52 protein-coding genes, 2 tRNA genes and 1 pseudogene (1 of these 55 cut by a window edge) are annotated in these 56,884 nt (G+C 65.6%); 18 read left to right on the forward strand and 37 right to left on the reverse strand.

The annotated features are described in order from the left end of the window. Positions 1-48: 48 nt before the first annotated feature. The 9 genes from truB to ACV22V_RS24720 all read right to left on the reverse strand — a co-directional run bounded on the left by truB (position 49) and on the right by ACV22V_RS24720 (position 12,098). Positions 49-981 carry a tRNA pseudouridine(55) synthase TruB gene (gene truB / locus ACV22V_RS24680; protein WP_448015779.1) on the reverse strand — a complete coding sequence of 311 codons (933 nt, stop codon included), beginning with the start codon at positions 979-981 and terminating at the stop codon, positions 49-51. 13 nt (positions 982-994) lie between these two features. After that, the gene (rbfA, locus tag ACV22V_RS24685) at positions 995-1,315 is read right to left on the reverse strand and encodes a 30S ribosome-binding factor RbfA (protein WP_373557200.1); all 321 of its coding nucleotides are present in this window, start codon (positions 1,313-1,315) and stop codon (positions 995-997) included. Between the two features lie 190 nt (positions 1,316-1,505). Beyond that, on the reverse strand, positions 1,506-4,427 hold the full coding sequence (infB, locus tag ACV22V_RS24690) for a translation initiation factor IF-2 (protein ID WP_059533057.1): 2,922 nt from the start codon (positions 4,425-4,427) through the stop codon (positions 1,506-1,508). Between the two features lie 91 nt (positions 4,428-4,518). Continuing rightward, the gene (gene nusA / locus ACV22V_RS24695) at positions 4,519-5,994 is read right to left on the reverse strand and encodes a transcription termination factor NusA (protein ID WP_059533060.1); all 1,476 of its coding nucleotides are present in this window, start codon (positions 5,992-5,994) and stop codon (positions 4,519-4,521) included. Beyond that, positions 5,994-6,452, reverse strand: coding sequence for a ribosome maturation factor RimP (gene rimP / locus ACV22V_RS24700; RefSeq protein WP_014897219.1), 459 nt, complete (start codon positions 6,450-6,452; stop codon positions 5,994-5,996). The genes nusA and rimP overlap by 1 nt, the downstream gene beginning before the upstream one ends. 417 nt (positions 6,453-6,869) lie before the next feature. Then, positions 6,870-8,573, reverse strand: a complete 1,704-nt coding sequence (gene rluB, locus ACV22V_RS24705; RefSeq protein WP_448015780.1) for a 23S rRNA pseudouridine(2605) synthase RluB — start codon at positions 8,571-8,573, stop codon at positions 6,870-6,872. 60 nt (positions 8,574-8,633) lie between these two features. Next, positions 8,634-9,656: an SMC-Scp complex subunit ScpB gene (gene scpB / locus ACV22V_RS24710; protein WP_059533066.1), complete on the reverse strand. Its 1,023-nt coding sequence runs from the start codon at positions 9,654-9,656 to the stop codon at positions 8,634-8,636. A 272-nt stretch (positions 9,657-9,928) separates the two neighbouring features. After that, on the reverse strand, positions 9,929-11,131 hold the full coding sequence (locus tag ACV22V_RS24715) for a pyridoxal phosphate-dependent aminotransferase (protein ID WP_448015781.1): 1,203 nt from the start codon (positions 11,129-11,131) through the stop codon (positions 9,929-9,931). Positions 11,132-11,195: 64 nt separating this feature from the next. Continuing rightward, positions 11,196-12,098: a LysR family transcriptional regulator gene (locus tag ACV22V_RS24720; protein WP_059691817.1), complete on the reverse strand. Its 903-nt coding sequence runs from the start codon at positions 12,096-12,098 to the stop codon at positions 11,196-11,198. Between the two features lie 430 nt (positions 12,099-12,528). On the opposite strand from ACV22V_RS24720, the pseudogene ACV22V_RS24725 reads away from it, so the two are divergent. Further along, positions 12,529-12,924, forward strand: a pseudogene (locus ACV22V_RS24725) (transposase); the annotation flags it as partial. A gap of 201 nt (positions 12,925-13,125) precedes the next feature. Beyond that, on the forward strand, positions 13,126-13,377 hold the full coding sequence (locus tag ACV22V_RS24730) for a hypothetical protein (protein WP_059533075.1): 252 nt from the start codon (positions 13,126-13,128) through the stop codon (positions 13,375-13,377). 180 nt (positions 13,378-13,557) lie between these two features. Here the strand turns inward: ACV22V_RS24730 and ACV22V_RS24735 are convergent, their stop codons facing one another. Beyond that, on the reverse strand, positions 13,558-13,875 hold the full coding sequence (locus ACV22V_RS24735) for a hypothetical protein (RefSeq protein WP_059510817.1): 318 nt from the start codon (positions 13,873-13,875) through the stop codon (positions 13,558-13,560). A 157-nt stretch (positions 13,876-14,032) separates the two neighbouring features. Between ACV22V_RS24735 and ACV22V_RS24740 the strand changes: the two genes are divergently transcribed. The 3 genes from ACV22V_RS24740 (at position 14,033) to ACV22V_RS24750 (ending at position 15,644) form a co-directional block, all read left to right on the forward strand. Further along, positions 14,033-14,749 carry a YdcF family protein gene (locus ACV22V_RS24740; protein ID WP_448015782.1) on the forward strand — a complete coding sequence of 239 codons (717 nt, stop codon included), beginning with the start codon at positions 14,033-14,035 and terminating at the stop codon, positions 14,747-14,749. A 222-nt stretch (positions 14,750-14,971) separates the two neighbouring features. Next, the gene (locus ACV22V_RS24745) at positions 14,972-15,250 is read left to right on the forward strand and encodes a hypothetical protein (RefSeq protein WP_059533079.1); all 279 of its coding nucleotides are present in this window, start codon (positions 14,972-14,974) and stop codon (positions 15,248-15,250) included. Positions 15,251-15,386: 136 nt separating this feature from the next. Further along, positions 15,387-15,644, forward strand: coding sequence for a hypothetical protein (locus ACV22V_RS24750; RefSeq protein WP_059533081.1), 258 nt, complete (start codon positions 15,387-15,389; stop codon positions 15,642-15,644). A 683-nt stretch (positions 15,645-16,327) separates the two neighbouring features. On the opposite strand, the gene bamC is transcribed toward ACV22V_RS24750, so the two are convergent. The 3 genes from bamC to ACV22V_RS24765 form a co-directional block, all read right to left on the reverse strand. Next, positions 16,328-17,536, reverse strand: coding sequence for an outer membrane protein assembly factor BamC (bamC, locus tag ACV22V_RS24755; protein ID WP_448015783.1), 1,209 nt, complete (start codon positions 17,534-17,536; stop codon positions 16,328-16,330). 141 nt (positions 17,537-17,677) lie between these two features. Then, positions 17,678-17,754: transfer RNA gene (locus ACV22V_RS24760), tRNA-Pro, on the reverse strand. Between the two features lie 172 nt (positions 17,755-17,926). Continuing rightward, positions 17,927-18,640, reverse strand: coding sequence for a methyltransferase domain-containing protein (locus ACV22V_RS24765; RefSeq protein WP_448015784.1), 714 nt, complete (start codon positions 18,638-18,640; stop codon positions 17,927-17,929). Between the two features lie 403 nt (positions 18,641-19,043). Here ACV22V_RS24765 and ACV22V_RS24770 point away from each other — a divergent pair, with 403 nt between their 5' ends. After that, complete coding sequence (locus ACV22V_RS24770; RefSeq protein WP_448015822.1) at positions 19,044-19,856, forward strand: tyrosine-protein phosphatase; 813 nt, start codon at positions 19,044-19,046, stop codon at positions 19,854-19,856. 353 nt (positions 19,857-20,209) lie between these two features. Further along, a complete protein-coding gene (locus tag ACV22V_RS24775) occupies positions 20,210-22,420 on the forward strand; it encodes a hypothetical protein (RefSeq protein ID WP_448015785.1) in 2,211 nt (736 codons plus the stop codon). A 78-nt stretch (positions 22,421-22,498) separates the two neighbouring features. Here the strand turns inward: ACV22V_RS24775 and ACV22V_RS24780 are convergent, their stop codons facing one another. From ACV22V_RS24780 to ACV22V_RS24840, 13 genes are all read right to left on the reverse strand, one after another. After that, positions 22,499-22,912 carry a MerR family transcriptional regulator gene (locus tag ACV22V_RS24780; protein WP_059533091.1) on the reverse strand — a complete coding sequence of 138 codons (414 nt, stop codon included), beginning with the start codon at positions 22,910-22,912 and terminating at the stop codon, positions 22,499-22,501. A 61-nt stretch (positions 22,913-22,973) separates the two neighbouring features. After that, positions 22,974-23,360, reverse strand: a complete 387-nt coding sequence (locus ACV22V_RS24785) for an integration host factor subunit alpha (RefSeq protein WP_006486093.1) — start codon at positions 23,358-23,360, stop codon at positions 22,974-22,976. A gap of 72 nt (positions 23,361-23,432) precedes the next feature. Continuing rightward, positions 23,433-25,862, reverse strand: coding sequence for a phenylalanine--tRNA ligase subunit beta (gene pheT / locus ACV22V_RS24790; RefSeq protein WP_448015786.1), 2,430 nt, complete (start codon positions 25,860-25,862; stop codon positions 23,433-23,435). A gap of 94 nt (positions 25,863-25,956) precedes the next feature. Further along, complete coding sequence (gene pheS / locus ACV22V_RS24795) at positions 25,957-26,970, reverse strand: phenylalanine--tRNA ligase subunit alpha (RefSeq protein ID WP_014897235.1); 1,014 nt, start codon at positions 26,968-26,970, stop codon at positions 25,957-25,959. A 148-nt stretch (positions 26,971-27,118) separates the two neighbouring features. Continuing rightward, a complete protein-coding gene (gene rplT, locus ACV22V_RS24800; RefSeq protein ID WP_004192938.1) occupies positions 27,119-27,478 on the reverse strand; it encodes a 50S ribosomal protein L20 in 360 nt (119 codons plus the stop codon). Positions 27,479-27,508: 30 nt separating this feature from the next. Continuing rightward, complete coding sequence (rpmI, locus tag ACV22V_RS24805; protein ID WP_004191477.1) at positions 27,509-27,706, reverse strand: 50S ribosomal protein L35; 198 nt, start codon at positions 27,704-27,706, stop codon at positions 27,509-27,511. A 190-nt stretch (positions 27,707-27,896) separates the two neighbouring features. After that, on the reverse strand, positions 27,897-28,421 hold the full coding sequence (gene infC, locus ACV22V_RS24810) for a translation initiation factor IF-3 (protein ID WP_071734130.1): 525 nt from the start codon (positions 28,419-28,421) through the stop codon (positions 27,897-27,899). A 49-nt stretch (positions 28,422-28,470) separates the two neighbouring features. Further along, positions 28,471-30,378: a threonine--tRNA ligase gene (gene thrS, locus ACV22V_RS24815; RefSeq protein ID WP_448015787.1), complete on the reverse strand. Its 1,908-nt coding sequence runs from the start codon at positions 30,376-30,378 to the stop codon at positions 28,471-28,473. A 271-nt stretch (positions 30,379-30,649) separates the two neighbouring features. After that, positions 30,650-30,726, reverse strand: a tRNA-Val gene (locus ACV22V_RS24820). A gap of 97 nt (positions 30,727-30,823) precedes the next feature. Next, entirely contained in the window at positions 30,824-33,058 is a 2,235-nt protein-coding gene (locus ACV22V_RS24825) for a RelA/SpoT family protein (protein ID WP_448015788.1), read from the reverse strand. Positions 33,059-33,097: 39 nt separating this feature from the next. Then, entirely contained in the window at positions 33,098-33,451 is a 354-nt protein-coding gene (locus ACV22V_RS24830) for a RidA family protein (RefSeq protein ID WP_014897238.1), read from the reverse strand. An 80-nt stretch (positions 33,452-33,531) separates the two neighbouring features. Further along, complete coding sequence (locus ACV22V_RS24835; RefSeq protein ID WP_448015789.1) at positions 33,532-34,428, reverse strand: alpha/beta fold hydrolase; 897 nt, start codon at positions 34,426-34,428, stop codon at positions 33,532-33,534. Positions 34,429-34,559: 131 nt separating this feature from the next. Further along, a complete protein-coding gene (locus tag ACV22V_RS24840) occupies positions 34,560-35,465 on the reverse strand; it encodes a LysR family transcriptional regulator (protein WP_059533101.1) in 906 nt (301 codons plus the stop codon). Positions 35,466-35,603: 138 nt separating this feature from the next. On the opposite strand from ACV22V_RS24840, the gene ACV22V_RS24845 reads away from it, so the two are divergent. The 3 genes from ACV22V_RS24845 to ACV22V_RS24855 are packed head-to-tail and all read left to right on the forward strand — an operon-like array spanning position 35,604 to position 37,935. Next, the gene (locus ACV22V_RS24845) at positions 35,604-36,161 is read left to right on the forward strand and encodes an ester cyclase (RefSeq protein ID WP_448015790.1); all 558 of its coding nucleotides are present in this window, start codon (positions 35,604-35,606) and stop codon (positions 36,159-36,161) included. Between the two features lie 11 nt (positions 36,162-36,172). Beyond that, a complete protein-coding gene (locus tag ACV22V_RS24850) occupies positions 36,173-37,183 on the forward strand; it encodes a polysaccharide deacetylase family protein (protein ID WP_448015791.1) in 1,011 nt (336 codons plus the stop codon). A 38-nt stretch (positions 37,184-37,221) separates the two neighbouring features. Continuing rightward, complete coding sequence (locus ACV22V_RS24855) at positions 37,222-37,935, forward strand: SDR family oxidoreductase (RefSeq protein ID WP_059533107.1); 714 nt, start codon at positions 37,222-37,224, stop codon at positions 37,933-37,935. Between the two features lie 78 nt (positions 37,936-38,013). Here ACV22V_RS24855 and ACV22V_RS24860 read toward each other — a convergent pair whose 3' ends face one another. Further along, entirely contained in the window at positions 38,014-38,655 is a 642-nt protein-coding gene (locus ACV22V_RS24860) for a CoA transferase subunit B (protein ID WP_059533109.1), read from the reverse strand. A 1-nt stretch (position 38,656) separates the two neighbouring features. Next, positions 38,657-39,361, reverse strand: coding sequence for a CoA transferase subunit A (locus tag ACV22V_RS24865; protein WP_059533110.1), 705 nt, complete (start codon positions 39,359-39,361; stop codon positions 38,657-38,659). Between the two features lie 223 nt (positions 39,362-39,584). Here ACV22V_RS24865 and ACV22V_RS24870 point away from each other — a divergent pair, with 223 nt between their 5' ends. After that, a complete protein-coding gene (locus ACV22V_RS24870) occupies positions 39,585-40,130 on the forward strand; it encodes a LuxR C-terminal-related transcriptional regulator (protein WP_059447349.1) in 546 nt (181 codons plus the stop codon). A 105-nt stretch (positions 40,131-40,235) separates the two neighbouring features. Here ACV22V_RS24870 and ACV22V_RS24875 read toward each other — a convergent pair whose 3' ends face one another. Together ACV22V_RS24875 and ACV22V_RS24880 are read right to left on the reverse strand one after the other, a co-directional pair. Then, positions 40,236-40,667, reverse strand: a complete 432-nt coding sequence (locus ACV22V_RS24875; RefSeq protein ID WP_059533112.1) for an acyl-CoA thioesterase — start codon at positions 40,665-40,667, stop codon at positions 40,236-40,238. 32 nt (positions 40,668-40,699) lie between these two features. After that, positions 40,700-41,476, reverse strand: coding sequence for an SDR family oxidoreductase (locus ACV22V_RS24880; protein WP_059533114.1), 777 nt, complete (start codon positions 41,474-41,476; stop codon positions 40,700-40,702). 178 nt (positions 41,477-41,654) lie between these two features. Here ACV22V_RS24880 and ACV22V_RS24885 point away from each other — a divergent pair, with 178 nt between their 5' ends. Then, positions 41,655-43,328 (forward strand): electron transfer flavoprotein-ubiquinone oxidoreductase, encoded by a 1,674-nt coding sequence (locus ACV22V_RS24885; RefSeq protein WP_448015792.1) that lies wholly within the window; start codon positions 41,655-41,657, stop codon positions 43,326-43,328. 117 nt (positions 43,329-43,445) lie between these two features. Here the strand turns inward: ACV22V_RS24885 and ACV22V_RS24890 are convergent, their stop codons facing one another. The 3 genes from ACV22V_RS24890 to rbsK are packed head-to-tail and all read right to left on the reverse strand — an operon-like array spanning position 43,446 to position 46,745. Continuing rightward, the gene (locus ACV22V_RS24890) at positions 43,446-44,393 is read right to left on the reverse strand and encodes a dihydrodipicolinate synthase family protein (protein ID WP_448015793.1); all 948 of its coding nucleotides are present in this window, start codon (positions 44,391-44,393) and stop codon (positions 43,446-43,448) included. 44 nt (positions 44,394-44,437) lie between these two features. Continuing rightward, on the reverse strand, positions 44,438-45,757 hold the full coding sequence (locus ACV22V_RS24895; protein ID WP_059524173.1) for an MFS transporter: 1,320 nt from the start codon (positions 45,755-45,757) through the stop codon (positions 44,438-44,440). Between the two features lie 58 nt (positions 45,758-45,815). Then, the gene (gene rbsK / locus ACV22V_RS24900) at positions 45,816-46,745 is read right to left on the reverse strand and encodes a ribokinase (protein WP_448015794.1); all 930 of its coding nucleotides are present in this window, start codon (positions 46,743-46,745) and stop codon (positions 45,816-45,818) included. Between the two features lie 238 nt (positions 46,746-46,983). On the opposite strand from rbsK, the gene ACV22V_RS24905 reads away from it, so the two are divergent. Beyond that, a complete protein-coding gene (locus tag ACV22V_RS24905) occupies positions 46,984-48,054 on the forward strand; it encodes a LacI family DNA-binding transcriptional regulator (RefSeq protein WP_059697755.1) in 1,071 nt (356 codons plus the stop codon). 69 nt (positions 48,055-48,123) lie between these two features. On the opposite strand, the gene aroC is transcribed toward ACV22V_RS24905, so the two are convergent. The 3 genes from aroC to ACV22V_RS24920 all read right to left on the reverse strand — a co-directional run bounded on the left by aroC (position 48,124) and on the right by ACV22V_RS24920 (position 51,959). Then, the gene (gene aroC, locus ACV22V_RS24910; RefSeq protein ID WP_059524168.1) at positions 48,124-49,224 is read right to left on the reverse strand and encodes a chorismate synthase; all 1,101 of its coding nucleotides are present in this window, start codon (positions 49,222-49,224) and stop codon (positions 48,124-48,126) included. Positions 49,225-49,423: 199 nt separating this feature from the next. Further along, positions 49,424-51,358, reverse strand: a complete 1,935-nt coding sequence (locus ACV22V_RS24915) for an MFS transporter (RefSeq protein ID WP_448015795.1) — start codon at positions 51,356-51,358, stop codon at positions 49,424-49,426. A gap of 139 nt (positions 51,359-51,497) precedes the next feature. Continuing rightward, on the reverse strand, positions 51,498-51,959 hold the full coding sequence (locus ACV22V_RS24920; protein WP_059524164.1) for a CBS domain-containing protein: 462 nt from the start codon (positions 51,957-51,959) through the stop codon (positions 51,498-51,500). 158 nt (positions 51,960-52,117) lie between these two features. On the opposite strand from ACV22V_RS24920, the gene ACV22V_RS24925 reads away from it, so the two are divergent. Next, positions 52,118-52,435, forward strand: a complete 318-nt coding sequence (locus ACV22V_RS24925) for an Mpo1-like protein (RefSeq protein WP_059524162.1) — start codon at positions 52,118-52,120, stop codon at positions 52,433-52,435. Between the two features lie 18 nt (positions 52,436-52,453). On the opposite strand, the gene ACV22V_RS24930 is transcribed toward ACV22V_RS24925, so the two are convergent. After that, complete coding sequence (locus ACV22V_RS24930; protein ID WP_059690911.1) at positions 52,454-53,785, reverse strand: YihY family inner membrane protein; 1,332 nt, start codon at positions 53,783-53,785, stop codon at positions 52,454-52,456. Positions 53,786-53,927: 142 nt separating this feature from the next. On the opposite strand from ACV22V_RS24930, the gene wrbA reads away from it, so the two are divergent. The 4 genes in view from wrbA to ACV22V_RS24950 are tightly spaced (at most 25 nt apart) and all read left to right on the forward strand, a layout consistent with a single transcriptional unit that may run on beyond the window. Beyond that, positions 53,928-54,548 carry an NAD(P)H:quinone oxidoreductase gene (gene wrbA / locus ACV22V_RS24935; protein WP_448015796.1) on the forward strand — a complete coding sequence of 207 codons (621 nt, stop codon included), beginning with the start codon at positions 53,928-53,930 and terminating at the stop codon, positions 54,546-54,548. Then, positions 54,545-54,937, forward strand: a complete 393-nt coding sequence (locus tag ACV22V_RS24940) for a DUF2069 domain-containing protein (RefSeq protein WP_059697762.1) — start codon at positions 54,545-54,547, stop codon at positions 54,935-54,937. Before wrbA ends, ACV22V_RS24940 begins: the two co-directional genes overlap by 4 nt. 20 nt (positions 54,938-54,957) lie before the next feature. Further along, a complete protein-coding gene (locus ACV22V_RS24945) occupies positions 54,958-56,379 on the forward strand; it encodes an FAD-binding oxidoreductase (RefSeq protein ID WP_448015823.1) in 1,422 nt (473 codons plus the stop codon). 25 nt (positions 56,380-56,404) lie between these two features. After that, a protein-coding gene (locus ACV22V_RS24950; protein ID WP_059690907.1) for a metallophosphoesterase crosses the window boundary here: on the forward strand, positions 56,405-56,884 show its 5' portion. Its footprint extends 348 nt past the window's final position; 480 of the gene's 828 nt are visible here — the first part of the coding sequence; the start codon lies at positions 56,405-56,407; its stop codon lies beyond the right edge, outside the window.

Genomic DNA, 56,884 nt, shown 5'->3' on the forward strand with positions numbered 1-56,884 from the left:
ATTTCGACCGGGCTTTCTTTCATGCCGACGGCGCTTGCGCGCCGCGGATCACGCTGCCGTCACGACGAGGCGCTCAGGTGCGAGCACGCCGTTGGCCTTGCGAGCCACACCGAGCAGCCGTGCCGCGTCGTACACGCGCACACGCTCGCCCTCCGCCGCGTCGATCGAATCGAGCGCCGACAGCGGCAGACGCTGGCCGTGCAGGAACCGCTTCGCGCAGGCTTCGTCGATACGCACCAGCGGAAACGTCGACAGCAGCGCGTCGACCGGCTGAAGCCACGCATCGCGCGCCGCTTCGGCGGCGTCGGACAGCGCGTCGAGCGTCACCGCATGTTCGAGCGTCAGCGCGCCGACGCCCGTGCGACGCAGCATCGTCAGATGCGCGCCGCAACCGAGCGCTTCGCCGATATCCTCCGCCAGCGTGCGCACGTACGTCCCCTTGCTGCAAGTCACGCGAAACGTCACGTCCGGCAGGTCGCAGGCCAGCAGATCGAGCGCATGGATCGTCACGTTGCGGCCTTCCCGTTCGACGGTCTGGCCCGCGCGCGCATATTCATACAGCGGCTTGCCGTCGCGCTTGAGCGCCGAATACATCGGCGGCACCTGCACGATCTCGCCGGTAAAGCGCGCGAGCGCCGCCTCCACCGCCGTCCGGTCGCATTCGACGACGCGCGTGTCGAGCACGTCGCCTTCGGCATCACCGGTGGTCGTGCGCACGCCGAGACGCATCGTCGCTTCGTAGGTCTTGTCCGCTTCCAGCAAGTCCTGCGAGAACTTCGTCGCCTCGCCGAAGCACAGCGGCAACAGCCCCGAGGCCAGCGGATCGAGCGTGCCGGTATGGCCGGCTTTCTTCGCGAGAAGCAGGCGCTTCGCGCGAATCAGGGCGTCGTTACTCGACAGGCCGACCGGCTTGTCCAGCAGAAGGACGCCGTCCAGCGCGCGCCGCGGCACGCGTGGACGCTGAGGAGCTGCAGTCGTCATGGTGCGCGCGCGCTCACTCGTCCTTCGCGGGCGCGTCGGCTTCGTCGTCGTCCTTCGCGCGCGTCGAGTTGGCTTCCTTGATCAGACGCGACATTTCCACCGCCTTTTCGATCGTCTGGTCGTAATGGAAATGCAGCGTCGGCACCGTATGAATGTGCAGGCGCTTGAACAGCAGGTTGTGCAGGTGACCCGATGCGTGATTCAACGCTTCCTGCGTCTTGTCCGGATCGCCGGTGAGCGCCGTGAAATAGACCTTCGCGTGCGCATAGTCCGGCGTGAGCTCCACGCTCTGGATGGTCACGATGCCGATGCGCGGGTCCTTGACCTCGCGCATGATGAGCTCGGACAGATCGCGTTGAATCTGGTCTGCAATCTGAACGTTGCGATTGGGGGAAGTACGTTTCCTGGACATGATCGATCCGTGATCCGTTTATCAGGATAAAGCGGCGCGCCGCTGGCACGCCACCATGAAAATGGGCGGGACAGGCCCAAGCCTGCCCCGCCCACGAGCCGATACGCGACGATTACAGCGTACGTGCGACTTCGGTCACTTCGAAGACTTCGAACTGGTCGCCTTCGATGATGTCGTTGAAGTTCTTCACCGACATACCGCACTCGAAGCCTTGCTTGACTTCCTTCACGTCGTCCTTGAAGCGCTTCAGCGATTCGAGTTCGCCCGTGAAGATCACGACGTTGTTGCGCAGCACGCGAACCGACGACGAGCGCTTGACGATACCGTCGGTGACCATACAGCCGGCAACCGTACCGACCTTCGGCACCTTGAACACCTGGCGCACCTCGACCATGCCCGTCACGACTTCGCGCTTCTCCGGCGCCAGCATGCCCGACATCGCGGCCTTCACCTCATCCACTGCGTCGTAGATGATGTTGTAGTAGCGAATGTCGATACCGTTCGCTTCGGCCAGCTTGCGCGCCTGTGCATCCGCACGCGTGTTGAAGCCGATGATGACCGCCTTCGATGCCGTCGCGAGGTTGACGTCGTTTTCGCTGATGCCGCCCACCGCGCTGTGCACGATCTGCACGCGCACTTCGTCGGTCGACAGCTTGAGCAGCGACTGCACGAGTGCTTCCTGCGAGCCCTGCACGTCCGCCTTGATGATGAGCGGCAGGTTCTGCACTTCGCCTTCGCCCATCTGCTCGAGCATGCTTTCCAGCTTCGCGGCCTGCTGCTTCGCCAGCTTGACGTCGCGGAACTTGCCCTGACGGAACAGCGCGATTTCGCGCGCCTTGCGCTCGTCCGGCAGCACGATCACTTCCTCGCCCGCACCCGGCACTTCCGACAGACCCTGGATTTCGACCGGGATCGACGGGCCAGCTTCCTTCGTCGGCTTGCCGTTCTCGTCGAGCATCGCACGCACGCGGCCATAAGCCGTGCCTGCCAGCACGATGTCGCCGCGGTTCAGCGTACCGGACTGCACCAGGATCGTCGCGACCGGGCCCTTGCCCTTGTCCAGCTTCGCTTCGATCACGATGCCCTTGGCCGGCGCCTCGACCGGTGCCTTCAGTTCCAGCACTTCGGCCTGAAGCAGCACGTTCTCGAGCAGGTCGTCGATACCGGCACCCGTCTTCGCCGACACCGGCACGAACGGTGAATCGCCACCGTATTCTTCCGGCACGACGCCTTCCGCGACCAGTTCCTGCTTGACGCGGTCCGGGTTCGCTTCCGGCTTGTCGATCTTGTTGATCGCCACGACGATCGGCACGCCACCCGCCTTCGCGTGAGCGATGGCTTCCTTCGTTTGCGGCATCACGCCGTCGTCGGCAGCCACCACCAGCACGACGATGTCGGTCGCCTTCGCGCCGCGTGCACGCATTGCCGTGAACGCCTCGTGACCCGGCGTATCGAGGAACGTGATGACACCGCGCGGCGTTTCGACGTGGTATGCGCCGATGTGCTGCGTAATGCCGCCCGCTTCGCCCGCTGCAACCTTCGCGCGGCGGATGTGGTCGAGCAGCGAGGTCTTGCCGTGGTCGACGTGACCCATCACGGTGACGACCGGCGGACGCGGCAGTTGCTCCGCATCGGTACCGGTCTCGCCTTCGACCAGCAGTGCTTCCGGATCGTCCAGCTTCGCGGCGACCGCACGGTGGCCCAGTTCCTCGACGACGATCATCGCCGTTTCCTGGTCCAGCACCTGGTTGATCGTGACCATCTGGCCCATCTTCATCATCACCTTGATGACTTCGGAGGCCTTGATCGACATCTTGTGCGCGAGATCGGCAACCGAGATGGTTTCCGGCACGTGCACTTCACGCACGATCGGCTCGGTCGGCGCCTGGAACGTCGATGCGCTGTCCTGGTGACGGCCGCGACCCTTCGGGCCGCCGCGCCAACCGCGGTCGACGCCGCCGCTCGAATCGCCGCGCGTCTTGATGCCGCGGCGCTTGGCCGCGTCGTCCTGCCAGCCGCCCTTGCCGCCACCCGGCTTCTTGTTGCGGTCGCCCGCGCCTGCCGGTGCCTGCGTCGTCGCCGGCGCTGCGCCGGCCGGCTTCTTCACGGCCGGACGTGCCTGCGCGCCTGCGCCTGCCGGCTTGGCCGGCTTGTGCAGCGTGCCCTTCGCTTCGGCCGGCTTCGGCGGTTCCACCGGCTTCGGCGGCTCGACTGCCTTGACCACGGCCTTGCGCGGCGTGTTCATCATTTCGCGGATCGCGCGTGCCTCGGCTTCTGCAGCCGCGCGACGCTTGCTGATCTCTTCCTGCTCGGCCCGCGCCTTGTCGGCCGCCTCGCGGGCAGCGTCCTCGGCCTTCTTCGCCGCTTCACGCTGGGCCGCACGTTCGGCGGCCGCGCGCGCTTCGTCCTGCGCGGACTGCGCACCGGCTGCTTCCTGCTGGGCTTCGGCGGCCTGCTGGGCAGCAGCCTGCTGTGCCGCTGCGGCTTCGGCCGCGGCGCGCTTCGTCGCTGCTTCTTCCTCGGCACGACGGCGCTCGGCTTCGGCCGCTTCCTCGCGGGCACGGCGCTCGGCTTCCTCGCGCTCGAGGCGTTCCTGGCGCTCGCGCAGTTCCTGCGCCTGCTTTTCGAGCAGTTCGGCCTCGCGGCGCGCTTCTTCCTCGCGACGCTTCAGATCCGCATCGTCATCCGCTTCGGCAACCTGCGCCTGACCCTGTTCCGCACCCTCGGCCACGTCGTCGCGCTTGACGAACGTACGCTTCTTGCGGACCTCGACCTGAATGGTGCGAGCCTTGCCCGTCGCGTCAGACTGCTTGATCTCCGACGTATGCTTGCGGGTCAGCGTGATCTTGCGCTTGTCGCCGTCGGTTGCGCCGTGCGACTTGCGCAAATGATCGAGGAGACGCGCCTTGTCCGCCTCGGACAGCGCATCGTCTTCACTCGCTTTCTGGACGCCCGCTGCCTGCAGCTGTTCGAGCAGCACACCAGCAGGCATTTTCAGTTCCGCGGCAAATTGGGCTACGTTGTTACTCGCCATTCATTCCTCTTAGTGCAAGGACCGATTCCTTGCGGTTAGCATCGGGTCAGGCCATACGGCCGCCATCAAATCAGTGCGCCATGGTCATTTCTCACTGGAACCAGTGTTCACGTGCTTTCATGATCAACGCCTTAGCGGCATCCTCTTCCATCCCGGTCATGTCGACCAGTTCATCCACAGCCAGCTCGGCGAGATCGTCGCGCGTCTGCATGCCGTGTTCGGCCAGCTTCGCGAGCAACTCCGGCGTGACGCCGTCGAGGCCCTTCAAATCCAGCGCTGCGTTTTCGACCTTTTCTTCGTTCGCGATCGCCATCGTCAACAGTGCGTCGCGCGCGCGGTTGCGCAGCTCGTGCACGGTGTCCTCGTCGAATGCCTCGATTTCGAGCATTTCGTTGAGCGGCACGTAAGCGATCTCTTCGAGGCTCGTGAAGCCTTCGTCGATCAGGATGTCGGCAACTTCTTCGTCGACGTCGAGACGCGCCATGAACAGCGAACGCAGTCGATCGCGCTCTTCACCCTGCTTCAGGGCGGATTCGTCCGGCGTCATGATGTTGATCTGCCAGCCGGTCAGCTCGCCGGCAAGGCGAACGTTCTGACCGCTGCGGCCGATCGCGACAGCCAGCTCGTTTTCGTCGACGACGACGTCCATCGAGTGCTTTTCTTCATCGACGACGATCGACTGGACGGCTGCCGGCGCGAGCGCGCCGATCACGAACTGGGCGGGATCCTCGGACCATAGCACGATGTCGATGTTTTCGCCACCGAGCTCGTTGCGCACGGCCTGCACGCGCGAACCGCGGATGCCGACGCAGGTGCCGATCGGATCGATCCGCTTGTCGTAGGCGATCACGCCGATCTTCGCGCGCACGCCCGGATCGCGAGCGGCTGCCTTGATCTCGAGCAGGCCCTGCTCGATTTCCGGCACTTCCATCTCGAACAACTTCATCAGGAACTCGGGCGCCGTGCGCGAGAGTTCGATCTGCGGGCCGCGCGCGGTGCGGTCGACCTTCGCGATGTATGCACGCACGCGGTCACCCACGCGCAGGTTTTCCTTCGGGATCAGCTGGTCGCGACGCAGCAGCGCTTCGACACGACCCGATTCGACGATGAAGTTGCCCTTGTCGAGGCGCTTCACCGTGCCGGTCATGATCTTTTCGCCGCGTTCGAGGTAGTCGTTCAGGATCTGCTCGCGCTCGGCATCGCGCACCTTCTGCAGAATCACCTGCTTGGCGGCTTGCGCGCCGATACGGCCAAACTCGATCGACGGCACCGGCTCCTCGATGAATTCGCCGACTTCGACGTCGGGGTTCTGCTCACGCGCTTCGAACAGCAGGATCTCGCGATCCGGCTCCTGCAAGCCTGCCTCGTCGGGCACGACGAGCCAGCGACGGAAGGTTTCGTGCTCGCCGCTTTCGCGATCGATATGGACGCGGATTTCGGCGCCTTCGTCGAACAGCTTCTTGGAAGCGGACGCGAGCGCAGCCTCGAGGGCGCCCAGCACCACATCCTTGTCGACGTTTTTCTCGCGCGCCAGCGCATCCACCAGCATCAACACTTCGCGACTCATTATTTGCGGCTCCTAAAGTCAACTTGCGGAATCAGGCGGGCTTTGTCGATATCGGCCAGCGTGAAATCCAGCATGGCTGCCTCGCCCTTCTTCCTCTCAAATTCCAAACCGATCGTTTCGCCATTCGGCGCGTGCAGAATGCCCCGGTACGTCTTGCGCCCGTCCAGCGGCTTTTTCAAGGTCACGGAAACTTCGCTGCCGGCGAAGCGCTCGAAGTCGGCCAGCTTCTTCAACGGGCGGTCGAGCCCCGGGGACGAGACTTCGAGCCGTTCGTAATCGATGTTTTCGACCGTCAAGACGTGCTGGAGCTGACGCGTGACCTTTTCGCAATCTTCGAGCGAGATGCCGGCAGGCTGATCGATATAGATGCAAAGCATGCCGCGCCCGGTGCGCTCGAGATCCACCAGCTCGTAGCCGAGCCCGGTGACCGTGGTTTCTATCAGTTCCGTCAGTTGCACAGTGTCCTCTCAGGTGTTCGCGCCCGCCGCTCGCGATTCACCCGCGGGCGCGCGCCTTAGCCGGCGCAGGAAGCGCTACCCGAGATGCCTAACCGTTTCAGCAAAAAAAAATGGGCGGAACGCCCATCTTCTTACTGGTGGTCGCACCTGAGCCGCACATTGAATCCGTACGCCCAGCGACTCCGCGATTATAGCGATTTTTGGCGCAAACGCCAAGCCAGCCGGTAAAAGCAGCGTCCAGCCCGCCTTTACCGACCAAAAATGCGAAACCGGACTGTCCGACCAGGCGGCACAATCCGGCAGCGCGTATATATACAGTCGAAAGCAAACCGCGCAACGCGAGATGCCGATGCAACCCGACTCGCGCCAGTATTGCGGGCACACCGGCGGCTTCACGCCGCCGACCGCCGGAAACGCTCAGCGACCGCGCGAGCGATTACGCTGCGGACGCTGGCCGCCGCGCGCACCACCGCCACCGTTGCCGGCGCCTTCGGCGCGATTGCCGTTCGGATTGCGGTTGCCGCCCTTGCCGCCGCCGCGCTTGCCGCCCGCGCCTTCACGCTTGGGGCCGGCGCCATACGACGCACGATTGCCATCGACATCGCGACCGCCGCCCGAGCGGTTGCCGTAGCCCGACGGCGAAACCGGCAGGCTGCCGTAGCCGCTCAGGCCAGGCAAGCCCGGCGCGCCACGTCGACCACCACCGCGACGCGGCTGATCGAGCTGACCATGCGTCGTCAGCACCGGCTCGCGGCCGATGAAGCCCATCGACGTCTGCATCGGATCCGGCTGGCGGCGCTCGGCCTGCCCGCCACCACCACGCTTGCCCTTTTCCTCGGACGGCGCCTTCAGGCCGACGGTCGCCATCAGCTTGCGCACCTGCGCTTCGTCGAGCTCCTCCCAACGACCGCGCTTCAGGCCGCGCGGCAGCGGAATCGGACCGTGACGCGTACGGATCAGGCGACTCACCATCAGGCCGGCCGCCTCGAACATCCGGCGCACTTCGCGGTTGCGGCCTTCGGCCAGCGCGACGTGATACCAATGGTTCGTGCCCTCGCCGCCGCCGTCGCGGATGCGCAGGAAGTTCGCCGGGCCGTCATCGAGTTCGACGCCGTGCAGCAGCTTCTGCCGCATCCCTTCGGACAATTCGCCGACGACGCGCACCGCATACTCGCGCTCGACGCTGTAGCGCGGATGCATGAAACGGTTTGCGAGATCGCCCGACGTCGTGAGCATCAGCAGACCTTCGGTGTTGAAGTCGAGACGACCCACCGCGAGCCATTTCGCCGTCTTCATCGGCGGCAGACGATCGAACACCGACGGACGACCCTCCGGGTCCGCGTGACTGACGATCTCGCCCGTCGGCTTGTGGTACAGCAGCACGCGCGGCGGCTTGTTCGGCAGCTTGCGCTTGACTGGCTTGCCGTTGATGCGGACCTGGTCGGTCGGCATGATGCGCTGGCCGATGTGCGCGGGCTCACCGTTCACCGACACGCGGCCGGCGACGATCAACTCTTCCATTTCACGGCGCGAGCCCATGCCGGCTTCCGCGAGCACCTTGTGGAGCTTCGGCGCGTCGTCGTCCGGCGACAGCACGCGCTTGTTCGTCGGCTGGTTGCGGCCGCGACGCAGCATCGGCGCACGTACGCCGCTGCCGCCGGCGGAATTGTCCGCATCGAACGCCGGCGACGTCACATAGGCGAACAGGTCGTCCTGCGACGCTACGTCGCCGTCGGCCTTCGCTGCGCCGCCCTCGGCCTTCGCCGACCCGCCGCGCCGCGCCTGGCCGCCTTGCCCGCCCTGGGCACCCTTGGCCGCACCTTCGCGCTTGCCGGCCGGCTTGCGGCCGCCCTTGGCCGCGCCTTCCTTGCGCGGCGCGCGTGCGGGCTGAGCTTCCGCGGCCGGCTGCGCATCCGCGCCTTCGCCGCCCTGCGACTCGCCTTCGCCCTTCGACTTGGCCGCCGCACGGCGGCGCGCGATCAGGCTGCGCGGGCCGCGCCGCAGGCCGCGGCGGGGACGCTCGTCACCACCCGCGGCCGGAGCATCCTGCTCCGGCGCATCGTCGGCACGCGCGGCCTGCACGGCAGGCGCGGACGATTCAATATCGTGGATATCAGTCAAAACAACCTCAAAATGTCAGGTCTCGCGCCCGGCTCGGGCGCGGCAAGAAGTCGGCCGCGATCAGGCGCGGCGCTGTTCGGGTTCTGCTTCGTCGTCCGGCAGTGCGTCGGCGCCGATGGGCGCGCTGGCACTGCGTACGGCATCGGCGAGGCTGTCGGACGTATCGTCCAGCAGTTCGCCGTCCGCGGGACGGGAGCGTGAGGCGTCAGCGTGGCCAGGCTCGCCCGGCATGTCGCCGGCCGCTTCCGCTCCGTCTCCGGCAACCGCGTCGGCGGCCGGTTTGCGATCTTCCTCGTTCCCTTCCGCGCGCAGCGACTCGGGCTGCTCGCCGGCCGGCGCTACTTCGGCGCCGCCCTGTTCCATCTGAACGCGATCAGCTTCCAGCGTATCGCGGTTCGGCATTTCCTGCGTCGCCGCACCTTCCGCTGCGGCGTCGCCCGGCAATTCATCCGGCTGCATGTGCGACACGTCGGCCGCCGCTTCGCCGGCTTCCGGCACCACGTCCGCTACCGGCGCGTCGCCATCGAAGTCCATCGCCTGCTGCGCGAGCAGGGCGGCCTCGATGTTCGCGGCCGGCTCCTCGAGCGCCGGCAGGTCGTCGAGCGCCTTCAGGCCGAGATCGTCGAGGAACTGCTTGGTCGTCGCGTACAGCGCCGGACGTCCCGGCACGTCGCGATGCCCGATCACCTCGATCCAGCCGCGATCCTCGAGCTGCTTGACCACCTGCGTATTGACCGTGACGCCGCGAATCTCTTCGATGTCGCCGCGCGTGACGGGTTGCCGATACGCGATGATCGCGAGCGTTTCGAGCACCGCGCGCGAATATTTCGGCGGCTTCTCGGGATGCAGCCGGTCCAGATAATGGCGCATCGCCGGCTTGCTCTGAAAGCGCCATCCGGTTGCCAGCGCCACCAGTTCGACACCGCGACCGGACCAATCCTGTTTCAGATCTTCGAGCAACGTGCGGACCGTGTCAGCCGACACGCCGTCGGCAAAGAGCTTGCGCAAATCGCCGAGTTTCAGCGGTTCTTGCGCGCAGATCAAGGCAGTCTCGAGGACGATCTTCGCCTCTTGGGTATTCATGCAGCTAGGCCAGACCCTGTGGTCAAACGAACCGGATCAACAAACAGACGAAAGGAACGGAAGACGCGCTCGCCCGATTCTGATCGGTCATATTGATGGGAGCACGAACCGGGGGCGGCGAACCAACTTCAAGCCAAGCCCAAACCGGACGGAACAGCACGGCTCAACGACGGAACCGCGTGACTGAGCGCCATCTTACGCAAAATTGCCCGGTGCGTAAAGATGAGCCGAACGGCCCGTCGCCCGCACGCCGCAGCAGCTCCGCCCCCGCTTCAACGCAGGCCCGCGCCGCGCGCGAGGAACGCCCGCAAGCGCTCGACGCCCGCGTCGAGCCGCACCGGATCGCACGCGTAGCACCAGCGCACGAACCCTTCCCCCTCCGGGCCGAACGCGCGCCCCGGCGCCAGCCCAAGCCCGGCCTCGCGCACCAGCGACTTGCAGAACGCGAGACTGTCGTCCGCGCCCGGCAGGCGCAGGAACAGGTACATCGCGCCCGGCGGAGGCGGCACATCGACGCCCGGCAACGTGCGCAGCGCGGCGACCAGGTGGTCGCGCGCGCCACGCAGCGCCGCAACGAACGAGTGCACGAACGATTCGCCATCGCGCAGCGCGACTTCCCCCGCGGCCTGGATGAAACCCGGCGCACACGATGTGTTGTATTCGACCAGCTTCGACAAATCGTCCATGATCGACGCCGGCGCGACCAGCCATCCGAGCCGCCAGCCCGTCATCGCCCAGGCCTTCGAGAACGAATTCACGACGATGACCCGCTCGTCGCGCGACGCAATGTCGAGAAACGACGGCGCGCCGTCCGCGCCGAACGCGAGCCGTTCGTACACCTCGTCCGAGACCACCCAGATGCCGTGACGCCGGCAATGCGCGAGGACGGCCCGCTGGTCGTCGCGGGACATCGTCCAGCCGGTCGGATTGTTCGGCGAGTTCACGAACAGCATTCGCGTGCCGGGCGTCAGCGCCGCGAGTAGCCGGTCGATGTCGAGCCCCCAACCCTCATCGCCATGGCGGAGCGGCATGCACTCGACCTGTGCACCGAGAATCTTCGGGATTTCAACGAGGTTCGGCCAGAGCGGCGTAACCGCGACGACGCGATCGCCCGGACCGACCAGCAGCTGCGCGGCCAGCATCAGCGCGCTCACGCCCGAACTCGTCACGGCGATCGCGTCGGCCGCGGTCGCGCCGTGACGCGCGCTCACATAGGCCGCAATCGCGTTACGCAACGATACCGTGCCGAGGTTGTGCGTGTAGAAGGTTGCGCCGTCGCGCAGCGCCGCGGCAGCCGCGTCGCGAATGAATGCCGGCGTCACGCGATCGGATTCGCCGAACCAGAATGGCAGCACGTCGGGCACGCCGAAGCCGGCGTTCGCGACTTCCCTGATCAGCGAAGGACGCAGCGCGCGGACCGCGCTGCGTGCCGTCGGCTCGCCCGTCGCCGGGCCGACATCTGCGGAATACGTCATCGAGAACCGCCACCGAGGAACACGATCCGCGTAGTGTACCGGCGTGCGCGCCGGATCAGCACCCTCAATCGAGGTCTTCCGCCCGCGCCGGCATCTGGCGCACGAGTTCCCAGATCGCCTGCGCGGCCGGCGACAGCGACCGGTCGCGGCGGCGCACCAACTCGACAGTGCGCTCGGTACGCGGCGTCAGCGGCCGCGCGACCAGCGATGATCCCGCCGGCAGCGGCAGCGACAGCCACGGCTGCACGCTCACGCCGACACCGGCCTCGACGAGCCCGAATACCGTCGCCGAATGACCGAGCTCCTGCATGACCGTCGCGTTCACCCGATGGGCTGCCAGCGCGGCGTCGATCAACGGCCGGCTTCCGGACGCGTGGTCGAGCAGGACGAGGCGCTCGCCGTCGAGCGCCGTCCAGGGCACCTCGGCCCGCGCCGCGAGCGGATGATCGGCGCGCGCGACCAGGCAGAACGAGTCGGTCATCAACGGTTCGCACACGAGGTCGGCAACGGTAAGCGGCCCGATGACGACGCCGAAATCGACCTCGCTCGACTTCACCTTTCGCAGCACGTCGCTCTGCACGTCGTCGCGCAGGCCGAGCGTGACGAACGGAAACTGGCGCTCGCAGGCCGCGACGACGCGCGGCATCAGCCGGCACGCAATCGTCGGGCTCGCGGCGACGATCACGCGCCCCCGCCGCTGCTCGCCGATCTCGCGAATCTCGCGCAGCGTGTCGTCGAGATCGTCGATCAGGCGGGACACACTCGCGATCAGGTTCCCCCCGACGTCGGTCAACTGCACGTCGCGGGTCGTCCGGTCGATCAGCTTCAGCCCGAGTTCGGCCTCGAGTTCGCGCACGCAACGGCTGACCGCGGACTGCGTGAGTCCGATCTCGTCACCCGCGCGACTGAAGCTCCGGAGCCGCGCAACCTCGATGAATACGCGAAGCTGGCGCAGCGTAACGTTCATCCCCTCACCTCATCAATCGTCGATATCGATGCACGATTTTAATGCACGAAATCAGCGTCGATTGGCGAATGCCGCACCGGCCGCACATGTTTCGCTGCGGTGCAATATCCACGGAAACGCACGTGGTGCGGGCGAATTGCACAAGATTGGTGATTGTCCTGATTTGCTGACGGGTTATTTTGGCGTCTTATACGCCCCTAGCTGACTTAGCCGTTAGCCCGCTGCCAAGCGGCTCTCGAGGGAATCGCCTCCGACATGGCACGCATCGTGCTTTACCTGACGCACAGGGCGCAGGTCGAGTCGGACGGAAGGCAGAAACGCCGCTGCCGGTCAACCGGACGCCCCCACCCGGCACTCGACGCTCGAGTGCTTGAAGAGTGCGCGGCGCAGGGCAGCGCACCGGAGTTAGCTTCGCTGAGGTGAGGACATGATGCTGTTCGACGATTTGAGAGATAACGAGTGGGCGCTGGTCGAAGGTCTGTTTTGCTCGGAACCCGCACGCAGTGAACGGCGCGGCCGCCCCCGCGTGGAGGCCCGCTCGGTGGTAAACGCCGTGCTGTGGGTACTGTCGACCGGCGAAGGCTGGTCGAAGCTGCCGGGTCGCTATCCGTCGCCGCCGACCTGCCGCCGTCGCTTCGACGAATGGCAGGCGGACGGGACGCTCGCCGAAATCGTCAAGCGCCTCGGCACGAGCGGCCGCCAGATCTCGCTGCGCGGGCGCATCGGGGCAAGCGCGGCGAAGCCGCCTGCACCGCCGAGCCGCGACCGGTTGCGCGGCGCCTTCTGGACCAATCCGGAATCCTGGCGCGCCCCCGTGAAGATGGCGTAACGCATGCTCGATCGGGCGGCTTCGGCCGCCCGGTTTCTTTCGGCGCCACGCGTTTTGCGCGGCGCCCGCGTCGTCGTCGATTACCGCTGTCGCGCCGCGATACATCTATTTACTATTATTTACAGCAAGCCTGCACTCCCGCGCTTACCTTAGCGTCATATCAACAAGCCGCGCCGATGGCTTGAAGGGAGCCCCGCCATGAAAACAATGTCACTGCTCGTCGCATGCGGCATTGTCATTTCGCTGGCGCTGACCGCCCCCGCTCACGCCGACGATCGCGCGAAGCCGCCTCACCGCCAGCAGGATCACCGAAACACCCTTCGCCAGCAACCGCCCGCCACGTCGCTCAATCGACAGACCGTGCCGCGCGGCGATTTGCGCGGCGACATCGCCAGCAACGCACGCGCGCGCATCGGCTCGCAGCCGACGGACCTGCCGCGTCATCCGTAGTCCACAGGATTTCGTCAAAGAAAATTCCCGAATCCGGGAACTGCTCGACATACGACGAGTCACATCCGTTGCCATGAGCACAGCGTGGCAACAGCAAAAGTATCCGGTACGCCCGTATCCTCGCGATACGGGCTTTTTTTTGAATGCCGCCGACGACGGCGCGAGGTCAGGAGTGCGCCGCTACAGGCGGCTTTCGAGAATCGCCACGGCGCTCGCTTCGCTTAACGCGTAGTCGTCCATACGGCGATCGGTCCAGGAAAGTAATTTCTCGTCGCGCTCGAGGCGCGCGCATTCGGCCCGACCACTATCGGTCAGCACCGCGATGTCGACCGGCGCATGGAAACCGGGCGCGGGGGCAACCGTCTTCTGCCTGACCGTGTCCATCAGCCCCAGCGACCGAAGATACTCGAACACGCCCGGGCGGCGCGCCCACGGTACCTGGCGGTACTGCACTCGTCTCAATGCGTCGAGCACCGCTTCGTTGGAATACGTGGCCATCTCGATTCTTTCTTAAAGTGCAGCGACAATGCGAAGCGGCGCGCCGGGCGGGAGCTCCACCCGCCGATACCGCCACCGATTCTGGGGGCCGACGTTCGGCGTCGCGTCAGGGCCGGATCGTCAGCCGTCCATAAAAAGACACCATACCCCAATCAAATTGATTCTGTTCGATTCATTTGTACTTCTCTTCATCGGTTTCATGCTCTTCCGCAAGCGGCGGAGACTCATCGCGATCGCGAGCATCGCGCTGCTCTGGCTGCTCGCGACAGGCTGGCTCACCGCGCCACTCATCGCATGGACCGAGGCGGGCGTGACGCCGGTCGAGCGCCCCGACATGCACGGCCGCACCACACTGATCATCATCGGCATCGGCACACGGCGCAGCGACACCGGCCTGCGGCCGCCGCCCGACGGCGAAGCACGCATCCGCACGACCGCGGCGCTCTATCGCACGTGCCGCGAGCAGGCCACCCGCTGCACCGTGGTGATGTCGGGCGGCGACCCTCAACATCACGGCGAAACCGAGGCGGCGGTCTACGGGCGCCGCCTGATCGCGGAAGGCGTCGCTCCCGGCGACCTCGTTCTCGAGCCGGACAGCCGTACCACCTACGAAAATGCGAAATTCACCGCTTCTATACTACGCTCACAACATGACGACTCGCGCATTCTCGTCGCATCGTCCTACCAGATGCGTCGCGCATTGCTCGATTTCCGCCGCTTCGGCATCGATCCGCAGCCCGTTTATTCCAATCGCCGGCGCGCGCAAACGGGCTGGCTGCCCCGCTGGCACAACCTGGAAGACGCGAATCAGGCATTGCACGAGCTGATCGGCATCGCGCAGTTCCACGTCTACCGGTGGCTCGGCTGGTTTTGATGGCGACGCGTGCAGCGAACGCGAAAACGACTGCGCCGCGCGGGATGGCATGCGCATGACGGAATGCACGAAGTGTTGCGCGACTTCAACGGGGCCTTGCGCTGCACACCGATCCGGTGCACATTGATCCGTCACTTTTGTTACACTCGACACGCACTCGATTGCAGTCGCCAGACAAAACGGCAACATTCGGGTTCATCACCACTTAGCGGAGGTAAAGCAATGAAGAAGACGTCCCTGGCTATTCTGGTCGCGATGTCGGCGCTGACTGGCGCAGCGTATGCGCAAGAGAGCACGCAAATCCAGACCATCACCGACCCGGCCAAGATCGCCGAGATCGAGCAGCGCGCACAGGCACTGCAACAGCAGCAAGCAGCCGAGGCTGCACAGCCGGCGGTGCAGGAAGAGCACCACGGCAAGAAGGCTGCTCACCACAAGGCAGCGAAGAAGGCTGGCAAGAAGGCCGCCAAGGCCGCTCCGGCAGACGCTGCCAGCCAGTAAGTTCGGCGGCACCGCACAAGCGAAAAGCCGAATCCGGGCAACCGGGTTCGGCTTTTTTGGTTGCGGCGCCTGCGCGCTGTGCTAAAGTCGCGCACCGAAATTTTCCACCCGTGCGCACCCCGGTGCGGAGGACAGCATGAGCAACATTCAACTCGACATCGAGTGGACCGACGCAGCCACTCGCAAGATCAAGCAACTGATGCCGCGCGGCTCGGACGACGCCTTCCTCGCGCTGCCGCCGATCGAGTGCCTGCCGATGGAGGGCGACGTAATTTTCCTCGGTCCGCAAGGCAAGCAGCAACCGTTTATCGTCGCCGAACGTCAGTATCACCACGACGGCGACGCCGACTGGACGATCATCCTGATTCTCGACGTACCCAGCGCGTCGCACTGACGCGCCGCGGCGGCCGGCAATGTGTCCGGCCGCACCAGCCTGCTCATGCGGGCTTCGACAGCACGCGGATTCCGGACCGATCAACTCAGTGCGCGGCACGCGCATGCACAGCCAAAGCCACCCGGCCGTCCCGGCGCACGGCGAATCGCGCCAGCTCCCCACTCAGAAAAGACTGCGAATCAGCGAATCCAGCACGCGCCGGATCGCCGTGCGTCGCATTGCGGCCCCACCAAAAAAATTGCCCGCGCTTCAGAAGAAGCGCGGGCGAAACCGTCGCCCTACGAGGATAGGCGACGGGGCCATCGAGATCCGCGCGAGGCGCGGATCGTCATCGGTTACGCCAACGCTCGCAGCGCCGGCATCTGAGACGTCGAAACCGTTGATCGGGCGCTCGCGACGCCTGCCCGGTCTCTGACGCCATCCTCCCTGTCCTAACGATTCGCACTTATAAAGCAGTTTGCGTGCCAGGTGCATTTTCGAAAACATGCCATTGATCCATAAGGATATTTTCCGAGGTCACGGTGATGTAACACCCGTTCTTCCGCCGTAACGCGCGAATGTTACGTAACGTCACGACGGAGGGGCGCGAACGTCCCGCACACACCAGAATCGGCAGTCGCGCGCGACCATGAAAAAAGCCCGCCGGAAGGCGGGCTTTTTCGAAGAGCGGGAGCGTACCGCGATCAGCGCAGCTGATTCACGAGCAGCCCCATGATCTGCCGGGCCGGCCCCGACGTATCGATCGCACCCGAGTCGTCGACGATTGCCACACGCGTCTGGTCGGGCGTCAGCGCCTTCACGTTGACGCGATACTGCTTCGCCTGTTTTTCCTTCTTGCCGTGGAACAGCTGGCTCCAGAAGCCCTGCTCGGCCGAGCTCAGATCCTTCGGATCGACATAACGCACGAAATACAGCCCCTTCGTGCGATCGCGATCGTCGACGGTGAAATTCGCACGATCGAGTGCGAGGCCGACATGCAGCCACGACCGGTCGTACGGCTCGCCGAGCGTGACCTCGGACGGCACCGCGGCCGAATCGACGTCGTTCGCTTGCGACGACGTACGCGCGACGTTCTGCGCAGCGATCGCCGCGGCGGCGGCCTTCGATGCGTCGGTATCCGCCTTCTTGTCCTTCGGCACCGTGTTGTCGTTGATGTTCGCGATCGGCGGCTCACCGTTCTTCGCGCGCTGCTCGTTCTGTGCGAGCACCGCCATCAGCCGCTTCAGGTATTCGGTCTCGAGCGCCGGATCGTTGGGTTTCGCTTCCCACTTGCTCGAATCGTTGTTCGCGCCGGTGATCGCCTCGCGCATGCCCTTCTGGCTAATGAACACGTAGGTGCCGCCGTTCGGCGCCGAATCGAGGCGAGTGCGGTACTTGTTGCGCTCGGCCGTCACGTACGAATTGCCCATCGCCTTGGAGATCACGCTGCGGATCAGGCCGTCGTTGATCTGCGGATGGGTTTCGTTCCAGTCGGTTTCCATCACGCCTTTATCGCGCTGGTCGACGACGAGCAGGAAGCCCTGCTCCTGCCAGAAACGGCGAACTTGCGGCCAGATGTCGGCGGGATTCTTGCCGTCGATCACGAGCCAGCTCTCGGTGCCGTCGCGCTGAATATGCATGCCGGCCACGGCGGGCGCGACGGTGTCCGTCGTGGGCGCCGCGTGCTGGACCTGCTGAAGTGCGGACAGGGAAGTCGCACCGCCCTGTGGCGGCAGCGAACGCTGATCGGCCGTCTCGTCGAGCATGTTGGGCGGCACTGCGAGCGACGCTTCCTTCGATTTGGAATCGCTCTTGTAGTCCACTTTCGTGGGCGACGACGTACCGCAACCGGCAACGAGCGCGCCGGTGGCGAGCACTGCAGCGAACCGCATGGTAAGACGAAGATCAGTCATGTTCGGGGAATCCTCTTCCGCTAAATCACGGCGCTTTCCGTGGATCAACCTTGCATTTTACCGGGGCCGCGCCGGGATGTGCAAAAAAGCGACCGGCAAGAAAAAACCCGCGTCAGCCTGAACTGACGCGGGTTCTTTGTCTGGTCGGGGCGAGAGGATTTGAACCTCCGACCACCTGCACCCCATGCAGGTACGCTACCAGGCTGCGCTACGCCCCGAAAGAAAAAAATTATAACAGACAGTTGGCCGCTTTAGAACGGGTCGCATGCATTTTGTGCATGTTCCTGCGAAATTTTTTGCGACATCACCCAACGGGGCAAGCCGGCTTCGACACGGGCGGCAACGCGCATCCCGCTATGCCACGGTCCGGCCATGCGATCCGCCCCATGCTCACGGCCGGTGCGCGACACAGATGACCGTGAGGCCCGCCATCCGGTTGAATCGGAACATCGGCAACTCGGCCCGGCAGATCAGCTTGAGCAAACCGTTGACGACCGGATGGTGCCGGCGCAACTGCGACGCCGGTTCGCGCGGTTGCCCACGCACCCGCTCGCTCAGTCGCAATGCCGCCGCGAGCGGGAACGTGAGGCCGAAGTAGTAGGCGCCGCGCTCGACCTCCAGCCCCGCACGACGCGCGACATCTTCGAGACCGTCGAGCGTATACCTGCGCTTGTGCTCGAGAAAATCGTCATGCGCGCTCCAGAGGAACTGAAACGCGGGAACCGTGATCAGGAACCGGCTGCCCTTCGGCGCACCCGCCACGTAGCGGGCAAGCAACCCGACATCGTCGTCGACGTGCTCGAGGACATCCATCAGCAACACGAGATCGGCATCGAACCGATCAACGGCCCGGCGAAAATGGACGGGCTTGCCGGCCGCCTCCCCGTCGGTGTCGTCGGTGTAGCTCGTATCGACACACCATGCTTCCGTCGCCTGCGTGCGCTCGAGCAAATGCTTCGAAAAGAAACCCGAGCCGGCACCGACGTCGAGTATGCGGTTCGCGTCCGACGTGCCCAGAAACCGACGGATCGCGCTCGCCTTCGACGCGTAGTACCAGTGATCGCCTACATCCGCTCCCAATACGTCGAGCTCCTTCAGATCCATGACGCCTCCCCCGTGTCGGCCACCATGCTTTGATCCATCCAGCCACTGACGCCGATCTTACCGCGCCGCCGCCGTCGCACGTACGGCAAGTTGCGCGATTCGCACGGGCAACCTGTGTCGCGCCTTAATCGAAAAGGACGATGGCCGATTCGTCGCGGGTCGCTACCGTGCGCTTGCCCGGTGCGAGATCAACGCGCACGGCACATCGTCCGACTGCATGCCGATCGATATGGCACATCTCCGCTTCGCCGCGCTGCGCTGCGCGGCACGCCGGCGGCGATTTCGATCGCAACGGCGGTCGCGACGTCCCGTCACCGTCTCAGACAAAGGCCAGTGAATGACTCAGAAAAGCGACATTTCCCGTCGACACTTTCTCCGGCTGGGTGCCGGCACGATCGGCATCATGCTGGGAGGCACGCCTCTTCTGTCCGCATGCGGCGGCGATTCGATCGCGGTCGCCCCCGTCACGACGCCCAGGCTCGGTTCGGCAGCGAACTTTCGTGACACCGGAGGACCGGACGGAGCGGGCTATGCCACCGCGAGTGGTGCAGCGATGAAGAAAGGCTCGATCTACCGGTCGTCCGCGCTCGCGCTGTCGGCGGCCGACCTCGCAACGGTCGATACGCTCGGCATCACGCACGTATGCGACCTGCGCACGACCGCGGAGATCCACGCGCAGCCGGATGCGCCGCTGGCCGGCGCCACCTGGCAGAACCTCAACGTGCTCGGCGTCGCCAGTATCGGTGCGCTCCCGACCGACGGTGCGACTGCCGCGGCCTTCATGCAAAGCATGTATCGGGCGTTCGTGACGTCGGAAACGGCACGGACGAGTTACCACACGCTATTCGCCGGCTTTGCCGCGTCCGGTGGCAATCTGGTCTTCCATTGCACGGCCGGCAAGGATCGCACCGGCTGGGCGACGGCCATTCTGCACACGATCCTCGGTGTCCCCCTGCAGACGATCCTCGCCGACTATCTGCTGACCAACGTCTACAGCGCGTCGGAGATCGCCGCTTATGTCGCACAGGCGCGCAAAAGCGGCGGGCAGGATGCGGCCGACATGATGGCCGCGTTGCAGAGCGCGCAAGCGACCTATCTGCAGGCGGCATTCGACCAGGTTGTCGAATCGTACGGCTCGATGACGTCGTACATCGAAAACGGCCTGCAACTGGACCAGACGACGCAGAATGCAATCCGGCGGAGCATGCTGGTCTGATCGGTCGTGCAGGCGGCGAAAGCACTGGCGCGTCAGCCACTCCCGCCTGCACCCCGGATCGGACATCGCCTTCATCCGGCATGTCACTCCGCGCCAGCCAACGCCGACGCCGGGTTTGCCGATCCGGCGCAACGCGCGCCCCCGCCTCGACCGCAAAACCAAACGACCGTTTGATCTTTCCGCCCCGCCGCCGCGAATCCATTGTCCCGTCGCGCGCCGGCCGGTCCTGCCCGGACGCCCGCTGTTTGGTTACGCCGCTCTAGCGCGCTATGCCACACTGCACGGCATCGACGTCCGCGCCGCGCATCGCGCCGTGCGCCCTCGCCGATCACGACAAGACATGGAGACAGACGATGCGGAATGCGGTCCGGCGCGGCCATCGCACGCCTTTGGCATTTCTCGACTGGATGGCCGGCCCGCGACGCGCGGCCGCGTCGGTTTCACCGGGCGCCTCTCGTGCGCTCGGCTGCGGCGCGCTTGCGCTCGCGCTGCTCTGCGCCGGCTGTGCGGAACCGGCCGCGCAGCGCGACGGCAACACGTCCGTCGCATCGACGAAGATCGAGCGCACCAAGGCCGAACGCCTCGCCCGCGAACAGCAGATCGCGCGCACGGTGCCGTCGCTCGCGTCGCTCGGCCTCACTCAGCCGCGCCCGTTCACGCTGCGCGACTCGGGCCAGAACGGTGCGATGACGTTCCTGCGCGACGTCGATTTCCGCATCGTCAACAACCTCGGCTTCTTCATCCATCAACTGTCCGCGACACTCGTGCCGACGCAGGCCGGCGCACCGATCGTGTTCGACGATCCGACGAGTTTCGAGATCGACGTGCACGAAGGCACGGTCACGCTCGACGACGCGAAACTGACCGCCCTCTTCGACACTTACATCTTCGGTTACCGCAACGCGCCGCTGCGCAGGCTCGCGGTGTCGGCAGGCGACGGCGTGATCCATCTGCAGGGCGAGATGCAGCGCGACGGCTGGGTGCCGTTCTCGCTGACCGGCACGCTCACGATCCGCGACGGCAGCCAGCTCGTATTCCACCCGACCGGCGTGCGCGTATCGGGCATCAACGCGCAGCCGGTGATGCGCGCGGCCAACGTGAAGATGGCCGATCTGCTGAAGGTCGAAACGCCGATCGCGCGGCTCGCCGGCGACGACCTCGTGATGTCGGTCGACAAGCTGATGCCGCCGCCGCGGCTGAAGATCAGGATCACCGCGCTGCGCGTAACGCCGGCCGGTCTCGACCTGACGCTCGACGACGGCTCGCACGCCGGCTTCGCGCTGCCCGCGAACGCGCCGCAACAGGCAATGTACATCCGCGGCGGCGACGTGAAGTTCATGCGCTCGATGCCGATGAACGCGGATATCCTGATCGGCCCCGTCGATCCGACCAAGCGTGACCAGCATTTCGTGTTCGACCTGTATCACTATCGCGACCAGGTATCGGCCGGCTATTTCAATTTCGACGAAAGCGGCGCGATGGCGATCCGGATGCCGTCGTACGCGGGCCCCGCGAGCGGCGCCGCGCTCGGCAACGCGGCCGCTCGCCTGAACGACAGCTTCCTCGCCGCGCAGCAGACCGCGTTGCACGACTCGCGCCAGCATTGGGAAGCGTTTGCACTCGCGGCCGGCACGGCGCAGCCCGGCATGCAGAAAGTTGCGATGCGGCGCTCGTCGGCCATCCCGTTCAACGAACGGCACGTGTCGAACCGCAACCCGACGATCCATCTGCACAATGTCGACTTCAACCTGTCCGGCGACATCGGCTTCCACGTCGAGGATCTCGACGTCCAGCTCGTCGCGAAACGGCCGGGCGAACCGGTCGACCTCGACGATCCGAACCAGTACGACATCCGCATCCTCGGCGGGACGGTCGTCGAATCGTGGAAGGCGATGTCGGCGCTCTTCAACAACTACCTCCTCGACTACTCGCCGCGCTCGCTGAACGACCTGCAGTTGAGCGCGGACGGTCAGGACCTGCGCGTCCAGGGCGGCATCAAGCTCTGGAATCACGTGCCCGGCGTGTGGCTGCCGACCGACATGAAGGGCTCGCTTTCGGTGCTCGACGACCGGCACCTCGCGTTCCGGCCGTCGCAGGTATCGGTGCTCGGCATCCCGCAGGCGAAGCTGCTGCGCTCGCTCGGCATCGAGCTCGCGTCGTTGACGCCGCTGCAGCGCCGCGGCGCGGAACTGCGCGGCGACACGCTCGTGCTCGACCAGTACACCGTCTTTCCGCCGCCGGTGCTGAACGGCAAGCTCGGCCAGGCCACGGTCGAACGCGACGGACTGCGCCTCACGTTCCGGCGCGTTACCGACGCACCCACGCCGAAGCGGCCGCAGATCGACGCGCCGAGCTACATGTGGATGGAAGGCGGCGACATGAAGATGTTCAACGTGCTGGAACTGAACGTGCGCGCGCTGATCCGGAACTCGGCCGAGACAGGCCCGATGCGCTTCGACCTGTACAGCTACCGCAGCCAGGTCGCGCAAGGCTCGGTGCGGATGCTGCCGGACGGCACGCTGGTCGTCGACATGGGCAAGCCGAATCCGCTCGCATCGCGCTGATCCGGGCGGGCACGCGCGCATGAAAAAAGCCCGGTGGCGCTTCGCCAACCGGGCTTCGTGTCGATCCGAGCGTCGCGCTCAGTCGTGCTTCAGTCCGTCGATCACGTCGAGGAGCGCCTGCCGCAGCGCGATCACGTCGACCGTTGCCCCCGGCTTGCCCGAGGCACGCGCATCGGCGGCCTGCACGTCGGGCTCGACCGGCGCGCCTGCAGCACGCTCGCCGGCCGGCGAATCGAGCCGGTTGCGCGCCCCGTTGATCGTGAACCCCTGTTCGTACAGTAACTCGCGAATCCGCCGGATCAGCAGCACTTCGTGGTGCTGGTAGTACCGGCGATTGCCACGTCGCTTCACCGGTCGCAACTGCGTGAATTCCTGCTCCCAGTAACGCAGAACGTGCGGCTTGACCCCGCACAGCTCACTGACTTCACCGATCGTGAAGTAGCGCTTCGCGGGAATCGGAGGCAAGACGACTTTCTCAACCGTAGTGGTCATCGTCGGTTAACCGTCGGTAAAGGGTGCGCGGCGGCCGCGCGGAGACGTCGGCGCGCGGGCGTTACTCCGCGCCGTTTTCGACCAGCGCCTTCAGCTTCTGGCTCGCGTGGAAGGTTACCACCCGGCGAGCCGCGATCGGAATCGCCTCGCCCGTCTTCGGATTGCGGCCCGGACGCTGCGGCTTGTCGCGCAACTGGAAGTTGCCGAACCCCGACAGCTTGACGCTTTCACCGTTTTCGAGCGCGTCGCGGATCACTTCGAAAAACGCCTCGACCATGTCCTTCGCTTCACGCTTGTTCAGCCCGACGCTGTCGAACAGCAGCTCCGCCAGTTCCGCTTTCGTCAGCGTCGGCGTCTCGGTGGACGCCGGCGCCGAAGCGTCGCGGTTCATGGCACTGCGTTGCGCCGTCAGGAGGGCTTCGAATTCACTCGAGGTCATGTCGTTCATATCTGCCATACAGCGCGTTAAACCAAAACTCACGATGGGGAAGCGCCGCCCTCGAACGGACGGCCCCTCTCCTTAGCCGCGCAGGCGGGCACCAGCACGAGCCATCCGCTCGACCAGCGTCTGGATCGCCTGATCGACGACCTCGTCCTGCAGCGTGCCAGCCGCGTCCTGCAACGTCACGCGGAAGGCAAGGCTCTTCTCGTGCGCGGCGAGACCACCGGAAGTATTTGATTTTGCACGAAATTCGTCGAAGAGTACAACCTTCTGAACGAATCGGCAGGCGTCTTCGGCCAGCGCCTTCTTCATTTCGTCGAAAAGCGCCTGAACCTCGACCGCCTGATCGACCACGACGGCGATATCGCGCCGCACCGGTGGGAACTTCGACACGTCGGTCGGCGCCGGCAGCGCACGTGCGATCAGCGCATCCGCGTCGATTTCGAACATCACCGGCGCGTGCGGCAGCTCGTACTTCTGCATCAGACGCGGATGGAGCTCGCCGATCCAGCCGACCGCGCGGCCATCGACCTCGATGCGCGCGCTGCGACCCGGATGGAGGGCCGGATGCTCGGCCTTCACGAAGCGCGCGGCGGCCGGCGCGAGCAGCGCCTCGAGATCGCCCTTCACGTCGAAGAAATCGACTGCGCGGGTCGCGACGCCCCACTGCTCGTCGACCGCCGGGCCGTACGCGAGCGCGCCGACACGCTTCGGCTGCGTGTAGCCTTCGACGGTCAGTTCGCCGGCTTTCATCGACGGATCGGCGAGGAACACGCGGCCCGTCTCGAACACGCGAACGCGATCCGCGCGGCGGTTCAGGTTGTGGCGCAGTACCGAGATCAGGCTGCCGAACAGTGTCGTACGCATCACCGACAGCTGGCTCGCGATCGGGTTCAGCAGGCGGATCGGGTTGTCGTTGCCGGCGAAGTCGTGCTCCCACTCCGCATCGACGAAGCTGAAGTTGACCGTTTCGGCGTAGTCGCGCGCCGCAAGCGCGTGACGGATGTCATGGATCGAACGCCGCGTCTCGTTGGTCGCGCGCATCTCGCTCGTCGCGACCGGCGGACGTGCCGGGATTTTCTCGAAGCCGTAGATGCGCGCCACTTCCTCGATCAGGTCTTCCTCGATCTCGATGTCGAAGCGGTGCGACGGCGGCGTGACCAGGAATGCGTCGTCGTCACGCTCGAACGGCAGGCGCAGGCGCGTGAAGATGTTGGCGATCTCGTCGGCGTCGATCTTCACGCCGATGATGCGGTTCGCGCGCGACACGCGCATCTTCACCGGCGCGCGCTGCGGCAGGTTCACTGCCTGGTCGTCGACCGGGCCGGCCTTGCCGCCGCAGATCTCGAGAATCAGCTGCGTGATGCGCTCGACGTGTTCGACGGTCGTCGCGTAGTCGACGCCGCGCTCGAAGCGATGGGCCGCATCGGTCGAGAAGTTGTACTTGCGCGCGCGGCCACGGATGCTGTCCGGCCACCAGAACGCGGCCTCCAGGTAAATGTTGGTCGTGTCGAGCGTGACGGCCGTGCTGTCGCCGCCCATGATGCCCGCGAGGCTTTCGACCTGACGGTCGTCCGCAATCACGCCGACCGTTTCGTCGAGCTCGACCGTATTGCCGTTCAGCAGCTTCAGCGACTCGCCGCGCTTGCCCCAGCGCACCTCGATCCCGCCGTGGATCTTGTCCAGATCGAACACGTGCGACGGGCGGCCGAGCTCGAACATCACGTAGTTCGAGATGTCGACGAGCGCCGACACGCTGCGCTGGCCCGAACGCTCGAGGCGCTCGACCATCCATTGCGGGGTCTTCGCATGTGCGTTCACGCCGCGGATCACGCGACCCGAGAAGCGGCCGCACAGATCGGGGGCGGCGATGCGCACGGGCAGCGTTTCGTCGAGCTCGACGCGCACCGGACGGATGTCGACCGGCGTCAGCGGCGCGCCGGTGATCGCGGCCGTCTCGCGCGCGATGCCGAACACCGACAGGCAGTCGGCCTTGTTCGGCGTCAGCTTGATTTCGAAGATCGTGTCGTCGAGATTGAGCGTATCGCGAATGTCCTGGCCGACCGGCGTGTCTTCCGGCAGGATCAGCAGGCCGCTGTGGTCCTCGGACAGCTTCAGCTCACGCGCCGAGCACAGCATCCCCTGGCTCTCCACGCCGCGCAGCTTCGACAGCTTGATCGCGAACGGCTTGCCGCCCTCTTCCGCCGGCGGCAATTCCGCGCCGACCAGCGCGACCGGCACCTTGATGCCGGGCGCCACGTTCGGTGCGCCGCACACGATATTCAGCGTCGCGCCGGTGCCGGCGTCGACCTGGCAGACATTGAGCTTGTCCGCATCCGGATGCTTGACGACTTCGAGCACGCGGCCGACGACGATCTTCGACGTCGGCGGCGCAGCCTTGCTCAGCGATTCGACTTCGAGCCCCGCCATCGTCAGCGCGTGCGACAGTTCGTCGGTCGTCAGCTGCGGGTCGACAAAGGTTCTCAACCAGGATTCAGGGAATTGCATGGATGTCTACGTTCGAAACAGGTTAGATCGGCGCCCGGCCCCGTCGGAAACGTCCGGCGGGCATGCGCGGGCACATGGCGGCGCGGCGCGTGCGTTATGCGAACTGGCGCAGGAAACGCAGGTCGTTCTCGAAGAACAGCCGGAGATCCTGCACGCCGTAGCGCAGCATCGTCAGGCGCTCGAGGCCGCTGCCGAACGCAAAGCCGATGTAGCGCTCGGGATCGAGGCCCATGTTGCGGATCACGGTCGGATGCACCTGCCCCGAGCCCGAGATCTCGAGCCATTTGCCGGCGTTCTTGCCGTGCTCGAACATCATGTCGATCTCGGCCGACGGTTCCGTGAACGGGAAATACGACGGACGGAAGCGCACGAGGATGTCGTCGCGCTCGAAGAATTTCTTCAGGAAGTCGGTATAGACGCCCTTGAGGTCGGCGAAGCTGATGTTTTCGTCGATCCACAGCCCCTCGACCTGATTGAACATCGGCGAGTGGGTCGCATCGCTGTCGACGCGATACGTGCGGCCCGGTGCGATCACCTTGATCGGCGGGCGGTTCATGCGCGCGTAACGCACCTGCATCGGGCTCGTATGCGTGCGCAGCAGCAGCTGGCGGCCGTCGGCGTCCTTGCCTTCGACGTAGAAGGTGTCCTGCATCGAACGCGCCGGATGGTTCTCCGGGCTGTTCAACGACGTGAAGTTGTACCAGTCGGTCTCGATTTCGGGCCCGTCGGCCACGTCGAAGCCGATCGAGCGGAAAATCTGTTCGACGCGCTCCCACGTGCGCATCACGGGGTGCAGGCTGCCTGCACCGGCGCCGCGACCCGGCAGCGTGACGTCGATCGCCTCGGCGGCAAGGCGCTGGTTCAGCAGCGCATCGGCGAGCGCCTGGCGGCGTGCGGTCAGCGCGGCTTCCACCTGCTGCTTCACGACGTTGATGCGTGCGCCTTCGGTCTTGCGTGCTTCGGGATCGAGCTTGCCGAGGCCCTTGAGCAACTCGGTCAGCGCACCCGACTTGCCGAGAAATCGTGCTTTCTCGTTTTCGAGCGTGGTGATGTCGGCAGCCTGTTCAAAGGACTGCTGCGCGTCGGCGACAATCTGGTCCAGATCCATAGATCCCATCATTTCCAACGTCATTCGGTCTTGGCGAGCGAAACTGCCCGCCAAACAAAAAAGGGGCTCGGAAGAGCCCCGTTTTCGCTGCAGCGGCCGAAACTACCGGAACATCGCTGCAACTAACCACGCAGTGCTAATTTCGCAATTAGGCTGCAACGGCGGCTTTCACCTGCTTGACGATCGCAGCAAAAGCAGCCTTGTCGAACACCGCCATGTCGGCCAGGACCTTACGGTCGAGTTCGATCGACGCCTTCTTCAGGCCGTTGATGAACACGCTGTAGGTCATATCGTGCTGGCGAACTGCCGCGTTGATACGCGTGATCCACAGTGCGCGGAACACACGCTTCTTGTTGCGGCGATCGCGGTACGCGTACTGACCAGCGCGCATCACCGCCTGCTTGGCGATGCGGTAGACGTTATTGCGACGGCCGCGATAACCCTTGGCCAGGTTGATGATCTTCTTGTGGCGGGCCCGTGCGGTTACCCCACGTTTGACTCGAGGCATGTTTCTCTCCTTGGAGTATCAGTTGAGGGGTTACGCGAACGGCAGCATTGCGCGGACGGAGTTCAGATCGGAATCATGAACTGCCGTTGCGCCGCGCAGGTGACGCTTGTTCTTCGTGGTTTTCTTGGTCAGGATGTGACGCTTGAAGGCTTGACCGCGCTTGACGGTACCGCCCGGACGCACCACGAAGCGCTTTGCAGCACTCTTCTTGGTCTTCATCTTAGGCATGACGAACAACTCCAGTTTATTTGATGGCGATGGGTGTGCGGTTGGCTTGCGCCCTTGACCCGCCCTTCGAAACCCAGTCCACTTGTGTACGGCGAACCGCTTGCGCAGCCGCCGTCATTGTTGGCGCGCCGCCCTGACCGGGCAACGCACCGAACCGCTTTCGAACCTGCGCGCCATGCGCGCGGGCCCGTTACTTCTTTTTCTTCGGCGAGAGCACCATGATCATCTGGCGCCCTTCCATCTTCGGCATCTGCTCGACCTGGCCGACTTCCTCGAGATCCGTGCGCAGACGCTCAAGCATCCGCATGCCGATCTCCTGGTGAGCCATTTCACGGCCGCGGAAACGCAACGTGATCTTCGTCTTGTCGCCCTCTTCGAGGAAGCGCACGAGATTGCGAAGCTTGACGTTGTAGTCACCGTCATCGGTACCCGGGCGGAATTTGACTTCCTTCACCTGGATGACCTTCTGCTTCAGCTTGGCTTCGTGCTGCTTCTTGGACTCCTGATACTTGAACTTGCCGTAATCCATCAGACGGCAGACCGGCGGAACCGCTTGCGGCGCGATTTCCACCAGATCAACATCCAGCTCTTCCGATTTACGGAAAGCATCAGCGAGTTTTACGATACCGAGCGGTTCGTTCTCGATCCCGACCAGACGCACTTCCGGCGCAGTGATTTCACCGTTGATGCGATGCGACGACTTATCAGTAGCGATGTTACGTTTCCTCTAAAAATTAAAAAAACGAGCCGCGCTGCCAGGGCGGTTACTTGAACGAGCGCAGGTCTTCCTGCAGACGCTCAACGAAGGCTTCGATCGGCATAACGCCAAGATCGACGCCGCCACGGGCACGCACGGCTACCGTTTGCGCATCACGCTCCTTATCGCCCACGACGAGGAGATAAGGCACCTTTTCCAGCGTGTGCTCGCGTATTTTATAGCTAATCTTCTCGTTGCGCAAATCGGCCGCCACTCTAACCCCTTGTTTTTGCAACGTTTGGGCCAGAGATTGTGCGTATTCCGCCTGACTTTCGGCGATATTGAGCACAATTGCCTGGAACGGCGCGAGCCAGACCGGCATTGCACCAGCGTGGTGCTCGATCAGAATGCCGAGGAATCGCTCCATCGAACCGACGATCGCACGGTGCAGCATCACGGGCCGGCGGCGGCTGTTGTCTTCCGCGACGTACTCGGCACCGAGGCGTTCCGGCAGCATCATGTCGAGCTGCAGCGTGCCGCATTGCCACGAACGGCCGAGCGCATCCTTGATGTGGTACTCGATCTTCGGTCCATAGAACGCACCTTCGCCCGGCAGTTCTTCCCACGACAGGCCGCAGGCCGTCAGCGCTTCGCGCAGCCCCTGCTCGGCACGGTCCCACGTTTCGTCGGAGCCCATGCGCTGCTCGGGACGCAGCGACAGCTTGATGTCGATGTGCTCGAAGCCGAAATCGCCGTACACGCTCATCGCGAGCTTGTTGAACGCAATCGACTCGGCAATGATCTGGTCTTCCGTACAGAAGATGTGCGCATCGTCCTGCACGAAGCCGCGCACGCGCATCAGGCCATGCAGCGCGCCCGATGCCTCGTTGCGATGGCACGAACCGAATTCCGCGTAGCGCAGCGGCAGGTCGCGGTACGAGCGCAGGCCGTGCTTGAACACCTGGACGTGACCCGGACAGTTCATCGGCTTGATCGCGTAGTCGCGCTTCTCCGACTCCGTCGTGAACATGTTCTCGCGGTAGTTCTGCCAGTGGCCCGACGCCTCCCACAGCGAGCGGTCCATGATCATCGGGGTCTTGATCTCCTGGTAGCCGGCTTCATTCACGCGGCGGCGCATGTACTGCTCGACCTGCTGCCACAACGCCCAGCCCTTCGGATGCCAGAACACCATGCCCGGCGATTCTTCCTGCATGTGGAACAGGTCGAGTTGCTTGCCGAGCTTGCGGTGGTCGCGCTTTTCCGCTTCCTCGAGCATGTGCAGGTATTGATCCTGATCTTCCTTCTTCGTCCAGGCCGTACCGTAGATGCGCTGCAACTGTTCGTTCTTCGAGTCGCCGCGCCAGTACGCGCCCGCGACCTTCATCAGCTTGAAGACCTTCAGCTTGCCGGTCGACGGCACGTGCGGGCCGCGACAGAGGTCCGTGAAGCCGCCGTGCGAGTACAGCTTGATTTCGTCGCTTTGCGGAATCGATTCGATGATTTCGGCCTTGTACTTCTCGCCGAGGCTGCGGAAATAGCCGGCCGCCTCGTCGCGCGACACGACGCGGCGCGTCACGGGCTCGTCCTTCTTCGCGAGTTCCTGCATGCGCTTTTCGATCTTTTCGAGATCTTCGGGCGTAAACGGGCGGTTATACGAGAAGTCGTAGTAGAAGCCGTTGTCGATCACCGGACCGATCGTCACCTGCGCATCCGGATACAGGTCCTTCACCGCGTAGGCAAGCAAGTGCGCGGTCGAGTGACGGATGATGTCGAGACCGTCGGCATCCTTGCCCGTGACGATTGCGAGCGACGCATCGCGATCGATGACCGTGGACGTATCGACCAGCTCGCCGTCGAGCTTGCCACCAAGCGCAGCCTTCGCAAGGCCGGGACCGATCGAGGCCGCAACCTCGGCAACTGTCACCGGATGCTCGTATTGTCGAACTGAGCCGTCAGGCAAGCGTATCGAAACCATAGCAATCTCCGTGATGCCGACAGTGGGCGGCAGACCAAGCACGCGATATCAAAGTCACGCGCGAAAATTTCGCGACAAAAAAAATGCGGCCCCGCTTTCGAGGGGCCGCATTCGATACTTCACTCAAACTGAAAGGGCGAAAGGGTTCCTCGACTAGCGTCGCTCCGAAAAGGTTTCGGTCAACGTTCGCGGTGTCATAACCGTATTCGCCTTGTTCGCGTTGAGTTATTTACTGCATCGAACACCCGGAAACCGGGCATTCTCAATTCGTTGGTAGGCTCGATTGGACTCGAACCAACGACCCCCACCATGTCAAGGTGGTGCTCTAACCAGCTGAGCTACGAGCCTAGAGAAGCTGAAATTATATGGAGCTACCGTTCACTTGGCAAGCGTTTTTATGCGGTCGCAGCAAAATGATCGCGCTCCAACCCCATTTACAAGGACATCACGTCTTGCGCCCCGCCCGCACGACACCCGGCACTTCGCCGAGCAGCGTGCACGCGCGCTGGACCTGCGCGGAATTCGACACCTCGACCGTGAACTGCATGAATGCCGCATTCCGGCGGCTCTGCGTCTTCACGCCCACCACGTTCATCTTCTCGCGTGCGAACACTTCGGAGATGTCGCGCAGCAAGCCCTGCCGGTCGCTCGCCTCGATCATCAGATCGACCGGATAGACGGACGCGCCACGGCCGCCCAGCACGTCGGCCGACCAGGTCGTCTGCAACACGCGCTCCGGCGCCCGTTCGGCCATGCGCCGGAACGTCGGGCAGTCGCTGCGGTGAATCGACATCCCCTTGCCGCGCGTCACGAAGCCGCTGATCGGGTCCGGCGGCGCCGGACGGCAGCAGCGCGCAAGCTGGGTCAGCAGCGCATCGACGCCGACCACCAGCACGCCGGTCGACGCGCCGTGCGCGACACTCGCCCCGCTGCTGCGTTTCTCGAAATCGGCGGGCGCCTCCGGCGCATGTTCGGGCGGCGGCGCATCGGACAGCGCATGCTCGACGTTGCGCAGGCTGAATTCTTCCTTGCCGACGACCGAGAACAGTTCCTCGGGCGACTTGAAGCCGAGCTTCGCGGCGAGGTTGTCGAGATTGACCGACGTCTTGCCCTCGCGCTGCAGCGTCTTTTCGACGAGCGCGCGACCATGCGCGATGTTCTCTTCCTGCTCGATCGAGTTGAACCACGCACGCACTTTCTGCCGCGCACGCGAACTCTTCAGGTAGCCGAGCTGCAGGTTCAGCCAGTCACGCGACGGCCCGCCCTCCTTCACCGCGACGATCTCGACCGTCTGGCCGTTCGCGAGCGCCGTGTTCAGCGGCACCATCACGCCGTCGACGCGCGCGCCGCGGCAGCGATGGCCGAGCTCGCTGTGCAGGTGGTACGCGAAATCGACCGGCGTCGCGCCCTGCGGCAACGCAATCACCCGCGCCTGCGGCGTCAGCACGTAAATGTGGTCGTCGTCGAGCGACGTCTCGCGCAGTTGGGCCCACGCCTGGTCGCCGGATACTTCCGTGCCGTCCTCGACGTCGTCCTTCCATGCGAGCAGCTGGCGCAGCCACGCGATCTTCTCGTCGTACTTGTCGCTTGCCGAGAACTGGCCGCCATAGCCGCGCGCGCCGGCCTCCTTGTAGCGCCAGTGCGCGGCGACACCGTACTCCGCGAAACGGTGCATTTCCTGCGTGCGGATCTGCACTTCGAACGCGCGGCCGTCGTCGCCGATCACGACCGTATGCAGCGACTTGTAGCCGTTCGGCTTCGGACGCGAGATGTAATCGTCGAATTCCTTCGGCACCGGCTGCCACAGGTGATGCACGATGCCGAGCACCGCGTAGCAATCCTTGATGTCCGGCACGATCACGCGGAACGCGCGCACGTCGTACAGCTCGGAGAAATCGAGCTCCTTGCCGCGCATCTTGCGCCAGATGCTGTAGATGTGCTTCGGCCGCCCGCTCACGTCGGCCGGGATGTGCGCTTCCGCCAGCTCGTGCTGCAGCCGCTCGATCGCCTGCGCGACGTACGCCTCGCGTTCGATGCGCTTTTCATCGAGCAGCTTGGCGATGCGCTTGTAGGTGACCGGATCCTCGAAGCGGAACGCGAGGTCCTCGAGCTCCCACTTCAGTTGCCAGATACCGAGACGGTTCGCGAGCGGCGCATAGATCTCGAGCGTCTCGCGCGCGACGTCGGGCGGCGGATCGATCTTCGCCGCCGCGTAGTAGCGCAGCGATTGCAACCGCGACGCCAGCCGGATCAGCACCACGCGGATGTCCTGCGCGAACGCGAGCAGCATCTTGCGCAACGCCTCGATCTGCGTGCGCCGCTCTTGGGCGGCGTCGCGCCCGGCGTCCGGCATTGCGTTCTGCGCCGCGCGCAGGCTGACGGTGCCGAGCCGCAGCAGCTTGCGCACGTCGGATACGAGCCGCGCGACCTCTTCGCCGAAACGTTCGGTCAGCTCCCGCTCGGGATCGCTCAGGTGCGGCGTCAGCACGAACAGCGCGGCCGCCTGCATCGCGTGCGGATCGACGTTCAGCGTGCGCATGATCGACGCCGTGCCCGCCGAATGATCGGCCAGCAGCTCGCCCGACGACAGGCGCGCGTCACCGGCACGCTCGCGCACGAACGCGAGCACGTCGTCGAACGACGGTGCCGCGACGGAAGAAGCGGAAACGGACTCGGTCATCGCACGGCCTGGCGCATTGCGGTCATCGGAATGCTTCGCTCAGCTCCGTTGCGCGGCGACGACGACGATCTCGACGAGCAGCGCCGGATCCGCGAGCTTCGCCTCGACGGTCGCGCGCGGCGGCGTATTGCCCTGCGCGACCCACGCGTCCCACTCCGCGTTCATGCCCTCGAAGTTCGCGAGATCCGAAATGTAGATCTGCACCGACAGCAGATGTGCCTTGTCGCTGTTCGCTTCGGCGAGCAGGCGGTCGATGTGGCCGAGCACTTCGCGCGTCTGGCCCTTGATGTCCTGGGTGGTGTCTTCGGCGATCTGGCCGGCCAGATACACGGTACCGTTGTGGATCGCGGTTTCGGAGAGACGCGCTCCGACGTGGTGACGAATGACTGCCATGGAATGTTCCGGTCGTATGAGTGGGTGAGAATCGGCGACGACGCGGCCCGCGTGCCGCCGAACCGCATATTATGACGCGTTTATGCGCCGCCTTCGATGAAAAACCGGCGGGCAAGCGCAATCTGGTCATCGCCGATGAACGCCGGCGCATGGCCCACGCCCTGGATCTCGGCCTGCGTCACGTGCCTGCCGCGACGCACCATCTCCGCCACCGTGTCGCGCGACAGCAGGTCGGAACGCTCGCCGCGCACGACGAGCAGCGACGCGTCGGTGGTCTCGATCGCGCGCCACAGCGCGGCCTCGCCGAGCGCGGCCAGCTCGGGCGTCGTCGCCTTGAACGGCTCGGCGATGCGCGGATCGTAGCGCATCGTCCACCCCCCGTCGGGCAGCTCGCGCAGCAACGGCCCGTTGATCTCGCGCCATTCGTCGTCGGTCAACGCGCCAAACGGCAGCGATAGCGACGTCAGATAGTCGATGCCCTCCTGTTCGGTCGCGAAACGCGGCTGCACGCCGAGGTATTCGCCGATGCGCGTCAGCGAATCGGGCTCGATGCGCGGGCCGACGTCGTTGACGATCATCCGGCGCAGCGGCGAACCGGGAAGCCCCGCGAGCGCCATGCCGATCAGCCCGCCCATCGACGTGCCGAACCAGTCGACCGACTCGACGTCGAGCCGCGCGATCAGCGTGACCATGTCGGCCACATATTGCGGAATCGCATAAAGTCGCGGATCGGCGAGCCAGTCGGAGCGTCCGCGCCCGACGACGTCGGGGCAGACGACGCGATACGTATCGGACAACGCGGCGGCAAGCCGGTCGAAGTCGCGCCCCGAACGGGTCAGGCCGTGCACGCAGACCAGCACGCGAGGATTGGCGGAGTCGCCCCATTCGGTATAGGCGACATGGTGAAGGCCGGCGGCGCTCGCACACTGCACGCGTCGCTGACGGGGAACCGGAGGATTCGCTGAGGTTGTTGGCATCGTTGGCATCCTGTCGAACGGGTGCGGTGCGGCGGGCAACACTCGCGCCGCCCGATGCGAACGATTGTAAACCGCTTCGCAACGACGGGCCGTGACGCGGACGCGGTCATCCGACGCCTCTTCGCGACCGCTCACGCACTGCGGCGCCACGCCTCGCGCAACTGGTCGCGCAGGAAATCGACGAATGCCCGCACGCGCAGCGGCACGTGACGGCCACCGGGATAGACGGCATGGAGCGGTGCCGCAGGCGCCGCGAATGTCGGCAACACACGCACGAGCCGGCCGGCCTCGAGATCGGCACCGACGTCCCAGATCGACTTCAGCGCAATGCCCGCGCCCTCCAATGCCAACGTACGAGCCGCACCGCCGTCGTTCGTCAGCAGCGCGGCCGTCACTTCGACCGCCACTGCGCCCTGTGCACCGTCGAACCGCCACTCCGTACGAGGCTGGTCGCCCATCACGATGCATCGATGTGCACGAAGTTCGGCCGGATGAGCCGGCAGCCCGTGCACGGCGAGATAGCTCGACGACGCGCAAAGCACGCGATGATTCGGCGCCAGTTCGCGCGCGATCATCGTCGAATCGGCAAGGCTGCCGATTCGCACGGCAACGTCGATGTCCTGCGCGAGCAGATCGACGATCGCGTCGGTCAGCATCAGTTGCACGATCAACTCCGGATGTTGCCGCTGAAACGCCGCGACGAGCGGCGCGATCCGCAGCCGGCCGAGCTCGCCGGGCGCCGTCAGGCGCAGCACGCCGCTGACCGTGCCGCGACGGTCGCTCATCAGCGTTTCGGCGCGATCGACCTCGGCCAGGATGCGCAGCACCTGCGCATGGAACTGCGCCCCGTCGTCGGTCAGCGTCTGCTGCCGCGTCGTCCGGTGCAGCAGCCGCACGCCGAGCTGCGACTCGAGATGCGCGAGCCGCTTGCTGACGACGGACAGCGACAAGTCAAGCTCGCGCGCCGCCGCGGACAGGCTGCCGGCCGACACGATTCTCGCGAACGTATCGAGCGCCGGGAGATCGTCGATCAGCATCGCGGTACCTGCCCTGCGTCGCCCTTTCCTTTTTTCGAAGAATCCATTCGCCTTTTCCCCGTATTTCAGCTCGAAACGGAAACCTACCATACCTGTACCGCGTCGCCCCACGACGCCATCCAGAGGACACCCGAAACCATGTCGATCCCCTTTCGTTCGATCGCACGCCCGATCAGCCGCGTCATCGCTGCAGCGGCCTGCGTCGTTGCGCTGTCGCCTGCCGCGTCCCGCGCCGCCGACCTTCTCGATGCGCACAGCCTGACTGTCGCGGCCGACGTGCCGGCTACGCAGGCACGTGCGCAAATCCTCGCCGCGCGTCGCTACGGCACCTTCTGGAATACCGGTGATGCCGCCCTCGCCCGCGCCGCACTCGCGGCCGATTTCGTCGACCGAACGTTGCCGGCCGGTCGTGAGCAAGGTATAGCGGGACCGCTCGCGGCGTCCGGCACGATGCGTACGGCCATCCCGGACCTGCGCTGCGACATCGAACAGATGATCGTGGCGGGCGACCGTGTCGTCGTGCACCTGCACTTTCGCGGACATTTCACCGGCACGTTCAATGGAACGATCGGAAGCGGACAGGCGATCGACTTCATCGCGACCGACATCTACCGGATCGACCACGGCCGGATAGCGGAAAACTGGCACATCGAGGACAACCTGACGCTGATGCGTCAGCTCGGGCTCGTCGGCTGACGGAGGAAACGATGACTCACCGCAATCACGGTTCGACAACGCATCCGGCTCGCCGCACGTTTCTTGCACAAGCGGGCGCCGGGCTGGCAGCCGGCATCGCGATGGCCGCGGGCGCCGCCGGGTCGGCAACGGCCGCCCCGACTCCGGGCCCCGCATCGGCAGGTACCGGCGGGTTCTGGCAGGACGACACGCGCCTCGTCATCTCGATCTCGATGCAGTTCGAGGCCGGCGGACAACCGCCCAAGGGCGCGGACAGTCCGTTCCCGTCCGTCGAATTCCCGTCGTCGGTGCCAGTCGATCTGGCCTCGGCCACGTGGTTCGCATATGGCTATCGCGAAGGCATTCCGCGCCTTCTCGACCTGTGGGACCGGCATGGCGTGAAAGTCACGTCGCACATGATCGGAGAGGCCGCGCGCCGGCATCCCGAACTGGCACGCGAGATCGTGTCGCGCGGCCACGAAGCGGCCGCGCACGGCCCGACCTGGCGATCGCAGTTCGCGATGAATCGCGACGACGAGCGCCGCTTCCTCACCGAAGCCCGCGACATGGTCGAAGCAGTGACGGGCAGGCGCCCGATCGGCTACAACTGCAACTGGCTGCGGCGCGGACCGAACACGCTGCCGCTGCTGCAGGAACTCGGCTACATGTATCACATCGACGACGTCAGCCGCGACGAGCCCTTCATCGAAACCGTCGACGGTCGCGATTTCGCGGTCGTTCCTTACACGTTGCGCAACAACGACATCCTGCTGATCGAAGGCCGCAACTATTCGCCGACGATGTTCCTCGAGCAGATCAAGCTCGATTTCGACCAGTTGTACGCGGAAGCCGGACAGCGGCGGCGATTGATGTCGATCAGCGCGCACGACCGGATCAGCGGCACGCCGCAGATGGTCCGTGCGTGGGACGCATTCCTGCACTACGCTCGATCGCATCCGGGCGTTGCCTTCATGCGCAAGGACGACATTGCCCGCTTTGCCCTGCACAGCCCGTCGACGTTGCGCGAAGCCGAAACGATCTGACCGGATTGCGCTCACCTCATCACTTCGGAAGGACCACCATGAACGATTCACTCCCTGGAAAGAAGGTACTCGTCGTCGGCGGCAGTTCCGGCATCGGCGCCGCCGCCGCGAACGCTTTCGCACAACGTGGCGCTGTCGTGACGATTGCATCGCGCGACCCGGCCCGGTTCAATGCAGATGTCGCGCCGGGCGCACAAGTCCGCGCCGAAGCGCTCGACATCACCGATACGACGGCCGTCGATGCGTTCTGCGCGCGCATCGGCCAGTTCGACCACGTCGTGATTTCGGCCGCGAAGACGGCGACGGGCCCGGTCCGCGCGCTGCCGCTTGCCGACGCGCAAGCCGCGATGGACAGCAAATTCTGGGGCGCATACCGCGTTGCACGCTCGATCGATATCGCGCCCGGCGGCTCGCTGACGTTCGTGTCCGGCTACCTCAGCGTACGGCCGAACGCATCGTCGGTCCTGCAGGGCGCGATCAACGCGGCGCTCGAGGCGCTCGCCCGCGGCCTTGCACTCGAGCTGGCTCCCGTGCGTGTGAATGCCGTGTCGCCCGGCCTGATCGCGACGCCATTGTGGGACAAGCTCGCGCCCGATGCGCGCGACGCGATGTACGCGGGCGCCGCGCAGCGCCTTCCGGCACGCCGCGTGGGCCAGCCGGAGGACGTCGCGAATGCGATCGTGTATCTGGCGACAACGCCTTATGCGACCGGCTCGACGGTGCTGATCGACGGCGGCGGTGCAATCGCGTAGCGTATGCGGCCATGACAAAACGCCCCGCGTTCCATCGCGGAACGCGGGGCGTCGAGAGTCGTGCCGAAAAGCGGTTGCTTACGCGACCGCGCTCACATCGAGCGGTGCGCCCGTCTTCGTCTGGATCTCTTCCACGCTTACGCCGTCGGCGAGCTCGAGTACCTTCAGGCCATTCGGCGTCACTTCGATCACACCGAGATCGGTGATGATCAGGTCGACCACGCCGACGCCCGTCAGCGGCAGATTGCATTCGTCGAGGATCTTGTGCTGGTCGCCCTTCGCGACGTGCTCCATCAGCACGACGACGCGCTTCACACCTGCGACGAGGTCCATCGCGCCGCCCATTCCCTTGATCATCTTGCCCGGGATCATCCAGTTCGCGAGATCGCCCGTCTTGCTGACCTGCATCGCGCCGAGGATCGCGAGGTTGATGTGGCCGCCGCGGATCATCGCGAACGAATCGGCCGACGAGAAGATCGACGAACCCGGCAGCGTCGTGACGGTCTGCTTGCCGGCGTTGATCAGGTCGGCGTCGACTTCGTCCTCGGTCGGCGACGGGCCGATGCCGAGCAGGCCGTTTTCCGACTGCAGCCACACCTCGACGCCCGCCGGCACGTGGTTTGCGACGAGCGTCGGCAGTCCGATGCCCAGGTTCACATAGAAGCCGTCCTGCAGTTCCTTCGCCGCGCGCGCGGCCATCTGGTCACGATTCCAGGCCATGTCAGTCTCCTTTCGCGCGTACGACGCGTTGTTCGATGCGTTTTTCGGGCGTCGCGTTCAACACGATGCGCTGCACGAAGATCCCCGGCGTATGGATCTGATCCGGATCGAGCGTGCCGTTCTCGACGATCTCCTCGACTTCCGCCACGGTGATCTTGCCCGCCATCGCGCACATCGGGTTGAAGTTGCGCGCGGTGCGGCGATAGATCAGGTTGCCGGATTTGTCGGCCTTCCACGCCTTCACAAGCGCGACGTCGGCCGTCAGCGACGGCTCGAGCACGTAGTGGCGATCACCGAACTGGCGCGTTTCCTTGCCTTCCGCGATCACGGTGCCGTAGCCGGTGTTCGTGAAAAACGCGGGGATGCCGGCGCCGCCCGCGCGCAGCTTCTCGGCGAGCGTGCCTTGCGGCGTGAATTCGAGTTCGAGTTCGCCGGCCAGGTACTGGCGCTCGAACTCCTTGTTCTCGCCCACGTACGACGAGATCATCTTCTTGATCTGGCGGGTTTCCAGCAGCAGGCCGAGACCGAAGCCGTCGACACCCGCGTTGTTGCTGATGCAGGTGATGCCCTTGACGGCGGAATCGCGCAGCGCCGCGATCAGCGCCTCGGGAATCCCGCACAGGCCGAAGCCGCCCACCGCGAAGGTCTGTCCGTCGCGGACGATCCCTTCCAGCGCGGCAGCCGCGCTTGGATAGACTTTGTTCATCTGTATGTCCCTTCCTCTATGGAAACCAGCAAAACCGGTTCACGCGCCCACTGGGCCGCAAGCCCGCCGCATCATTCTATGCATGCACGGCGATACCTGCGTCGAAGCGCGCTGTTTTTATATCGCGACAAGGCGCCGCGAGATGCCTGAAAGGGTACGATGCGGCGCGGATGCGGCACAATACGCAAAAATACATAAGCGTTTGCCTCCGCTTGCCTGCGCCATGCCCGCTCTCGATTACCAGACTGCCTTTCACCTCGCGCCGCTCGGCCTCGTGATGTCGCGCGACCGCGTGATCGAGGACTGCAACGACGCGCTCGCGTCGATCTTCCGCTGCGCGCGGGCCGATCTGATCGGAAAGTCGTACGAAGTGCTCTATCCGTCGCCGGACGAATTCCAGCGCATCGGCGAGCGCATTTCGCGCGTGATGATCGCGAACGGCACCTACGCCGATGACAGAATCATGAAACGAGCCGACGGCGAGCTGTTCTGGTGCCACGTGACGGGCCGCGCGCTCGACCGCACCGCACCGCTCGCGGCCGGCGTCTGGACGTTCGAGGACCTGAGCGCGACGCGCCGCGTCGCCGTCGAGCTGACGCCGCGCGAGCGCGAGATCGCCGCGCAGCTCGCGACCGGCAAGACCAGCAAGCAGATTGGGCGCGTGCTCGACATCAGTTCGCGCACGGTCGACATCTATCGGGCGCGGCTGATGCGCAAGTACGGCACGAACAATACGCCGGAACTGCTGCAGCGCCTGCTCGGCCAGTAAAAGCACCCCGGAATGGCAATCGGCCGCGTGAAGCGGCCGATTCGGGAGATCAACGGGAAATGGCGACACACCGGCGCCCGGGCGCCGGCTTCGGTGCCGCCGCGCTCAGCCGACCTTCGCTGCGAGCGCGCGCTCGATGGTGTCGCGCAGCAGTTGCGGCAACGGCACCGACTTGCCGAGCGCGTAGTCGACCCATACGCAGCGCGCGTTGCCGCGCGCATAGACGTGCTCCGGATCGTCCGCGCGCGTCAGCTCGAAACCGGTGTCGAAGCTGCTGCGGCCGGGCTTCGCGGCCGACATCCTCGCGATCACGTCGCCCGGATAGTGCAGTTGCTTCAGGAACTCCATCGACGCCGTGACGATCACGGGCCCCTGCCCCTCACCGTTGCCGCCCGCGATGCCGAGTTGCTCGAACCACGAGATCCGGGCCTGTTCCATGTAGCGGAAATAGACCGTGTTGTTCACGTGGCCGAATGCATCCATGTCGCCCCAGCGGATCGGCATCGACATTTCAAATACGGGGGAATATTCGCTCATTGCAGTCTTCTTTGTTGCTGAATGTCATCCACTCAGGCGAGGCCGAAGCCGTCGTCGGCGGAGATAATCGAGCCGTTGATGAACTGCGACTCGTCGGCCGCGAGCAGCAACAACAGCCCGTCGAGATCCTGCGGCTTGCCGACGCGCCGGCGCGGCAGCATCGACTGCAGCTTCTGGCCCTGCTCGGTTTCCCACAGGTAATGATTGATTTCGGTATCGATATAGCCCGGACAGATCGCGTTGACGTTGATTCCGTGGCGGCCCCATTCGAGCGCCATCGCACGCGTCATCTGCACGACCGCCGACTTGCTCATCGCATACAGCCCGATCTGCGGAAACACGCGCAGCCCGGCTACCGAAGCGATGTTGATGATCCGGTAAGGCGGCTTGCCGTTGCCGTTCCCGCGCATGATCATCCGCTTCGCGACTTCCTGCGCGACGAAAAACGCGCCGCGCGTGTTGGTGTCGAACACGAACTCGAAATCGGCCGGCGTCACGTCGACGAGCTTCTGCATCGTCGAGACGCCCGAATTGTTCACGAGGATGTCGATCGTGCCGGCTTCCGTTTCCGCGTGCGCGATGGCCGCCTTGATGCTCTGCACGTCGGTGACGTCGAGCGACACGACGTGCGCGGCACCGCCCGCCGCCTCGATTTCCGCGCGCAACTCCTTCAGGCGCTCGACGCGGCGGCTCGCGAGCACGACCTTCGCGCCGGCCTGCGACAGCACCTGTGCGAACCGTTGCCCGAGGCCGCTCGATGCGCCCGTGACCAGCGCGACCTTGCCTTCCAGATTGATCGATCGACCCATTGCACATCCCCTTTCGATGTCGTTTCGCCGCCGCGGGCGCCTTGTCCCACGCAGCATAACCCTAGCACAAAAAATAGAACGATCGTGCTAATCTCCGCGCATGCTGTTGCGGCAAGCGTTTCGTTTCGCAGACAATACGCTCCCGAATAAAAGCATTCTAACGGTTAGAGGAACGCCAATGACCCCCGCAAGCCTCATCGAGCAATACGGCCCGCGCGAATCGATGGAATACGACGTCGTGATCGTCGGCGGCGGCCCCGCCGGGCTGTCGGCGGCGATCCGGCTCAAGCAGCTGGCCGCCGAGAAAGGCACCGAGATCGGCGTGTGCGTGCTCGAGAAGGGTTCCGAGATCGGCGCGCACATCCTGTCGGGCGCGGTGATGGATCCGCGCGCGATCACCGAACTGTTCCCCGACTGGAAGGAGCAAGGCGCGCCCTTGAACGTCGAGGTGACGGAAGACCGCTTCCTGTTCCTGTCCGAGAAGAGCGCGATCACGACGCCCAACTGGGCGCTGCCCGACAACTTCAAGAATCACGGCAACTACGTGATTTCGCTGGGCAACGTCACGCGCTGGCTGGGGGCACAGGCCGAAGCGCTGGGCGTCGAGATCTTCCCGGGCTTCCCCGCTGCCGAGATTCTCTACAACGACGACGGCTCCGTAAAAGGCGTCGCCACCGGCAACATGGGCGTGGGCAAGGACGGCGAGCCGACCGAGAACTTCCAGCTCGGCATGGAGCTGCACGCGAAGTACACGCTGTTCGCAGAAGGCTGTCGCGGCCACCTCGGCCGTCAGCTGATCTCGAAGTTCAAGCTCGACGCGAACGCCGATCCGCAGGCGTACGGGATCGGCATCAAGGAGCTGTGGGAAATCGATCCGGCGAAACACAAGCCGGGCCTCGTGATCCACACGGCTGGCTGGCCGCTGAAGTCGGATACGTACGGCGGCTCGTTCCTGTATCACATGGACAACAACCAGGTCGTGGTCGGCTTCGTGGTGGGCCTCGGCTACACGAATCCGTATCTGTCGCCGTTCGAGGAATTCCAGCGCTACAAGACGCATCCGTCGATCCGCGCGTTCCTCGAAGGCGGCAAGCGCGTGTCGTACGGCGCGCGGGCGATCACGGCCGGCGGCCTGCTGTCGCTGCCGAAGACGGTGTTCCCGGGCGGCGCGCTGATCGGCGACGACGCGGGCTTCCTGAACGCATCGCGGATCAAGGGCAGCCACGCGGCGATCAAGACCGGCATGCTGGCGGCGGACGCCGCGTTCGACGCGCTGCAGGCCGGCCGCCAGAGCGACGAGCTCAACGCGTATCCGGACGCCTTCAAGCAATCGTGGCTGCATACGGAACTGTACCGCGCGCGCAACTTCAAGCAGTGGATGGCCAAGGGGCTGTATCTCGGCACGCTGATGGTCGGGCTCGAGCAGAAGGTGATGGGCGGCAACGTGCCGTGGACGCTGCACCACAAGCATGCGGACCACGAGATGCTGAAGCCGGCGTCGCAATGCACGCCGATCGAGTATCCGAAGCCGGACGGCAAGCTGACGTTCGACCGGCTGTCGTCGGTGTTCATCTCGAACACGAACCACGAGGAGAACCAGCCGGCGCACCTGACGCTGAAGGACGCGACCGTGCCGGTGAACGTGAACCTGCGCACGTACGCGGGGCCGGAGGGACGCTTCTGCCCGGCGGCGGTATACGAGTTCGTGAAGAACGACGACGGCAGCGACCGCCTGGTGATCAACGCGCAGAACTGCGTGCACTGCAAGACGTGCGACATCAAGGACCCGACGCAGAACATCGTGTGGGTCACGCCGGAAGGCGGCGGCGGGCCGAATTACCCGAACATGTAACCTGCCGGAAAACGCCGCCTCGCGCGGCGTTTTTTTCGTCCCGTCGGCATTCGACGCCGCCCTGCCCGCCACCGGGCGCGCGATTGCCGCACCGAACCGCGCCCCGAACCGGCGGCGCTAGCGCGCCGCAATCCGCCGACGGAAATGCTCGGTGCCGGACACGATCTTGTCGAGCACCGCGTCGAGTGCCCAGAACCGCTCGCGCACGTCGTAGTCGATCGCGCGGCAGCGAATCGATCCGAACGTGCCGATCCGTTGATGGTAGATCTTCGCGAGCGCCGGGTAGCCAAGCGCTTCCGACACCGCCGAGAGCACCAGGAACGTCGACAACTCGTCGGCAAGCGCCGGATCAGAGTCGCCCTGCGTGCGCAGCCACCGATACAGATCGGGATGGAAGTTGGTGAACACGCCGTTGAAACCGGCGGAACCCGCCTTCATCGCATCCCATGCGATCGCAGCGTTCGCATTCAGGATCTTCATCGGCGAGCCCGCGGCCAGCGCAACGCGCCGCTTCACCGTCTCCAGGTCGCAGCTCACGTCCTTCAACATCACGAAGCGGCCCGTGTCGATGCACGCGCGCAGTTCGTCATCGGACAGCAATCGCCGATAAGGCGCCGGACATTCATACAAGCCAAGCGGCAGATCCGTCGGCAATCGGGCGAGCAACTTGTGAAGATGATCGAGAAACGCGGCGCTGCCCTTGCGCTGTGGATCGAGGCGGTTGGTCACGAGCACGACGCCCTGCGCACCCGATTCCGCCGCGGCGCACAGCTCGGCGACCTGCGCGTCCAGATCGTCGCTGACGTGCCCGGACGCGACGACAGGCACACGCCCCGCCACCCGCTCGACCACGAAACGCGCAAGTTCCGCACGTTCCGCGAGACTCAGGAATTGCATCTCGCTCGATTGCGCGACCGCGAACAGCGCATCCGAGCCGTGCGCCAGATACCATTCGATGAGTCGCTCGAGGCCCGCGTAGTCGATCGTGCCGGCATCGTCGAACGGCGTCAGCATCACCGGCACGATCCCTTCGATGGTCGTGCTCGCCTGCTGATGTGATTGCATCTGTTTCTCCTTCCTTCAATAAATACAGGGGGTAGCCGGCCGCCTCAGGCCGGCAGCGCTCCGCGCGCGGCACTCGCGGACTGCTCGGGAATCGGCTTGCGCACCAGCAGCAGGTAAGCCATCGCGCCGGCGAAGGCGATTGCCGCCGCCGTCAGCAGCGCCGGCACGAACGACCACTTCTGCGCGATGACACCCGTCAGGATCGGCGCGAGCGCACCACCGATGAAACCGCCGAAATTCTGGATCGCGCCGAGCGATGCGACACGGCTCGGCGGTGCGGCCGCCGTCGCGAGCGCCCACGAACATGCCGATGCCGCATTGGCGAGAAAGATCACGACCGAAATGCATGCCAGCGCGACCGTATTGCTCTGCACGAGCGCAGCCGGAATCGTGAACGCGACCATCCCGAGCATCGCGACGACCACCGCATTGCGCCGGCTCACGACCGGCGAGCGGCTGCGGCGCGTCACCAGATCCGACAGCCAACCTGCAACGAGCGAACCGACGAACCCGCACAGGAACGGCACGGATGCCGCAAACCCGGTGCGAATGAGGCTCATGTGACGCTCCATCGTCAGATATCCCGGCAGCCAGGTCAGGTATACCCAGTTCAGATACACCGAACCGAAGAAGCCGATCAGCATGCCCCAGGTCGTGCCGTGCGAAAACAGGCTGCGCCAGTCGGCGAAGGTCAGCTTGGGGGCCGCGACGGTCGTCTGCGCATCGGCATCGAGATACCCTCGTTCCGCCGCGGTCAATTGCGCACGCGCCGGATCGCGATACGACGCAAACCAGACGACGGCGACCACGAGACCAAGTGCCCCCGTGATGAAGAACGCCCAGCGCCAGTTGAACGACGCGACGAGCACCGACAGCAGCAACGGCGCGAGCGCGGTACCGAGCGGCGATGCCGCGTTGAAGATCCCGGTCGGCGTACCGCGTGCGCGCAACGGAAACCAGTTGCTCACCACCCGCGCCGCCGACGGGAACTGCGGCGCCTCGCCGATGCCGAGCACGATGCGCGCGACGATGAACCAGCCGAAGGTGGACACGAGGCCGCCCGCCATCTGCGCGAACGACCAGACGATCAGCCCGATGCCGAGCAGCCGGCGCGGCCCGATGCGATCGACGAGCCCGCCGACCGGAAACTGGCACAGCGCATAGCTCCACGAGAACGCCGACAGCAGCAACCCCATCTGCGAGAGCGACAGCCCGAGATCGTTCCGGATTGCCGAACTCGCGACGGCCAGCGTGCCGCGATCGAGATAGTTGACGATTCCGCTCGCCATCAGCAGCGCGAGCGCGATACGTTGTCCGCGCCGGATACGTGGCGGCGCAGTCGGAACAGCCTGGTCTTCGTTCATTTCGATCGTCTCCATGTCATAGGCGGGTGTCTGCCCGCGCCTTCCGTCGTCGCGGAATCTATACCGTCATGCGCTCCACTTCCTCGCGTGTCGGAATCGACGTCTGCGCACCGTGGCGCGTGACGCTGATCGCGGCAGCACGCTGGCCGAACGCGATCGCGTCGTCCATCGACGCACCGCTCGCCCGGGCGGCCGCGAATCCGCCGACGAAGGTGTCGCCGGCCGCCGTCGTATCGACGGCGACCACCGCCATGGCCCGATGGCGGCCATTCCCCGCGCTGCCGCGCCAGCAGACGCCGCGCGCGCCCAGCGTGACCAGCACGTTGCCGACGCCTTTCGCGCGCAGCGCCTCGGCGGCGCGCACCGCCGAGGCGTCGTCGCCGACGGCGATGCCGGTCAGCGATTCCGCTTCCGTTTCGTTGACGACGAGGTAGTCGATCCGCGCCAGCAATGCGTCGAACAGCGGCCGTGCAGGCGCCGGATTGAGCAGCACCGGCGTGCGATGCGCGATCGCACTGCCGATCGCGCGCGCGACGGTCTCGATCGGCACCTCGAGCTGGCACACCATCAGCGCCGCACCGGCGATCGCGTCGCGCGCTTCGTCGATCAATTCGGCATCGAGGCACGCGTTCGCACCGGGCACCACCACGATGCTGTTCGCCCCGTGCGCGTCGACCGTGATCGTCGCGACGCCGGTTGCCTCGCCGTCGATCCGGTGCAGGTGCGTCACGTCGATGCGTTCGGCCGCCAGCGCGTCGTGCAGGCGCGCCCCGAACGCGTCGTCGCCGACGCAGCCGATCATCGCGACCGATGCGCCCAGACGGGCCGCCGCCACCGCCTGGTTCGCCCCCTTGCCGCCGTGAACGGTCCGGAACGTCGTGCCGAGCAGCGTTTCGCCCGGCACGGGCAGCCGTGGCGCATGCGTGACGAGGTCGACGTTGATGCTGCCGACGACCGCGATTCGAGGGGACTTCGCGTGGCTCTTCATTCAATGTAACCGCTTACATTCGCGACAAACAAAATAGCCGGAGCGGCCATCGTCGACGAAAATTTCACAATACGGATGCGATCTGTGTCTGACATAATACGGAATGGCATCAAGATAGCGCTTACATTCGCACAGGCATCACCGGGAATGCAAGCGGGACCACGATGAATCGAGGGTAAACGATGGCGTTTTTGATCACGCGCGGCGTCTGCGACGCAGCCGCGCCCGAGGATGACCGATGAGTATGCCCCCATCCAGCGGCGGCACGGCTCGCGCACGCCGCGGCAGCGGCCGATCGGTGCTCGGGGATGTCGCGAAACTCGCCGGCGTGTCGACCGCGACCGTTTCGCGTGTCTACAACGACCCCGGCAAGGTCTCGGCCGACGTGCAGCAGCGCGTGCGCGACGCGGCACGCGCGCTGAACTGGATTCCCAACGCGGCCGGCCGCGCACTCGCCTCCACGCGCACCCACATCACGGGTGCGATCATCCCGACGCTCGACGACCAGGTGTTCGCGTCGCAGGTAGCGGGCATGCAGGCGGTCATGGCCGAGCACGGCATCACGCTGTTCCTGGGCTGCTCGAATTACGACCCGGCACAGGCGCTCGCGCAGGTGCGCGCGATGCTGTCGCGCGGCGTCGAAGCCGTGTCGCTGGTCGGCGAGGCCTATCCGCCGGAAGTATTCGAACTGCTCGACCTGCATCGGGTGCCGTATGTCGTCACCTATGCTTACCGCGACGACAGCCCGCACTGCTGCATCGGCTTCGACAACCGTGCGGCATTCGCGCGACTGACCACGCACCTGCTCGACCTCGGGCATCGCGATTTCGCGATCATCATGCAGCCTTCGGCGGACAACGACCGTGTGCAGGCCCGCCTGCGCGGCATCCACGACACGCTCGCCGCGCGCGGGCTCGCGGTCCGGCCGATCCACCAGCATGAGGGCCCGGCCACGATCGCGTTCGGGCGCGCGAGCCTGCGCGCGATCGCCGACAGCGGGGCGACGCGCCCGACGGCCGTGATCTGCGGCAACGACGCACTCGCGCTCGGCGCCCTGCTGGAAGCGCAGGCCATCGGCCTCGACGTGCCGTCGCAATTGTCGATCACCGGCTTCGACGATGTCGCGCTGGCTCGCGAGATCCGGCCTGCGCTGACGACGATGTGGGTCGACACCGATGCGATCGGCCGCAAGGCCGCCCGCGCGTTGCTCGACGCACTCGAGCACGGCGAAACCGGGCCCGGTTACGCGATACTGCCGGAGCTGCGGGTGCGCGAATCGGCCGCGCCGCCGAATTCGGCGGCTCAATGAAAACGGGGCGCCTCAGGCGCCCCGTTTCGCATCGAATCGATCGAGCCGGCGCATGCCGGCCCGGCTGCCTCAGGTCGCGCTGCCCGCGATCTTCGGCGTCGGCGTCTCGACGTCGCCGCACTGCGCGCGATGGCGCAGCGCATGGTCGATCAGCACCAGCGCGAGCATCGACTCGGCGATCGGCGTCGCGCGAATGCCGACGCACGGGTCGTGGCGACCGAAGGTTTCGACCGTCGCCTCTTCGCCGGACTTCGTGATCGAACGGCGCGGCGTGCGGATGCTCGACGTCGGCTTGATCGCGATCGACACGGTGATGTCCTGTCCCGTCGAGATCCCGCCGAGCACGCCGCCCGCATGGTTGCCGACGAAGCCGGCCGGCGTCAGTTCGTCGCCGTGCACCGAGCCGCGCTGCGCGACGCTGTCGAAGCCCGCGCCGATCTCGACGCCCTTCACCGCGTTGATGCTCATCATCGCCTTCGCGATGTCCGCGTCCAGCCGGTCGAATACCGGCTCGCCCCAGCCGACCGGCACGCCGGACGCAACGACGTCGATGCGTGCGCCGATCGAATCGCCGTCCTTGCGCAGCGCGTCCATGTAGGCTTCCAGCTCCGGAACGACCGCCGCGTTCGGCGAAAAGAACGGGTTCTCGCGAACGTGCGACCAGTCGACGAACGGCACGTCGATCTCGCCGAGACCGCTCATGTAGCCGCGCACCTCGACGCCGAAACGCTCGCGCAGCCATTTCTTCGCGACCGCGCCCGCGCCGACGATCGGCGCGGTCAGACGCGCGGACGAGCGGCCGCCGCCGCGGTAGTCGCGGATGCCGTATTTCTGCCAGTAGGTGTAGTCGGCATGGCCGGGTCGGAACGTCTCGACGATGTTGCCGTAGTCCTTGCTGCGCTGGTCGGTGTTGCGGATCAGCAGCGCGATCGGCGTGCCGGTCGTCACGCCTTCGAACACGCCGGACAGGATCTCGACCTCGTCGGCCTCTTGGCGCTGCGTCACGTGCCGCGACGTGCCGGGCTTGCGGCGATCGAGTTCGATCTGGATGTCGGCTTCGGTCAGCCCCATTCCCGGCGGGCAGCCGTCGATCACGCAGCCGATCGCGGGACCGTGCGATTCGCCGAAGGTCGTGACAGTGAAAAGCGTGCCGAGGGTATTGCCGGACATGATGGAACCGCCCAAAGAGAATTGGACAAACCGATGCGCTGCCTGGACCGCTGGCAGGCCGATCGTTTGCCGGTCGAGAAAAAGAAGTAAACCGCTATTATGCCAGCCGTCCCGTGCCCGCGGGCCGCGTGAACCGTTCAGACCACACGGGCCGGCCGCGCGGGCGGCCCGGCGCGATGCCGCCCCGCCCCGCCCCTGCTCACTTTCGCGCGCCGCGCAACTCGGTCACCGCGGCTTGCAACGCCTCGGGCGTCGCAACCGAGGCCGGGATCGGCTCGCCGACCGCGAGCGTCAGCCGGCTCATCACGCCGCGCTTGATGGGTCGCGGCATACGCGCATCGGTATGACGAGAGAAATAGCTGCCCCACAGCCCGCGCAACGCCATCGGAATCACGGGCGCCGGCGTACGGCTCAGGATTTCGGTGATGCCGTGGTGGAACGTGTTGATGTCGCCCGTCTTGGTCAGCTTGCCTTCCGGGAAGATGCAGACGAGTTCTCCATCCTTCAGCGCGGCCTCGCACGCGTCGTACGCACGTGCGAGCATGTCGGGATCCTCGTGGCGCGGCGCGATCGGAATCGCCTTTGCATGCCGGAACACCCAGCTCGCGAAGTGCGTCTTGAAGATCCGGTGATCCATCACGAACCGGATCGGCCGCGGGCTCGCGGCCGCCAGCACGAGCGCATCGACGTAGCTCACGTGGTTGCATACGAGCACGGCCGCGCCCTCTTCCGGGATCCGCTCCGCATGCACGAGGCGAATCCGGTAGAACGTGTGCACCAGCACCCACGCGACGAAGCGCAGCAGGAACTCCGGAACGAGCAGGTAGATGTACGTCGCGACCACGACGTTCAACAGCGCGGTGACGAGGAACAGGCCCGGGATGTCGACGCCGGCCTTGGTCAGCCCCATCGCCATCATGGCCGACAGGATCATGAACAGCGCGTTCAGGATGTTGTTCGCGGCGATGATCCGCGCACGATGGGTCGGCGCGCTGCGACTCTGGATCAGCGCATACAGCGGCACGCTGTAGAAGCCGCCGAACATCGCGAGCAGGAACAGGTCGGCCAGGATGCGCCAGTGGCGCGCGCCGGCCAGGAATTCCCCGACCGACAGCAGATGCCCGGGCGACGGCAGCGCGCGGCTCGCGAAATACAACTCGATCGCGAACACGCTGATGCCGATCGAGCCGAGCGGCACGAGGCCGATCTCGACGCGCCGCTGCGACAGCCGCTCGCACAGCAGCGAGCCGAGGCCAATCCCGACCGAGAACGTCGCGAGCAGGACCGTGACGACGTCGGGGCTCGCGGACAGCACGTCCTTCGCGAAATTGAAGAACGACGTGAGGAACGTCGCGCCGACGAACCACAGCCACGAGATGCCGAGCAGGCTCAGGAACACGGTGCGATTCTGTCGCGCGAGCCCGAGGTTGCGCCACGTCTCGCTGAACGGGTCCCAGTTGATCACGAGATCGGGCTGCGGCGCCGGCGTCGGTGGCACGCGCTGCGCGACGAGCCGTCCCGCGAGCGCGATGACGACGACGCTGACGGCCAGCACACGTTCACCGTTGCCTTCGATGCCCGCGGCCGCACCGCCGATGATCGTGCCGATCAGGATCGCGATGAACGTGCCCATCTCGACGAGGCCGTTGCCGCCGACCAGTTCGTGGTCGCCGAGATGCTGCGGCAGATACGAATACTTGACGGGGCCGAACAGCGTCGAGTGCATCCCCATCATGAACGTGCACAGATACAGCAGCGTCGCGCTGTGCGTGACGAAGCCGGCCGCGCCGACCAGCATCAGCACGATCTCGAAGGTCTTCACGAAGCGCGTGAGCGTCGCCTTGTCGTATTTGTCGGCGATCTGGCCGGAGGTGGCCGAAAACAGCACGAACGGCAGAATGAAGATCGCGGAAATCAGGAACGCGGCCGTCTTCGCGTCGACGCCGGAGAAACGCGCGGTGTGATAGGTGACGAGCGAGGTGAATCCGATCTTGAACACGTTGTCGTTCAGCGCCCCGAGGAACTGGGTCGTGAAGAACGGTGCGAAACGGCGCTGACGCAACAGGTCGAACTGCGACGCGTGGGCGCGCCGTTCGCCGCGCGACGCGGAAGAGACTTGCGTGTGATCGCTCATGCGGAATACGCGCGCATCGTCTGGGCGAAGCTGCGCGGGCCTTGTGTTGTTGTCGAAAAAACGGCGGCGCAGGCTGAACCTGCGCCGCCGTGCGCCGAGTGGCAGCGCCCGCGCGTCATGGCACCGGGCGCGACGTGTTTCACGGCTTCTGCGCTTCGGCTTCCGATTCGGATTCCGGCCAGTCGCGGATGTACGCCTTCAGCATCCGGTTCTCGAAGCTTTGCGCCTCGACGACCGTCTTCGCGACGTCGTAGAACGAGATGACGCCCATCAGCACCTTCTTGTCGAGCACCGGCATGTAGCGCGCGTGGCGCTCGAGCATCATCCGGCGCACTTCGTTGACGTCGGTTTCCGGCGTGCACGTGAGCGGCTCGTCCATCACCTTGCGCACCTGCACGTCGCCGATCGCGCCGCCGTTCACGTGGAGGCGCAGGATGATCTCGCGGAACGTCAGCATCCCGACGAGATCGCCGTACTCCATCACGACGAGCGAACCGATATCGTGTTCGGCCATCGTATCGACCGCTTCGCGCAGCGGCTTATCGGGCGTCACCGTAAACAGCGTGTTGCCCTTCACTTTCAGAATATCGCTGACGCGCATCGTAGTCCCCTCATGCTTGAATGCAAATCCGCTTTCGATCCTATCGGAAAGCCTGTCAAAAGGAAAGCGCGGGCCCGCGCGGCGCGGCCGCCCCTGCTTGCGGACGCGAGCCGCCCGCCGCACAATGACTCCATCGACAGCGGCCCGAGGAGACGGCCATGGCGCATACGCATACGGACCAATTCGCCAGCTTCGCTGACTTCTACCCGTATTACCTGAACGAACATCAGAACCTCACGTCGCGGCGGCTGCACTTCATCGGCTCGCTCGGCGTGATCGGCTGCGTCGCGATGGCGATCGCGACGGGCCACTGGCCGTGGCTGCCGGCGGCGGTCGTATGCGGCTACGGATTCGCGTGGGTCGGACACTTCTTCTTCGAGAAGAACCGCCCCGCCACGTTCCGGCACCCGATCTACAGCCTGATGGGCGACTGGGTGATGTTCAAGGACATCTGCACCGGGAAGATCCCGCTGTAACGTCCGCCCGGCGGCGCGTCACGCCGTTTTCGGCGGCCGCGCGTGCGGGTCGGGCGCCCCGCCGGGCACAGGCCCCGGCACGGTCTCCGCCGGCGGCACGCCGGTGAGCCGGTGCTCGGCGATCAGCGACGCAAGCGATACGTCGAACCGGTCGTTCGACAGCACCTCGAGCAATGCCGCCCCTTCGACGTGGCTGCGGCGGCGCTGGAGCTGGTAGGTCAGTTCCGTGCGGTCGATCACCAGCACGTCGAACAGCTGAGCCAGCGTCAGGTGCTCCGGATTCGCCAGCAGGATGTAGCTCGGCGCGAGTTCGCCGCTTTCCAGCCGCGCGATCCATTCCCGCTCCTCCATCGTCAGCAGCAGCCGCTGCGCGGTTTCCATGTCGCAGCGCAACATGGTCGCTAGCCGCATCGCCGTATAGCCCGCCTTGCCGACCGCGCGCGCCTCGGCCAGTCTCGCCAGCAGTTCGAGCGCGTCGAGCAGGTCGCTGCCCGGATAGTGGATGCGATGGAACTGGCCGACGCGAATCGCCGGCAGTGCGGACGCCACCATCGCGCCGAGCAGCGCGATGAACCAGCTCAGGTACACCCATAACAGGAACACCGGCAGCGCCGCGAACGCGCCATATACGGCCGTATAAGTCGGAATGCGCCGCACGTAATAACCGAAGCCGCGCTTCGCGAGCTCGAACGCGATGGCCGCGAACAGCCCGCCGATCACCGCGTCGCGCCATGCGACCGTGCAGTTCGGCAAGTACACGTACAGCAACGTGAACGCGAGCACGGTCAGCGGCAGCGACACGAATGCGAGCAGCCATTCGACGATCGACGTCGACGGCGCGGCGCCGGTGAACGCCAGCGACTGCGTAAACAGGTACGACGAGATCGACAGGCTCACGCCGAACAGCAAGGGCCCGAGCGTGATCAGCGCCCAGTACGCGAGCACGCGCTGCGCGAACGGCCGCGGCTTGCGCACGCGCCAGATCAGGTTGAACGCGGACTCGATCGTCATCATCGTCATCACCGACGTGACGACGAGCGCGATCAGGCCGGCCGTCGTCAGCCCCTTGGCCTTCGACGCGAACTGGTTCAGGTACTTGAAGATCTGGACGTTGAACTGCGCGGGCATCAGGTGATCCGCGAGGAACCCCTGCAGCGAGATCTGGAACGATGCGAACATCGGGAACGCGGTGAACAGCGCGAACGCGACCGTCACGAGCGGCACGAGTGCCAGCATCGTCGTGAACGTGAGGCTGCCCGCCACTTGCGGGATGCGATCCTCGGCGCTGCGCCGGGCCGCGAACTGCGCGAGGCGCTTGAGGGTGTCGAGATCGACGCTCAACTTCGGCAAACGGCTTCTCCTTCTCGATGGCGCGCGCGATGGCGCGCCGCCGCCGCGCTGCGCGACGACTTCAGCCCCTATAATAGCCGCTCGATCCAGCAGGGGCCGACTGCACCGGGCATGCGCGCGGCCGCACGCGGCTCCGCCGCCCATGAAAGACATTCTCGTCCTCTATTACAGCCGTCACGGCGCCACACGCGATCTCGCGCTCGCGATCGCGAACGGCATCGACAGCGTGCCCGGCATGCAGGCCCGCATCCGCACGGTGCCGCCCGTCTCGACGGTCTGCGAAGCCACCGCCCCGGACATCCCCGACGACGGCCCGCCCTACGCGGAACGCCGCGACCTCGAGGAATGCGCGGGCCTCGCGCTCGGTTCGCCGACCCGCTTCGGCAACATGGCCGCCTCGCTCAAGTATTTCCTCGACGGCACGACCCCGCAATGGCTGTCGGGCGCGCTGACCGGCAAGCCGGCCTGCGTGTTCACGTCGACCGGCAGCCTGCACGGCGGCCAGGAATCGACGCTGCTGTCGATGATGCTGCCGCTGCTGCACCACGGGATGATGATCGTCGGGATCCCGTACACGGAATCCGCGCTCAGCACGACGCGCACCGGCGGCACGCCTTACGGCGCATCGCACGTGTCGCAGCACGATCGCAGCGCGACCGACGGGCTGTCGGCCGACGAAAAGGCGCTCGCGGCCGCGCTCGGCGTGCGGCTCGCCCGCGCCGCGGCGGCCCTGTCCGCCGCGCAGGCCACCGAAGCCGCATGAACATGCCCGCCCGCCCCGCCGTCGCCGCCCGGCCGCGCTACGCGCTGGCCGCGGCCACATGCCTCGTCGCGCTGATCGCGCTGTCGCTCGCGTGGGAACTGTGGCTCGCGCCGCTGCGCCCGGGCGGCTCGGCGCTGATGCTCAAGGCCGTGCCGCTCGCGCTCGCGCTGCCCGGCGTGTGGCGGCGTAACATCTATACGATGCAGTGGGCGAGCATGCTGATCCTCGTCTATTTCGCCGAAGGCATCGTGCGCGGCATGTCCGACCGCGGGTTGTCCGCGACGCTCGGCTGGTGCGAGACCGCGCTCGCCGTCGGCTTCTTCGTGGCAGCGCTTGCGTACGTCGCGCCGTTCAAGCGCGCGGCGAAGCGGCAGCGCGCCGCGTCCTGACCCTTACGCGACCGAACGTGATGATTTCTTCCGAAGCCTTCGTATCCGCCTGCCGCGACGCGATCGGCGCCACCTACGTGCTGACCGATCCGCACGATACCGAGCCGTTCCTGACCGACTGGCGCCGCCGCTACAAAGGCAGCGCGTGCGCGGTGCTCAAACCGGCCGATACGGCCGAAGTCGCCGCGCTCGTCCGGCTCGCGAACACGCATGGCGTCGCGCTCGTGCCGCAGGGCGGCAACACGGGCCTCGCCGGCGGTGCGACGCCCGACGCGAGCGGCGACCAGGCCGTGCTGAGCCTCGCGCGCCTGAACCGCGTGCGCGCGCTCGATCCGCACAACAACACGATCACGGTCGAAGCCGGCGTGATCCTCGCCGACGTGCAGGCACGCGCCCGCGAAGGCGGCCGGCTATTCGCGCTGAGCCTCGCCGCCGAAGGCAGCTGCACGATCGGCGGCAACCTGTCGACCAACGCGGGCGGCACCGCGGTGCTGCGCTACGGCAACGCGCGCGAGCTGTGCCTCGGGCTCGAGGTCGTGACGGCGCAGGGCGAGATCTGGGACGGCCTGCGCGGCCTGCGCAAGGACAACACGGGCTACGACCTGCGCGACCTGTTCATCGGCGCCGAGGGCACGCTCGGCATCATCACGGCCGCGGTGATGAAGCTGCATCCGCTGCCGGCCGCGCAGGTCACCGCGCTGGCCGCGCTCGAGTCGCCGCACGCGGCGCTCGACTTCCTCGCGCTCGCGCAGCGCGCGGCCGGCCCGCTGCTGACCGGCTTCGAGCTGATGTCCGATTTCTGCATGCAGCTCGTCGGCAAGCACTATCCGCAACTGCGCTATCCGTTCGACCGCACGCATGCGCAGACGGTGCTGCTTGAACTGTCGGACAACGAGAGCGAAACGCATGCGCGCGCGCTGTTCGAAAAACTGATGGAAGAAGCATTCGAGGCCGGGCTCGTGGTCGACGCGGTGGTCGCGGAAAATCTCGCGCAGTCGCGCGCATTCTGGGACCTGCGCGAACACATCCCGCTCGCGCAGGCCGACGAGGGACTGAACATCAAGCACGACATCGCGGTGCCGATTTCATCGATCGCGCGCTTCATCGACGAAACCGACGCGGCGATCCAGCAAGCTGCGCCCGGCGCGCGGATGGTCACGTTCGGCCACCTCGGCGACGGCAACCTGCACTACAACGTGCAGACGCCCGAAGGCGGCGACCCGAAGGCGTTCCTCGCGGAATTCCAGAAACCGATCAATCGTATCGTCTACGACAACGTGCACCGCCACCACGGCACGATCAGCGCGGAGCACGGGATCGGCCAGTTGAAGATCGACGACGCCCAGCGCTACAAGTCGCCGGTCGAAACGGCGCTCATGCGCACGCTGAAGACCGCGCTCGACCCGCGCGGGCTGATGAATCCCGGCAAGGTCCTGCGCTGAAGCCCCCCACCCCGGAGCGATGTCCATGAGAGTCCGCGTCCTGTCCGACCTGCATCTCGAAAGCAACCAGCCCGACACGATCGCGCACGCCGACGCGGATCTCGTCGTGCTGGCCGGCGACATCCACAATCACGCGGAAGGCCTGCGCTGGGCCGCCGAAACGTTCGCCCCCGATGTGCCGGTGATCTACGTGCCGGGCAACCACGAGTACTACGACGGGGAATTCGGCGCGCTCGAAACCGCGATGCGCGACGCCGCGCAGGCGATCGACAACGTGCATTACCTGAACAACGGCGTGTACGTCGATCCGGCACAGCGCTTTCGCGTGCTGGGGACGACGCTGTGGTCCGATTTCTCGCTGTTCGGCGCCGACGAGGCGAGCATCGCACGCGCGATCGACGCCGGCATGCGTGTGATGCTCGATTTCAAGGGTTTGATCCAGGTGACGTGGCCGCACGATGCGGCATTGCATGCGGCGGAGGCGCCGGAGCGGGATTTCACGCCG

The sequence above is a fragment of the Burkholderia sp. AW33-5 genome (genome assembly GCF_053427615.1).

Coding starts and splice junctions, on each gene's coding strand:
- truB (WP_448015779.1), bottom strand. CDS start 981: ATGACGACTGCAGCTCCTCAGCGTCCACGCGTGCCGCGGCGCGCGCTG.
- rbfA (WP_373557200.1), bottom strand. CDS start 1,315: ATGCGCGAGGTCAAGGACCCGCGCATCGGCATCGTGACCATCCAGAGC.
- infB (WP_059533057.1), bottom strand. CDS start 4,427: ATGGCGAGTAACAACGTAGCCCAATTTGCCGCGGAACTGAAAATGCCT.
- nusA (WP_059533060.1), bottom strand. CDS start 5,994: ATGAGTCGCGAAGTGTTGATGCTGGTGGATGCGCTGGCGCGCGAGAAA.
- scpB (WP_059533066.1), bottom strand. CDS start 9,656: ATGAATACCCAAGAGGCGAAGATCGTCCTCGAGACTGCCTTGATCTGC.
- ACV22V_RS24715 (WP_448015781.1), bottom strand. CDS start 11,131: ATGACGTATTCCGCAGATGTCGGCCCGGCGACGGGCGAGCCGACGGCA.
- ACV22V_RS24720 (WP_059691817.1), bottom strand. CDS start 12,098: ATGAACGTTACGCTGCGCCAGCTTCGCGTATTCATCGAGGTTGCGCGG.
- ACV22V_RS24730 (WP_059533075.1), top strand. CDS start 13,126: ATGAAAACAATGTCACTGCTCGTCGCATGCGGCATTGTCATTTCGCTG.
- ACV22V_RS24735 (WP_059510817.1), bottom strand. CDS start 13,875: ATGGCCACGTATTCCAACGAAGCGGTGCTCGACGCATTGAGACGAGTG.
- ACV22V_RS24745 (WP_059533079.1), top strand. CDS start 14,972: ATGAAGAAGACGTCCCTGGCTATTCTGGTCGCGATGTCGGCGCTGACT.
- ACV22V_RS24750 (WP_059533081.1), top strand. CDS start 15,387: ATGAGCAACATTCAACTCGACATCGAGTGGACCGACGCAGCCACTCGC.
- bamC (WP_448015783.1), bottom strand. CDS start 17,536: ATGACTGATCTTCGTCTTACCATGCGGTTCGCTGCAGTGCTCGCCACC.
- ACV22V_RS24765 (WP_448015784.1), bottom strand. CDS start 18,640: ATGGATCTGAAGGAGCTCGACGTATTGGGAGCGGATGTAGGCGATCAC.
- ACV22V_RS24770 (WP_448015822.1), top strand. CDS start 19,044: ATGCTGGGAGGCACGCCTCTTCTGTCCGCATGCGGCGGCGATTCGATC.
- ACV22V_RS24775 (WP_448015785.1), top strand. CDS start 20,210: ATGCGGAATGCGGTCCGGCGCGGCCATCGCACGCCTTTGGCATTTCTC.
- ACV22V_RS24780 (WP_059533091.1), bottom strand. CDS start 22,912: ATGACCACTACGGTTGAGAAAGTCGTCTTGCCTCCGATTCCCGCGAAG.
- ACV22V_RS24785 (WP_006486093.1), bottom strand. CDS start 23,360: ATGAACGACATGACCTCGAGTGAATTCGAAGCCCTCCTGACGGCGCAA.
- pheT (WP_448015786.1), bottom strand. CDS start 25,862: ATGCAATTCCCTGAATCCTGGTTGAGAACCTTTGTCGACCCGCAGCTG.
- pheS (WP_014897235.1), bottom strand. CDS start 26,970: ATGGATCTGGACCAGATTGTCGCCGACGCGCAGCAGTCCTTTGAACAG.
- rplT (WP_004192938.1), bottom strand. CDS start 27,478: ATGCCTCGAGTCAAACGTGGGGTAACCGCACGGGCCCGCCACAAGAAG.
- rpmI (WP_004191477.1), bottom strand. CDS start 27,706: ATGCCTAAGATGAAGACCAAGAAGAGTGCTGCAAAGCGCTTCGTGGTG.
- thrS (WP_448015787.1), bottom strand. CDS start 30,378: ATGGTTTCGATACGCTTGCCTGACGGCTCAGTTCGACAATACGAGCAT.
- ACV22V_RS24825 (WP_448015788.1), bottom strand. CDS start 33,058: ATGACCGAGTCCGTTTCCGCTTCTTCCGTCGCGGCACCGTCGTTCGAC.
- ACV22V_RS24830 (WP_014897238.1), bottom strand. CDS start 33,451: ATGGCAGTCATTCGTCACCACGTCGGAGCGCGTCTCTCCGAAACCGCG.
- ACV22V_RS24835 (WP_448015789.1), bottom strand. CDS start 34,428: ATGCCAACAACCTCAGCGAATCCTCCGGTTCCCCGTCAGCGACGCGTG.
- ACV22V_RS24840 (WP_059533101.1), bottom strand. CDS start 35,465: ATGCTGATCGACGATCTCCCGGCGCTCGATACGTTCGCGAGAATCGTG.
- ACV22V_RS24845 (WP_448015790.1), top strand. CDS start 35,604: ATGTCGATCCCCTTTCGTTCGATCGCACGCCCGATCAGCCGCGTCATC.
- ACV22V_RS24850 (WP_448015791.1), top strand. CDS start 36,173: ATGACTCACCGCAATCACGGTTCGACAACGCATCCGGCTCGCCGCACG.
- ACV22V_RS24855 (WP_059533107.1), top strand. CDS start 37,222: ATGAACGATTCACTCCCTGGAAAGAAGGTACTCGTCGTCGGCGGCAGT.
- ACV22V_RS24860 (WP_059533109.1), bottom strand. CDS start 38,655: ATGGCCTGGAATCGTGACCAGATGGCCGCGCGCGCGGCGAAGGAACTG.
- ACV22V_RS24865 (WP_059533110.1), bottom strand. CDS start 39,361: ATGAACAAAGTCTATCCAAGCGCGGCTGCCGCGCTGGAAGGGATCGTC.
- ACV22V_RS24870 (WP_059447349.1), top strand. CDS start 39,585: ATGCCCGCTCTCGATTACCAGACTGCCTTTCACCTCGCGCCGCTCGGC.
- ACV22V_RS24875 (WP_059533112.1), bottom strand. CDS start 40,667: ATGAGCGAATATTCCCCCGTATTTGAAATGTCGATGCCGATCCGCTGG.
- ACV22V_RS24880 (WP_059533114.1), bottom strand. CDS start 41,476: ATGGGTCGATCGATCAATCTGGAAGGCAAGGTCGCGCTGGTCACGGGC.
- ACV22V_RS24885 (WP_448015792.1), top strand. CDS start 41,655: ATGACCCCCGCAAGCCTCATCGAGCAATACGGCCCGCGCGAATCGATG.
- ACV22V_RS24890 (WP_448015793.1), bottom strand. CDS start 44,393: ATGCAATCACATCAGCAGGCGAGCACGACCATCGAAGGGATCGTGCCG.
- ACV22V_RS24895 (WP_059524173.1), bottom strand. CDS start 45,757: ATGAACGAAGACCAGGCTGTTCCGACTGCGCCGCCACGTATCCGGCGC.
- rbsK (WP_448015794.1), bottom strand. CDS start 46,745: ATGAAGAGCCACGCGAAGTCCCCTCGAATCGCGGTCGTCGGCAGCATC.
- ACV22V_RS24905 (WP_059697755.1), top strand. CDS start 46,984: ATGAGTATGCCCCCATCCAGCGGCGGCACGGCTCGCGCACGCCGCGGC.
- aroC (WP_059524168.1), bottom strand. CDS start 49,224: ATGTCCGGCAATACCCTCGGCACGCTTTTCACTGTCACGACCTTCGGC.
- ACV22V_RS24915 (WP_448015795.1), bottom strand. CDS start 51,358: ATGAGCGATCACACGCAAGTCTCTTCCGCGTCGCGCGGCGAACGGCGC.
- ACV22V_RS24920 (WP_059524164.1), bottom strand. CDS start 51,959: ATGCGCGTCAGCGATATTCTGAAAGTGAAGGGCAACACGCTGTTTACG.
- ACV22V_RS24925 (WP_059524162.1), top strand. CDS start 52,118: ATGGCGCATACGCATACGGACCAATTCGCCAGCTTCGCTGACTTCTAC.
- wrbA (WP_448015796.1), top strand. CDS start 53,928: ATGAAAGACATTCTCGTCCTCTATTACAGCCGTCACGGCGCCACACGC.
- ACV22V_RS24940 (WP_059697762.1), top strand. CDS start 54,545: ATGAACATGCCCGCCCGCCCCGCCGTCGCCGCCCGGCCGCGCTACGCG.
- ACV22V_RS24945 (WP_448015823.1), top strand. CDS start 54,958: ATGATTTCTTCCGAAGCCTTCGTATCCGCCTGCCGCGACGCGATCGGC.